This is a genomic window from Microbacterium sp. NPDC058021 (assembly GCF_042885955.1).
GTDB lineage: Bacteria > Actinomycetota > Actinomycetes > Actinomycetales > Microbacteriaceae > Microbacterium.
Window position 1 is genome coordinate 1 of the sequence record NZ_JBHVRF010000005.1, and the last position, 57,356, is coordinate 57,356.

Here is a 57,356-nt window from a genome sequence, read left to right on the forward strand (position 1 = left end):
CGAGGTCGAGAACGCGTACTACGCTGACCTGGAATCAGCCCAACCGGCATCTGCCGGACAAACAATCCGATAGGAACGAAACCCAGGCCGATTCAGTCCGAGCCCGTACGTGCGGCGCAACCAGTTCACCCACCTGTCGAGTTCGACCCATTCGAACGCCGCTTGATCGGACGTGAGCAGGTTCCAGTTGACCGGACGAGGGATGGTGGGCAAGCGTTCTGGCTCCGCATCTGGTCCGTCCCGCTCCGGTATATCGAACTCGTAGCCGGGGAACTGCAGGGCTTCGTCGGCAGACATGGGCTGCCTCAGAGGGAGACCGGCCGCACGGCGGGCTTTGCCGGCACCGGTGTGGGAGCCGCCAGGGGCGGGACTGTGTGGCGATGACGCTGGAGCGTGTAGTTGGTCCGGGCGGAGTCGTGGCCGAGCCGCTTCGCGACGAACTCCTCAGTCTCGATCGTCTCACCGTCCCGTTCCCGTGAGGAGGTATGGGTGTAGCCCTCGGCGATGAAGACGTCGCCCTTGTTGAACATCGCGTAGGCCCGTTCCGCGTTCCGCCGGAACATGACGAGATCGTGGTAGGTGTTCTCCGTTTGGGTGAACGTGCCGTCTTCATTGCGTTCGAAGTGCTCCTGCCCGATCCGCACCCAGAATCGAGCCTCGCCCTTCGTGTTGAACACGAGCTGAGGCTCCGATGCGAGGAAACCGGAGAGGGACTGCTGCGTGTGGATCGTCATCGGATGCTCCTACCGAGGGCCGCGGGTCGGCCCTCACCTAGTAGGTGCGCCGCTTATCCCCGTCGTAGTTGCTCCTCGACTTGAGCACGGTCCTCGCGGAGCAATGCGCCGTTCGGGCGAGAGCCCCACTCCCGCATGCGAGTAACGATCGGTGGTGCGGCCCTCAACATCAGGAGTGCGGTGCCGTACGGCAGCGTCCGGATGACGTCGGGAGGCATGATCGGAACCCGGCGCATTGTTCGCTGACTCGAGCGCAGCCCTCGTTCGCCGACCGTTATCGAATCGGTGACCTCGTCACGGTCGCCGACCAGCGTGGAGATGTCTTGGAGGTCGCGAGACCCCGATGCGCCGCCCAGCACGATCTTGGCGATGCTCGCGTCCCAGATGGCGGTAGCGGCGTTGTCCCCCCAGCGCTGCCGAGCCTGCGCGAGCGACTGAAGCACAGGCATCGTGGTGATCCCGGTGCCTCCGCCTTCCGCCATCAGAACGGGCAAGGACGGCAGTGGCGCGAGGTTGCCAATCTCATCGAGCGCCAGCAGGAGCGGCGGATCAAGGCGCGCCCCCGGAGACCGCGCGGCTACCCGCCTGGCCGTCTCGACAAGGTCCTCGACGAGAGCAGCGACCAGCGATGAGGATGCACCGGCGCCGGCGCCGGTTGCGAGCAGGTAGAGAGTGCCGTTGCGTCGGAGGAAGGTCTCTGGGTCGAACTGCTCATCGTCGCTCGGGCTGACCGCATCGAGAACACGAGGGTCGGCCAACGCAGCCAAGGCTAACGAGACGCCTTGCCAGATCGAATCGCGGGTGCGGGGGTCAGCGTCGATCATCGCCTCGAGCGACTCCGCCCATCCAGTTGCAGCTGCAGGGTTGCTCGTCAGGATGGCGACAGCATCCTTCGCCGCAGCAGGGTCGAGGGTCCACCGAAACAGCTCCCCGGGCGAACGGCCGTCCAGCGCTGCCGCATGGAGGAGCGCCTGCAGCGCGGTGCGGGTCTTCCCCTCCCAGAAGCCGCCGTTCTCAACCCCGACGCTCGATAGGCCTGTGCCGGCCGCGAGACCCGATGCTCGAATCATCGCGGTGAGTGGGACCTCGCAACCTCGGACCGGTGACCACCGCAACCCCGCAGGCACGCCCGGGGCAAGATGCTGCGGGTCGAACACGGCCACGGGCCCCCGCCTCATTCGCGAGCGAAGGGTGGTGGTGAGGTTGTCTGGCCGGGTGGATGTCGTGACGACCGCGCCCGGAGCGTCGAGGATCGCGTTGATGACGATGTGTGCGCCCTTACCTGATCGGGGAGGACCGATGACGAGAATCGAATCCTCGACCGAGGTCCAGACGTTGGTTCCTCGCGCCACGCCTACGAAGTAGCCCACGTCGTCGGGCCGCGGCGTCGTGACGGACGCGCGGAGGTGCGCGGCCCGCGACAGCAGCGCGCGCTCGGAGGCGGCGCGCCGCACATCGGTCGACGTCGCAATCCCGACGATGCGGTGAGGATCGGATCTCGTGTGTCGAGTGTGATCCCGGAGCACTCGCCACACCCACCACACCACGACGGCAACGAGTGCCAGGAGGGCCGTCACGACCGACCAATACACGACGGGGTTGAGCCCAGTCGAGCCCAGTGCGATCCCCGGGGCTGCCGGCGAGCCGAAGACACCGAACCCTGCGCCCAGACCACCGGTCGGCTGCTTCGCTCCTGATACGAAGGCGGCGACATTCCCCGCCGCGCGCAGAACGCCGGCAACCGCGATGACCGCGCCGAGGGCGAGCAAGGCGAGGGTGGTCAGTCCGTCGTGACCGGAAACATCCACGCCGTGGTTGCCGGTCACGTGAGACTTCCGATGACGCACGTGCCGGAGGTCCGTCCGATGAGCACGACCTCACCGTCGGCGCTGCACTGGCAGACTCCTGGCTCCAGCAGGGCGCGGGCAGATCCGTCCGCAGATGCCGTCGTGTGTCGCACGATGATTGCGACGGCGACATCCTCTCCGGGAAGGAAGCCTTCCTCGCCGAGCGCGGCGTGCGGCGGCGGAATCAAGGGGAGGGGATCGATGAGTGCGTCCGCGACATGCGCTCGGTTCGCGGGCTCGTCCTCCCGAGTATGCGGCTGTGCGTTCGGGGCAAAGGAGCCCTGCAAGGGGCGGGTGACGAGGTCGGTGAAAACGGTGCCGTCCGTTTCGTAAACGAGCACCCGCACGGGCGAGCCCCGCTCTTCCAGCACCGTGTCGATGACTGCCGCAAACGACGACCGCACCCAGGCCGGCCCGAACCGAGGTGGCTCGAACGACACGCCGTCTACCGCTACCGTCATCGTGCCGTCTGCCGCGATGCTCATCGAGATCACGGGAAGGACCGGCGGCACGTGAATCGCATCGGTACTTCCTCGTACCGCGTGGGTCGTGCTCATTTCACGCCCTCCGTCATCCGGCTCGTCGTGTCGAAAGCTGCGAGCTCCGCGGGGTGCAGCTGGTGCTGAACCACGAAGCTGCGGTCCTTGATCCGCCACAGCCCTTGACCTGTTCCGAGGCCCGGCAGCAGGCCCTGCTCCGTGCCTGTGAGACCCAGCGCACTCGCAGTCGCTCCGAGCTGGTCCGCCTCCTGCCGGTAGATGATCCGGGTCTCAGCGTTCGCGAGCAGAGACGACGCGATTGCCCGCATTGCCGAGCCCTGGTCGCCGACGTTGTCCAGGTCGGAGAGCTTATGGAACACGAGCAGGTTCGCAATTCCGTAATGGCGGGCGAGTCGCCACTGCGCATCCATTCGTCGCAGCAGCGCCGGGTGGGACATGAGGCGCCACGCTTCGTCGTAGATGACCCAACGCTGCCCGCCGTGTGGATCGAGGAGGGCGGACTCCATCCACGCTGACGAGCACGTCATGAGAACGGAGACGAGCGTCGCGTTCTCGGCCACTCGCGACAGGTCCAGCGAGATCATCGGAAGGCTCGGGTCGAACGTGACCGTGCTGGGACCATCGAACAGCCCGGCGAGGTCGCCGGCGACAAGCCGACGCAGCGCATGCCCGACCACCCTGCCGTCCTCAACGAGCCGATGATCAGCCCGTTGAGACACATCGGGCGAGAGAATACGGTCAACGACCATAGGCAGAATGGGGATCTCGCAGGACCTGACCGCGTCAGCGAGGGCGAGGTCGATCGCGGTGTGCTCCAACGGACTCAGCGGGCGCTCGAGCACCGTTTCGGTGAGGGCGCCAATGAGGTCACGGCGACGGGAGGCGACCTGGCCCGCCCAACTCTCATCGGTCACGCCAGACGGGCGGTGCCCTTCGTCGAGCGGGTTGAGCCGGTTCGCCATACCGTGTCCGAGCACGATTGCCTGGCCCCCGACGGCTTCGGCGACCGCGGTGTGCTCACCTTTCGGATCACCGGGTACGTAGACGCGGCGGCCGAACGGGATCGACCGCGTGTAGAGACTCTTCACGAGCGACGACTTACCCGAGCCCACGATCCCCGCCAGGACGATGTTCGGTGCCGTGATCATTCCGCGGGAGTAGAGCACCCAGGGGTCGTAAACGAACGACGCACCCGAGTAGAGATCTTGCCCGACGAAGACACCTTGCGAGCCGAGTCCGCCCTCGGCGAGGAACGGGTACGCTCCGGCAAGGGTCGCGCTCGTGTCCTGGTGGCGCGGAATGTGGAGCCGACCAGGTGTGCGGAGCGCCGCTGGCCGTGATTCGCCCGGTGCGGGCAGGTACGTGGTCGCGCGACGCTCAGCGATTTGAGCGTCTGATTCGGCGCGGTCGGCTGCAGAGGCGGCGGCTCGCGACTCAGCGGAGAGTCTTTGGGTTGCTTTCCGCCGGGCGCGGCGCTCCTTCCTGCGTTCTCCGGCCGGGTTGACCAGCACCGCAGTGTGCACTCGCTCGTCCTGCGCGCTCACAACGACATCCCCGTGCGTCTGCGAACACTCGTTCCCGACCCTGGGGAGGCGAAGGAGTTCGTGCGTTGGAAGGAATCATGCGGATTGATCCGCGGCGCGATCCACTCTGCAACCGGCACCGCCGCTGCGGCGAAGTCCCATGCGATTCGACCGGAATGCTGAGACGCCCGATCCACCGCCAAGCCTGCTCGGGCAACGAGGGTCGACGCTCTCTGCAGCGCATTCGCGGCTGCGTAGGCCTCCTCCACGCCGGCCCAGTGATCGCCTTCGCCCGTGCGGGCGCTGGCCGCTGCGCTCGTGTGGGCGGACGAGAGCTGGTCGAGCACCTGCTCGAGGGATTTGAGACCGCCCACCAAATTTCCGATCACGTCGTGCGTCTGTGCCGGGTCGTCGAAGGAGCGGGTAGCGGCTGCGAGGGCGCGCAGCGCTTGCCGCGCTTCCTCGCCATCGACGATCGGATTCTGGGATATGGGCATTTCGCTTCCCTTGCAGCGGAGTCTCTAAGGAGGTGCGTCCGACGTCCCCGCGCGTTGAGGTCGGCAGAGACGGTCACGCGGGAGTCAAACGGGTCTACACAGGGGCAGCGCGGCGGCCGCGAACGCCTGTGCTTGCTGCCCGACGAGCCGCCGAGTCTCGCAGGCGGCTTGCACGGCGGCTTGCTCGATAGCAGCGATCGCGGCATCCAGCTCATCGATCTTGGGCGCCGACACTGCGACGAGACCGGTGTATCGCAGCACCCCGTGGCCAGCTGTGAGATCCGACTCCTGCTGGACGACGTCGTTGTACTCGGCCGTGCGCGCGGCATCCTCGATCTGACCGATTTTCGCGCGTTGCGCGGCATCCGAAAGGAGCCCGACCTTCTTTCTCCGGATATCCCGCGCGGCGACGTCGGCGCGAACCGGCGTGCAGATGAGTGTGAAGGTGCGCTGGATGCCGGAGGTGAGGAGCAGTGGCGACAGGAAGCCTGGAAATACCTGCGATCGCGGCCACTCCGCGATCCAGAGGACCGCGTGATGGGCGGAGTCGGTGTGGAGTCGATCCCAGGATTCGGCGACCGCGACGGGTCCGGCCGTTGCGAGCGACTGGCCTATGTCGCCGTGTCGCTCGAGCGCGGGAGCGGCGGCGGGGTCATATGCAGATCGCAGCGCGACGGCGACCTCGCCTGGTGTGAGCCAGCCGGTCGGCATCAGGTCGGCCGCACGCAGGGCCGCGGTGAAGGTCGTCATCTCTTGGCGGAGAACGTCAGCCGCTCCCTTCATGCCACCGCCGGCGGCACGGATCTGCCGAGCTGCCGCACGCACGTCCAGTGCGAGAGAGATCGTCGTCGCGTGTCGCTCGCCCGCCGGTCCGGCGCGCTCGATGAGCTCCTGATAGGTCACAGCGGGCCACGAGTTGTCGTTCACGCCGTGCCGTGCCCACCATTCGGCCAGCCCGCTTCCCGAGCTGGGAACCGTCCGTTCAGAGATCTGCACGCGGGCGATGCGACCCGACCGGCACACCGTCGCCAGCACTCGCCCCCAGCCGGCTACTCGACGCTCCTGCTCGCCGCCATCGAGCAGAACGAAAGCCGGGTGCGTGATGCCGACCACTGCGGTCAAGGTCTGGGCGTGAGGGTCCTGAATCATCGCCGCGCCGGTCTCGGGATCGATCCACTCTCGTAGCGCCGCGGCATCTCCCGGCAGCGCAAGCGTTCCGGCGGGGCGCGGCGTGACGAGGTCAGCGCGGAACCGGAGTTGGCCTCCCACGCTCCGCCACACCCACCGGACAGCGATCGGGACCCATTCGATGAGCTTGCGTCCACCAACGGGGAGGAAGGCGAGCGCGACGCTGGTGAGCCAGATCGGCGAGGTCAGGCCGAACAGGATGCCGCCACCCATATAGACGGCGGTTGTAAATGCGATGAGTCCGATGGCGAGCGTCACGAATTGCCCGAGCGAAAGTCCGAGCATCACCCCTCGTTTCGGAAGTCGCGAGAACTGAACGGGATGGAGTTGATTTGCGCGACGCGTGTTGTCAGCGGTCATGCCGTTGTCCTTTCGCCCGGGGTGGGAAGCGGGCGCGGGGGAGCGGCCGTCGGGCGCGACGGCGGGATTGGGACTACCCCTGGCTGCGAGCCGTTCGATGCCGAAGGCATATCTGCCGGCGCGGCACCCTCGGCGTGTCCTTCCGCGGCTGTGCCTGCCGCGCTGCCGAGCTTCGGACCAGCGCCAGCCGCCTTGGTGGCCGCCTGCCCGCCGATGACGGCTGCGGCAGCTGGGCCAGCAGCCGCCGTGCCGCCCGACGCTGCCGCGCTGCCGCCGGGTCCCGCGGCTCCGCTGGTCGCCTTGGCTGCAGCGGGGGTTGCCGAACCACTGGATGCTGCGCCGCCTCCACCGAGAATCGACTTCGCCGACTTCGCCGTCGCGGGGGTTACCGGCACCGGAATGGGGCGGTTCATCGCGCCCTTCGCTTCCTGCTCGGTCGACATCGCGTGGTACATGTCGACCCCAACGAAGGAGATGAACTTGTAGGTCATGTACGGCGCGAAGGCTGCGACAAGCATGAGCACGACTCCGGCGACCGGGTCGCTGATGGAGGCAAGGTCGAGATCGATCGGTGCGGCCGTCTGGTTGACCGCCACAAGGAACAGCACGACGAGCACGAGCTTCGAGAACACGAGGGCGACGACGAATGCCGCCCACTTGCCGAACCAACCGCGCGCTGCGTCCCACGAGAACCCCGCCAAGGCGATCGGAGCGAACACGATCGCCACCAGGAGCAGCGCCTTCCGGATGAGGAGCGAGAACCACACGATCGCCGACGCCGCGATCGCAAGTCCTGCGAGGAAGATGGTCATGATCGCGCCGACGCCGGGGCTCGTGATGTTGATCGCCACAAGGCCGGTGGCCATGAGACCGATCCGGTCACCCATTCCCTCCATCGTGTTCCCGGTTGCCTGGACGATGCCGATGGCCAGACGATCCGTAATTTCCAGCAGGGTTGCTGTCAGCGTGATTACGACGAAGGAACCGAGCACGGACTTGCCCAAGCCCACCGCGGCACGCGAGAGGGCGGTCGGGTCGCGATGCGCCAAGCCGGTGATCAGTTGCAGGCAGAAGAAAACGAGCATGACGAACAGCGCGACACCGAAGAGCAAGTTGTACACCTGGATGTACTGCTCACCGGTGACATCAACGAGCGTGGTGGTGTCGAAAACGGCCCACACGGCCTGAAAGAACCACGCAGCGGCGGCAGCGAGCGTGTGAGCGAGCCAGTCAAACGGCGCCGCGACGAGCGATGCGACACCCGATCCGACTGTCTGGCAGACCTCGGCGATCACAGGGATGTCGCACACGCCAGCCACTCGCGTCGCTCCTCTCGGTCATCCTCGCCCGGCTCAGACGGACTGACCGACGCCCCAGAAGAAGTTCACCAGCGTGACGGCCGCGCCGCAGATGACCGCTGCGCCACACGCCACGAGCACACCGAGTTTTCCTCGAGAGGCCAGGTGGGGATTGGACGAATTCGCTCCGTATCCCCACGCAACGGCGGCGACGATGAGCGCGAGCACGGCGAGGATGAGGCCGACAACCATCACTGCGCCGACGATGACGCGGAGTTGCTCGATGCCGGGCAGTCCCGACGCGTTGGGTGCGATGTCGATCACGGTCGTGCTCCTTGTCTGGGCAGAAACGAACCTGCGTACAAGGTGCGTGCGTCGTCCCCGCGATCCGGCACCTGGGATCGTGTTCTCGCCAAGCTCACCCTGGCCCGCGCTGGATCGAGCTACAAGAAAACGCGGGACGAGCCGCCTGGCCATGGCATCGGCCGCTCCCGCGGCGGACTGTCGGCGGGCTAAAGGACTGTCAGCGCCCTAGAGATCGAGGCGATGGGGGATGATGACGTCATCGCCCTCCCGGTAGGGAATGAAGCCCATGGCCGAGTAATACGCCAAAGCGGGCTCGTTGCCAGCACCGATGCTCGCATCGATATGGCGCAACCCGGCGGCCTTTGCCGCTGACAGCGAGATGGCGAAGAGGTGGCATCCTATGCCGTTCCGTCCAGCGCTGGGATGGATATGCGTGCCGATGATGCCCCACCCCTCGGCCACGTCGTACGGGTTGCCCGGCCACGCCCGTTTGAGCGATTGGAAACCGACAACCTGGCCATCCTGATCAGCGACGGTGCACGCGACCGTGTACTCGGCATCAAGGTAACGCTCTCGGACCAGTGCGGCATCGACCGGATTCGCCCGAAGTCCTGCGCGATAGATTGCGTTCTGCACCTCGGCCATCGCCTCGGCGTCAGTGGGGGTCGCAGGTCGAAATTCGATCACAGTCCATCTTCTCAGCGCGATTGATTGTCTGTCGGAGCCCGCGCAGGCACTCCTTCAGTCGACCGCTCAGATGCGGAGCGGCCTTTCTCGCCGCTCCCTAGAGCTGCCGGCCGACCCCGATGAGGAAGTTCATCCAGGCGACGCCCGCGCCGGACAAAGCCGCGGCGCCGACCGCAACAAAGACCCCCGCGCGGGCACGCAGCGCCGACTGATAATTGCCGCTTGACGAGGTGATCGCCCACGTAACGGCGCAGATGAGGATCATGAGTACGGCAAGGACCAGGACGTACATGAGGAGAGCGCCAACGATGCCGCGGAGGTCGTCGCCTCCTCCAACTGCACCGAAGTCCGGGAAGATGCCCGTGCCAGTCATCCCGAGATTCCGATCGCGCAGGACGCCCTGGCCGACGTGCTCGCTTCCTGCCCTTCGGCCCCGTGCTGGACGAACCACGGGTCTGCGTCGATGGACGGCTCGAACGAACCGCCCGGCCGGATCTCGAAGTGCAAGTGCGATCCCGTCGACTTACCGGATGATCCGACGTCCGCGATGTGCTGGCCAGCGGTGACCCGTTCGCCCACAGACACGTGTATGCCGGAGGCCCACATATGGGCGTAGGCCGACGCAACTCGCTCTCCGTCGATCGTGTGTTCGATGACGACCAGGTGCCCGTACCCCGGGGACGGGCCTGCCCACCCGACAATTCCGTCCGCCACCGCAAAGATGGGCGTGCCATCTGCCGCGGACAAGTCGGTGCCCGAGTGAAATGCGCGGGCTCCGGTCAGGGGGTCCGTGCGCCAGCCGTACCCGCTGGATCGCACCCACGTGTCGCTCGGCAGCGGAAAGACGAATCGGGTCGTCTCCGGGACGGAGCGAAGAGGTGGGCCGCCGTCGGCTGCACCTGCGGCGGGCTTGGTCAGCGCCGCGAGGATAGCTTCCGCGACGGGCTGATAGTCCTGATAGCGGTCGGGGAAGGCGGAGCGTTCTACGGACTGGGCGGCTGAACCAGGATCAGCGGCCTGCCAGCCCGGAATGTCCAGGAGTCCGGCAGGCGTTGGGAAGTTAGGTCCCGATGATCCACCGAAGAAGGCGCGTACTTGGTAGTCCGGATCCATGAGCTCATCCACGGTGCCCCACCCCGCCGTCGGACGCATCTGGAAGAGGCCGAGTGAGTCGTGGTCACTACCGACGCCGTCGTTCGGCATTTTGAGGGAGGCGGGGTGAGCGGCATTCGCGAGCATCCTCAGCGTCGACTCGGTAAGCGCTGCCATCAGGCCAATAACCACGCCCGGCCGACCGACACCCTCGACGCCGCTGCCGACGGTGATGATCGTGGCGGCGTGCGTCAGCTGCCTGCGTCCAAGGGTCACTGATGTCCCGTCGCGGCGTACCGCCGTGAGTTTGTCCGGCACGTCGGTCACGACGAGCTGGCCTGCTGACTGGCAGGCGGCGAGCGCGGCGGGGGAGAGGAGGAGCGGTACGGCGAGCATCCCGGCGAACGGCAGGGCAAACACCGCGACGATCAGTGTTATGACGAGCTTCTTCATGGCAAGCGCCCGTCATCGAAGCGGGTTGTCCACCTCGGACAGCCTGAGCAGCCGGCACTCTTCGAAGCTGGGCTCGCACGCGATGAACAGAGTGAACGAGACCGGTCGCGACGTCTCCTGTGCCTGGGTCCCCACGATGCCAGCACGATGACGCGTCCCAGTGACGGTGTAGGCGATGGTTCCTGGGAGCAGTTGGCCATCCGCCGCCTGATCGAGCGCTTCGTTCCAGGATGGCGGGATGACCGCGTCGTCGATCGTCAACCATTGGCGGGTGCCGTAGCCGCGCAGCTCCGACCAGGCGTCCGCCGTGGGGAGATAACTGCGGACATCGGACGCCAGCGCGGCGGTCTCGATGCCGGACGGATCACCCGCATCGATGATCACTTGCGCGTAGTCGGATGGCGCGAATTGGGTGGCTGTGTCCCAGTTGATCAGCGCCTGGGCGGCTGCGCGCGCGAATGCCTCGGCATCCGCTGTCGAGAGAATCGGAGGGAGCGACGGGCTCGACGCGGTCGAGTCGGGCTCAGGAGAGGGCTCCATCGGACCTCTCGGATCGGGCGCGGGCGCTGGCGTGGTTGGGTCGGGAGCGAGGAGGAGGCCATAGACCCCGACTCCGACGAGTGCAGCCAGCACGGCAAAGCCGACAGCGAGGAGAAGGACGAAGCGCCGGTGACCGGGGTGCGCGGGGTTTTCCATCACGCGATCTCCCGCCTCGTCTGCGCTCGTGCGTTGCGGAGCGCAGTGAAGAACTCCACGGTCGAGGCGAGCGTCGCCTCGAACTGCTCCATCTGGTCGTCGGTCAGTTCCGCGGCCACCGCTGCGACGTTGAAGTGGGTCCACCACGAGTCGAGGTCCTCCCACACGCGCACGAAAGCGCGGACGGGAAAGACATGCGCGGCAGAAGCTCGCGCCTTTGGTGTTCGTCGATTGCGTTTCGCCTCCTTGACTCTCGCGAGAGCCGCATTCGCCAGCTGCTCGAGTTCGTCAGGCGGATCGAAGTCTTCGGGCGCTTCGAAGTCCTCGAACTCCCGCGGCGCCTCCGTATCCAGGACGTGCCGGATTCGCGCGTGCGACGCGGTCACGCTGCCGCCGTCATCGATGCGTCGCAGCTCATCGCTCGCTCGTTCCTTCACCGTCGGGTCAGCAGCCGGGTCGGCGACAAGGCGCTGCAGTTCCGCGATGCGCTCGAGTGTCGTGTACGACGCCTTCCCCGTGACCATCTGGGCGGCCTGAGTCCGGCTCTTGCCCGGCTTGAACTGCGGTGGTGCCACCGTGGCACCACCGTCTCTTCGGGAGCTAACATCCTGACGACCGAAACGCGACGCGGCCTGGCGTCGTGTGGCATCCTCAGCGAGGTAGTCCTTCAGCTCGGTGTAGAGCGCGGCGGCCTCCGTTGGCGTGAGGGGCTTGTGGAGCACGTTCTCGGCCTGCTCGGCCAAAAGCTCGGCGAGCCGATCGGATATCCCGGACTTGACCCAGACCTTGATCGTTTTCTCGCCGAGCCGCTTCAGAGCCTCAAGCCGTCGTGCTCCGCATACGAGGACGCCTTCGGGCGTGACGGTGACCGGTTGCAGCAGCCCGTCGCGGGTGATCGACGCGGCAAGTTCATCGATATCCCCGAACTCGTTGCGGTGCCGTTGCCCGACGACGATCGATTCGATCGATCGCTCGAGCTCGATGTGGCCGATGTTTGTACCCACGTTCACCGCCTCCCTCTCTCGGCGGGGGAGGAGACGCTCACGGCAAAGACGAGGTCGTCATCAGCCAGGAGCGACTGCAGCGGTTCACCGATCAACAGCCGGAGCAGGATTCCGCGTCCGGCCGTCGTTCGAGCGACCTCCGGCTCGGGATTGCCGAGGACAGCACGCAGGAGTCCATTCCACGACGCCGACGAGAGGTCGAGCAGGGTCCTTCCGTGGATGTCGCGACGGAGCGATTCCCAGGCCGTTGCACGAGAGGGCACCTCACTGAGGCGCGCGCAGATGTACTCCATCGCGGTGCGTGCCGGCGTCCGAGGCCACCCAAGAAGCGTGAGGAAAGCGATCGCATTCTCCACTGCCTCGCCTATCCCAGTCCCATCGGCCGAGGCGCGGTCGTCCTGCGAGCCCCCGAGCGGTTCCACCCGGAGTGCCGGGTGATAGTCACTCAAGGGGTTCTCTCGATCGCTGAACCGCTCCGGGTCATGGAACGACGAGAACTCGGGCCGACGGGCCTGGTAAACCGAGCACAGTAGGCCGTTCGCGCGTTCCTCCGCGATCAGGGTCACCTCCACGGCGCGGGTCACGACAGCCCAAGGATCGTCCGCGTTGCGCACGGCGGACGAGCGCATAGCGTCGAACGCGGCGGCGGCTGCGTCCCATGGGTCGAGCCCATGCTTGCGCGCGAGCTTCGCGTAGCGCCGAACGACGTATCCCATGAGTGCTGCGGCTTCGACATCGTGGCGCCAGGCGCCGTGGTCCTGCGCGGCGAGGCGTTCCAGCAGTTCGCGCAGCCCCTCCGAGCTTTCGAAGGACGCGCGAGCACTTACAGACTCAGGTGCCTCGGGCCCCCGGATTGGGAGCGCCGATGCGCTTGCCGCTGACCGTGAACTCTGCCCGGACATCGCGCCCTCGCTACCGACTGATTCCCGATCGGCGGACTGCCCCATTCACAGCGCGCCCGTTTCCGAACGCGGAGACCGGCGGAAGATGAAGCGCCCGTTCGCGGATGGCGCGGCGGGTAGTCGCGACGCGCTGCGTTGGCAGCGCACGCGCCCGTCGGGCAAGCGACGACTCGAGGTCGATTCCTTGACCTGCGACGCGACCGGTAACGGCCGGAACGAGCTCTGTGGGTCGCATCCAGACAATCTCGCTGCGAACCTGCTCGGCACCTGAGGAAGTCATCGGTTGCCGCACAAGTGAGGGATCGGCGTGCCGGGCGAACTCGGACGCCTCGTCGCTCGCCGACCTGTCAACGAGGGCGCGGTGGCCTTCGGACGTATCCGGGCGGTGCCGCGTCTCCGGCTGATGGTCTCGGCCGTATTCGGTCATGGCACAACTCCCTTCTGAACCTCAGGTGTGCGGAGCTTCCCCGCGATCCATCGACCGACTGTCGACGGATGAACGCCTGTGGCGCTCGCGATCTGCTTGTTCGACATGCCGCGCTGGTGCATTAACGCCGCAAGTTCCTTGAGTGCACCCTTCTCCGGAACGCCGGCTTGCGGTCGAAGCTGCATGAGTTCTGTGGATGGAACTAGCGACGCTGCATCTGTGAAGGAGGAGCCGAAGCGAAACCGTTGAGTGAGGACCACGGTGAGGTGAGTGATCGCGAGCAGGACTAATGGAGGCACAGCCGCAACGGATGCCGCGAGCACCGGTGGAAGGCTGGCATCGGCGGCCACAACCGCGTGGATCGCGTTCGCGGCGACTGATGCGGCGGCACCGGCCAGAAGTAGCATCCACGGGTACCAGGCGTCGCGTTGGCCCGCCAGCGCCACTACCGCGACAGTGCCGACGACGATGATCCCGTCAACGATGAGCGGCCATGCCCACGCTTGCGTCGGCGCGACACCCGAACGGCGCGCGAGATCCGCGAGTGCAGTGAACGACAACCAGAAGGCGCCGCCAGCTATGAAGACGGTCCCAGCGACCGCTGTCCAAACGGCGATCCGCCCCGACCGCGGCCCTGTCGTTTCGGGCATCACGAGATCACCTGCCCGTTGATCGGGTGAGCAACTGCTTGCGCACCGCGGCTCCGGAAAGGCGACGTCGGAGCCGCCACCGTCCGGTACGCAGATCGGATGGTGGTCAGGACCTCGGATTGACCCAGCCCTGCGTGCTGGGCCGCCGGTCCGAGCACGGTCCGCGCGCTCTGGTCCGTGACGCCGTTCTCGGCGAGCCGGCATGCCGCCCAGTACAGTGCACGGTTCCGTTCGCCTTCGGGCCGGGTGGCCAACCAGGCTGCGATCCGCTCCACGTCCACGTCGCGGCGTGCGTTCGTTGTCATCGTCGAGACTGGAGCCGGCTTCGGGTCAAGGAACGCCCGCAGCGCCGCTCCGTCAATGGGCACGGACTCACCGTGCCCTGCGCCGATCAGCTCATACGCTGACCGATTGCCTTCGAACAGCACCAGCGACGGAGGGACGATGACGTAGCCGCCCTTGCCCCGGAAGTCGATGCCGGACCGCGCGGCCTGCCACGATGGCTGCTCGTGGTCAGGGTCAGCGGGGTAATAGGCGTGCATGCCGCCGGATGCCGTCTTCACGAGTGCCTGCCAGCGGTCCGCGAGCCCCTCTCGGCGGGCAAGCTCAAAGGCAGCGAACCCGCGCACCGCACCGTGCACGTCGACATCGACGACCTCGAGACCGGAAGCGTGCCCGGTCGGCATACCGATGTTCGCCTGAGGCCATTGCGTCCACCAGCGGCCGAGCTGCTCGGCGTCGGTGGTCGCGTCGTGGAACCCATGCTCCGTGAGCGGACGCTTCTGTGCAGGCTTGCACGGGAAGACCGGGATTCCGGCTGCAGCGAACCGCGCTGCTCCCTCGCGCGGCGTAAGTCCGACCACTGAGGCGAGCACGGCGACCGTGTCCATCACAGCACCCGAGGCGATGTCTCCGACTGGCCGGAGGATCGCCTCCCTGCCGTCTGACCGGTGGGGCCGTGCAGCTTGAGGTGGGCGAGCTCGTGCGCCAGGGTTTTCGCTCGCGCTGCCGGATCCATGTCGCCACGTACAGCGACGCACCGCGTGACGTAATCAGTCATGCCGTTCGCTCCGCCGAGATCGCGATCGCTTCCAACGATGCGCAACGAGTACCCGTGCCCGCCTACCTGGCCACGGTCGACCGACCGCCCCAGCGCCCGCCACTGCGTGAAGCCTGCGATGTACGTCGGCGTCAGCTCGGGGACCCGGCCCTGTCCGGACGCAGCGGAGTGCTGCGTCCGGATGAGCACGGTGTTGTTGAACGATCGGGAGCGAAACCGAGTCGCGAACTCGAGCGCTCGCGCCCAGTCATCACCAGTCACGAGCCGGGCGACAGCGTCTGCCAGCTTTGCGTGCAGCCGTTCGAGCTTCGCCTCCGCGGAGCCGAGGCTAGATCTTTGGTGGGACATGGCGTGAATACCTCCTCCTGGGCAGCCGACCTGGGTGGCTTCTCGAGGGAGGTACGCGTCATTTCACCGATGACGGCGTCTGCGGGCCGGCGGTGGGCGCGCGAGCGCACGGAGCCTGTGTGCGTACATAGGAGCAAGATACGCCCGATGTGCTGGAATAGGTACAAGCCCCTTGGAAACCCGTAGGGATACCCTGTCCTCGTGGGTAGACGATCCCAGGGCGGGGCTGGCGCGTGGTCGATGGACCTCGTGCGCGCGGTGTCAACCCTCCGCGAGGCGGCCGGGATGACGAATCAGGAACTGATCGACCGGTCGGGCATGTCAGCGAGCTACTTCTATGGGCGGTTGCGCGGCTCCGCGCCTTTCGACGCGAACGACATCGAAAAGCTCGCGCAGGCTTTAGGGACTCATCCGCATGAGATCTCACGGGTGGCGGCATCCATCGGCGAAGCCCGCGAGATCGAGCCTACGGTGGACACAGTGCCGGAGGAACTGGGCCGCCGGCTGACTGCGGTCTCCCGTGCGCCTCGCCTTGACGGTTCGATGTTCGACGTCGATGAACTTGTCAGTGAGCTCGCGGCTCGCGGCGTCGCATTCGACCGGGATGAGTGGTCCAGCCTGATCGCTGGGGCGTCATCGTCGCCTGTGCGGGTGCGAGTTCTCGAAGGCTTAGGAGCGTACGCCGGCGTTTCTACTGCCTACCTGCTGGACCTGGGCGACGCGGCGGCGGTCGAAGCAGCCGAAGCCAACTTCGAGTTCCGAGAAGCGCTCAAGGCGTCGGGCGCAGATTCGGTGTCAGCTCGTGCCGTCGGTGAGATTTCGCCTGCCGCGTTACGCGCGATTGCGCAGACGCTCAGGTCGATCTCTGCGCAATAACGTACTGACCTGACCTCTACTGCGTATCGGCGTACAGTGTAGGCGTTCGAGCGATCGCAGTGCCGAGGTCGTGATCGGAGGTCGGGCATCATGAGCTACCGCGCTTCTCGAGATCATGGAGAGTTGCGCGCCCGCGCGCAACTGCAGCTGGAACGCCTCGAGCTGCCCAGTGACGTAGACCTCGAAGACATCGTTCGACATGTCGCCTTGGCGACCGGCAGGCGGATCGACATCGAGCCGGTCGGTGATCGCGACTGGGAGAACATCACGGGTCTGGTTCTGCTCACTGCCGACGCGGCCACCATCCTGGTGCGGAAGTCCGATCCTCGCTGGTACCAGTTCCATACCGTCCTCCACGAGCTGTCGCACGTTCTGTTTGAGCACGCGGGCTGTGCCACGCTGCCCGTCAAGCACGCAGGATCCCGTCACGTGCGCGCCGGTCAGACCGTGCTCGCCCGCGGAATCGTCACGCCGGACTTCGAGCTGGACCTCGACTTTGCCGACACCGAACTGGTAGTCGAAGCGGAGGCCGAGAAGCTGTCGCAACTCTTGTCGCGCCTGCTGCTGCGTCCCCGTCACGGTCACGACGAGGCGGTGTTCGGCTGATGCTGCTCCGTATCGAGACGATCGCGTTCGTTGCCCTGCTGATCCTGACGCTGATCCGACTGCCCTCGGCGATCCGGGAGCCCTCGAGTCGGCTGACCTGGATCGCCACAATCACGGGGCTGGCAGCGATCTTCATGGTCGGAGTCGCGGTTCCGTTGCAGACCGTCGACGGGTGGCTCGGCGGAACAAACGTCGCGAACCTGGTCCAGAACATCCTCGCGACTGCCGCGTTCTGGTTCGTCATGCAGGCAGCGCTCACGCTGGACGGGAGTCGATTCAATACGCGCAGCCTGTGGGAGCTGCCGATTATGTGTCTCGCCTTCACCATCCCATTCCTGATGATCGACGATCGAGGATCAACGACGGATGACTTCATCGACGAGACTGCGGATCACCTCGGCCTGTGGGCGTATGCGTCGATCTACATGGGATGCGTCGTGCTGATCATGACCCGGATGCTCCGCGGCATTCACGGTCGCAAACCGCGACCGTACATCGCCATCCGCGTCGGCGCATGGGCCATCCTCTGCGCCAGCCTCATCGAGATCGTCTACTTGACCCTCCGCGTCGCAGGCATGGGGCGAACACCGCCCGTCGAAGCAGTCGGGAGCCTGTTCACATTTCCGTTCTACGGCGGTGTCGTGCTGGTGTGCGCCGGGATCATCGCGTTCGCAATCACCCGCGCGGGCCGCAGGTCGATGAACGCCGCGCTCGGACGCCGGCTCGCGAGAGCGAGCAACGACCGTGGGATGATCGTCAGCCCCGTTCCCGACGAAGATCCCGTGCATGAGGCCTATCGCCTCGCAGTCCGCCTCACCGACATCGCGAATAGTCAGGAGCTGACCAAACGTGAGCGAATCCTGCTTCGTGCGGCAACTCAGATGCTCGACCGACAGATGAGGGCACCAGCTGTGGTCCGGATGTCCAGTGCTACGGGGACGGTGGCAGCACCTTGAAAGTGATCGCCACTGTTGCCGCTGTCGCGGCGGCCCTCGTAGCGGCTACCGCGACTGTGCTGCGGTTGCTGGCGAGACGCGTCGTCGGCACCAGACCCCGAAGAAGGACGCTCACTGTACGTGGCGTCGGTGACGAGATCGAGCTGCCGAAGAGCGCACTGACCGTCGCTGACGGAAGCTACGGGCTCTGGTTTGGGGAGCGATTCGAGCACCACGCGCTGATCGGGCCTGTGGTCGCGTCGGATGAGCACCGCGTCATTCGCCGTGTGCTCAAGACCACGGCCCCGATCAGTACGGAGCCATTTGAGGCGCAGTGGACCGGCCATGTCATGAGCGGGCCCTCGGAAATCGATCCCGAATGGGCAGACGTTGCGGTGCCACTGCGCGACGGCACTTTGGCGCCGGCCTGGCTCTTCCGGGGCGAATCGCCCGATGCGCCGTGGGTGATCCACGTGCAGGGGATTCGCACCTCAAGACTCGTGACACTGCGCTCCGTCGAGGTGGCGCAGAGCGCCGGCCTGACCTCGCTAGTGATCACCTACCGCGGCTCGGGGGATGGGCCGACGGCATCCGCCTCGACACTAGGGCAGCGCGAGTGGAGTGACCTGGCCGACGCAATCGCATACGCGCGCTCGCGAGGCGCCGCCGCCGTCTACGTGGTGGCGTGGTCGATGGGAGCGGGTCTCGCACTGGAGCTTCTTCGCCACGAACCGGATGCGTTCGACAGGCTCGCGCTAATCGCCCCGGCGACGAACTGGCGGGGGATTATCCGGCACGGCGTCGCACAGGCCGGTCTGCCCGGGTTCGTGGCCACCGGCGTCCTGTGGGCCCTTGGCTCGCCCATCGCTAGCCAGATGGTGGGGCTTGTGGCGCCGCTGGACGTCGATCGGCTCGACTGGGGCCGGAGCCTCACGATTCGAGTGCCGACGGGCCTCACGATTCGAGTGCCGACGCTCGTGATCCACTCCAGTGGCGATGAAGAGGTTCCCTTCCAACCCACGGAGGATTTCGTCGCCGCGCACCCGAAAGCCACCCTCGTGGAAACGGCCGCTGCTCCGCATGGGTGGGAGGCGAACGTCGACCCCGAAGTATTTCGGTCTGCATTGATGTCATGGCTCGTGAGCCCCGGTGCGGCCGGCGTCCTCCGGTAAGGGCCACCGGCACGGGCGGGCAGCGATGCGTTCGAGGACCGAAGCCGATGATGAACTCGGGCACGGCGCCCTCCCCGTGTCGCCTCACGAACCGTCGGCGGCGTGCGATTCGAAGATCGCAACCCTCGCCACGCACATGCGCCTGCTCGCTAATCGACGCCGCCAGATCCTGCTAAAAGTCCATGCACGAGACCTCGGATAGTCGGAACTGGCTCCCGACGCCTTGAACGTCTTCCAGCATGACGGACACCGCTTCGCCACCGCTGATCGATGGCGTGATCGCGTTGGTCCATGCGACCGCGTGGCCGTCATGCATGATGTCGGCTTTGACATAGACGCCGCTTTCGCACCCGGAGGTCGACTGCACGGTATACCAGAGGCAGGGGTAGCTGCCGCAGGTGAATGTGTCGGGTTCGGCGGCCTTGATGTACAGCTCGCCGCTCTCAACGACTTGCCATCCCTCTGCTGCGGCCGCTTCATCAAGTCGCTGTGCTGGCGTTTTGGGCGGGGGATCGGCAACTACGTCATTTTGAGTGGCTGGTTCGGAGGCTCGGTCTCGAGGAGCTGCTTCATCATCTCGCGTCTGCGACCCGAGGACCACAGCGACCGCTATGGCGCCGATGGCCAATACGAGAAAGCACCATGCAAGGGCTCGGCGCCGCTTGGAATAGGCCGCCGGCGGCGCATGTACCCCGCCGTCGAGTAGGTCGCCGCCCTGCGAGCGTACCCAGTTCGCGTAGTAGGCCTTCGCAAGCGACTCGTCGGCCAACACGCGTGAGGCTTCCAGGTCAGAAAGATCGATCCCGATCGCACGTCTTGCGAGTGGCCTCGACAGGGAGGCACAGAATTGTTCAAAACTAGTCCCCATTTCGCGAGCATAACCCGCTGCCCTGCCCGCTGTGCCTCCGCGGGGGTTGACGCCCACGCAGCGGCTAGCTTCGCCGCAACGCGCCGAAACCGGCCGAAAGGCACGTAACTGCCAGAAAGTTCACTGCGCGCAGCACTGCGCGCTCAGGGTCGTAGGTAAAGAGCGGGATTCGCGCGTCGTCGCCAAAGTCCACTGCGCGCTTTGTGTAACCCGTCAGCGCGAAGAACGCAGCGCTTCGATCCAATACGACGGCGACGCCGTGAAGCGCTCGCAAAGCCTCTACGCCCACGGGAGCGGCATAGTGCTTCACCTGCGCGACGATGGTCGAAGAGGTCACGTCGATGCCGCCGTCAACGCTCTGTTGGGTAACCTCCGCACCGTCCACTCCCAGGTGACGCATCCACTCGCACACGAGGTGTTCCGCACCTCTCGGGGTAACCCCAGAAAGACGAGGACGGGGACGCGGAGGCCGCAGCGCCTCTCGGCGGTCGCACTCCGCCTCTGCATCAGCCAGAAGACGGTTGAAGGCCCGGTTGAATACTTCAAGCGCGCCGCCCGGCTGGCGTGCTACCCGCCTCAATTCGCGTCTGTCGACCGTGACAGGCGCGGCCTGCGGGTAGATCCACGCCAGGTGATGTCCGACAACTGCTGAGGGGTCGCCCGTGTCGGAGGGATGCACGCGGCCCGCGTAAAGCGGATCGTGGAGGTCTACCAGGTGAGTGATCACGCGGGCGAGTCGTAGACCAACTTGCTTAAACTCTGGATCGAAGCGAAGGAAAGCGGCCGAGAGATTTGGAAGCACACCCAAAGACGTGCCGTAGGCAAGGGTCCGCGACGCTTGCCGCTTGAACTCCTCGAACTGGTCTGGGAGCCAATAGTCCAGGTCCACACAGCCGAACATAGCCGCTGCGCGCAACGGCAGCGAACGACTTTGCCTATGGCTCCGAGACGCTCTGCTCGCGTCTGCTCGCGAAGATCGTGCGATGACTGCTGGGAGACAAGCCGTCGCTTATGCGTCAGATCGGACCGTCGCCGACAGCGCGCAACCGTGCTCCTGCGTGACGCGCTCGATCTGTCCGAAGGCGAACTGGTCCCGCCACACGAAACGACTGTACTGAGGTTCCACACGTCTTGCAGATCGAAGGCCGCGCCCGCTGACGCGGGCGCGGCGGGGCACCTCTCTGGCGGGTGGAAGGTCGTTAGGGATGTCGGTGTCGATGCGGGTGATGAGCGCGGGGGATGGGTACAAGTACCTCCTCCGCACTGTCGCCGCGGCCGATGGTGAGCGTCCCCTCTCCACACCGCTGACCCGCTATTACGCCGAGGCCGGCACACCACCCGGACGGTGGCTCGGAAGCGGGCTGTCGGCGCTCGCCGACCGGCGGCTCGCCGCGGGTTCGCGCGTGTCCGAAGCTCAGCTGGAGCTGCTCCTGGGATTGGGGCGAGACCCGGGAACGGCCGCGCCTCTCGGTCGGGCTTATCCCGAATACGCGACCTTCGAGCAAAGTGCGAATAGCCCGTCCAGTGCACCGGCCCAGCCCGCAACTCCAACTCAGAGTGTTCGGCGGCGCGCTGTCGCCGGCTACGACTTCACCTTTTCGCTGCCGAAGTCGGCATCCGTCCTCTGGGCGATCGCCGAACCCGACACCCAAGCCGCGATCGCAAACGCGCATCACCGGGCGATCGACGACGTGCTGGCATTTATGGAGCGGGAACTGGCTGCGACCCGCGCCGGCGAAGCGGGACGTGACGGTGCCGTTGCGCAGGTCGAGGTGACGGGCTTGATCGCCGCAGCCTTCGATCATTTCGACTCGCGCGCCGGCGATCCGCAATTGCACACGCACGTTGTGGTGAGTAACAAGGTGCGCACCGTATTCGACGGCAGATGGCGCTCGCTCGACGGGCGACCGCTGCATGCGGCGACCGTGGCGCTGTCCGAGTTGCACAGCGCCGTATTCGCCGACCACCTGGCTCGTGCGCTCGGCCTCGGGTGGGAGCAGCGCGAACGCGAAGCGGATCGAAATCCTGTTTGGGCGATCTCCTCCGTGCCCGAGCATCTCGTCTCCGAGTTCTCCTCGCGCTCGCGACACATCGACGTCGAGAAGGACCGGCTCATTGGCGAGTACATCGCCACGCACGGTCGTGTCCCTTCGAAGGTGACAATCATCCGGCTGCGGCAGCAGGCGACGCTCGCGACCCGTCCCGAGAAGCAGCTCCGATCGCTCGCCGACCTCACGCTCGAGTGGCGCACCCGCGCCAGTCGAATCCTTCGCCGCGACGCGACCGCTTGGGCGCGTGATGCGATGCATGACGAAAGAGCCTCCACCCCGTTACGCGCGGAGGATGTGTCACTCGGCATCCTGAACCAAGCCGCCGCGCGCGTGGTCGAAGCCGCAAGCGAGCGCCGTTCGACGTGGGGGCGGTGGAACCTCTACGCCGAAGCCGCGCGGCAGACGATGGGATGGCGCTTCGTCGTAACCGAAGACCGCGAGGCAGTCGTCGGCATGATCACGGACGCCGCCGAGGAGCTCTCCGTGCGGCTCACGCCGCCCGAACTTGCAGTCTCACCCGCCGACTTCCGACGCGCAGATGGGACCAGCGTCTTCCGTCCGAGGAGCTCCGAACGATACTCGTCGCTTGCGCTACTGAAAGCGGAGGAGCGACTACTCGCCGCGTCTGGCGCGACAGACGGTCCGGTCGTCAGCGCTGCAACCCTCGAGCACGCCGAGCGGGCGCGCCGCAATCACGGGCTTGTCCTCGGGCAGGATCAGCGCGCGGCACTCCATTCGATTGCATCATCGGCTCGCGCACTCGACGTCCTTATCGGGCCCGCTGGTGCAGGCAAGACGACGGCGATGCACGCGCTGCGGCTCGCGTGGGAGAAGGAGCATGGGCGTGGCTCGGTCATCGGGCTCGCGCCTTCTGCTGCCGCCGCGCGCGAACTTGCCGACGATCTCGGTATCGCCACCGAGAACACCGCTAAGTGGTTGCACGAGCATCGCCAAGGGCGCGCGACGGTGGGCGCCGGTCAGCTCGTGATCATCGACGAGGCATCCCTCGCCGGCACGCTGACGCTCGATCGCATCTGCATGCCGGCCATGCATGCGGGCGCGAAGGTGCTCCTGGTGGGGGACTGGGCGCAGCTGCAGTCGGTCGACGCGGGCGGAGCATTCCGGATGCTGGTTGAGGCACGTTCCGATGCTCCCGAACTCGCAGACGTGCATCGCTTTCGGCAAGCGTGGGAGAAGGACGCGTCCCTCGACCTCCGCAACGGGCGGCTGCAAGCGCTGGATGTTTACGGCTCGCACCACAGGATCGTCGGCGGCGACGCCGACGCGATGGCCGATGAGGCCTACACCGCATGGCTAACTGACGTGAGGCGGGGAATGTCGTCGGTGCTCATCGCCGATACGGGCGATGCCGTCGACGCCCTCAACAGGCAGGCGCGTGCCGAGCTGATCCTCTCCGGAGTCCTGGATGCCAGTGCCGAAGCGCCGTTGCGGGATGGTGCGGCGGCATCCGTCGGAGACATCGTCATCACCCGGAAGAACGACCGTCGGCTGCGTTCCGGGCGCGACTGGGTGCGCAACGGAGCGAGGTGGAAGGTTGTGGCCGTTCGTAGCGATGGGTCTCTTCGCGTGCGGAACACCGACCGCGCCGGAGCTCGACCGATCCACCTGCCGGCGGAGTATGTGGCCGAGAACGTCGAGCTCGGCTACGCGGTGACTGCCTACCGAGCGCAGGGGATCACGACGGACACCGCTCACGCAGTCGTCGAACCCGGAACGACGCGCGAGAACTTGTACGTCGCGATGACGCGGGGGAGGGCTTCAAACATGGCGTACGTGGTCGTGGCTCGTCCTGACGACAATCACTCCGCGCGGTATCCGGGCGAGAAGGCGGATGCGACCGCCCGCGACATCCTCGTAGGCGTTCTTGGCCATATCGGCGCCGAGCTGTCGGCACACGAGATGATCGTCGCCGAGCAGGAGAGCTGGGGATCGATCGCGCAGCTCGCCGCGGAGTACGAGACCCTCGCGTCATCCGCGCAACGGCCGCGCTGGACGAACCTCATCCACGCGTGCGGGCTGCCGCTCGCTCTGGCCGCGGTGGCTATCGCATCGGACGCGTTCGGTGCTCTGACCGCCGGCCTTCGACGCGCCGAAGCGCTCGGACACAACATCGACACGCTGCTCCCACGAATCGCTGCCGCGCGCGGATTTGAGGATGCTCAGGATGCCGCGGCCGTGCTCCACGAACGACTCGAGCGAGTTCTCGCTCAGCCGTCGAGTGGCAGTTCGCGGGGGAGCGGGCGTCGGCTGATCGCGGGTCTCATCCCCGCGGCGTTGGGGGAGATGGATGCCGAAATGCAGCGCGCCCTCGACGAACGGGCGCAACTTATCGAGGAACGAGCTGCGGTGCTGGTCGAAGCCGCACTGACGTCGCGAGAGAAGTGGGTCGCTTCGCTCGGGCGATCTCCCGTCGACGCGGCGCGGGCGAACGCATGGCGTCAGCAGGCGCGTATTGTCGCCGCCTACCGTGACCGGTACGGAGTCTTCGAAGATGACGCGCTCGGTGCTCCTGCTACGTCGCTGAACCAGCGAGTGGATGCTGCGGCCGCAGGCATGGCGCGTGATCACGCGATCTGGCTATCCCAGGATGCCGCTCCTGCACAGCCGCGGCGGGCGCCAAGTCGCAAGCGGCCCGTCCACAGCCTGTAGTCGCGGGTTCTATCCGAGGGCTGCGAGGCGGGCGTAGCCTGAGCGCAGCACCAGCCTCACGCCTGAGGGAGTGGTTTCGACGATGTTCCAGCTGCTGATCGCATTCGTGAGTCGCATCTACGCCTTCTTCCAGCGGAGTATGCCGACGAACATCCTGATCCGCGCCACGCACACCCGCCGCGGACTCAAGTGGGGAATGCCCGCGATGCTCCTCGCTGTCGTCTACGGCGTGATCGCCGCAGTGCTCGCGCAATGGGTCGCGGGCGGCGGGCCAGGGTGGATCAACCTGCTCGTGCTGCTGTGCCTGTGGAACGCGGTCAAGTTTGTGGTCAACGGGCCGATCACGCTCCTGCGGTTGCTGAGAAGACGCGCCGGTGAGGTGCGCTATCGGAACGCCACCACGCCGACAGGGGCGAGGGCATGAGGCCAACGGTGAGGTGACGGCGGCAAGTTCAGCTGCCGACCTGCGGCCTCTGCAAGTTCGTCAGGCGGTGTCGCCGCCATCTGGATGCCCGCGCTGATTCGAGCCCAGGATCGCGCACCACCTGAAACCCGCGGCCTAGCCGGGGTTTTCTTGCTTTCGGCTCGGGTCTCGATCGGTCCTGTGGGACACACGTGGGACACCGCCGCCAAGGACGCCCCCGTTGCGCACGCGTGTGGCCGCGAGCTCCCCCTTCGACGGGCAGACGCCCGGATGGACCGCTAGAGGGCAGTTTGAGGGAAAACCGGCGCGGCTGCCGTATGCCCGAATGTCCTCACGGCACAGTGATCTTGACACTGGGGGGAGCCAGCATTGCCGAGACGCACCATCGGTATGGAGACAATTCGGGTACGCCCGGGGCGGAACCGAAAGAAGATCTTCGGAAAGCTGTCGGACATCGACGGCCAGGACCTATTGCACATCTTCCACGGGTGGGTGGCGTCGATTCCGCCTGATGATCTGGTAGACCATCAGCGCGGCCGATACACGAAAATCACGCGTGTGACCCCGCGAGGCCGGAGCGTCCTGGTGGAGATCGAGGCGGGCTACTTCGGGACGGTGGGCCAGACGTTCGAGGTGGCGACTCACGCCGTCTCGCACAGCCGCTCGGCCGGGGAGTCGGCGACGGTCATGACGCGGCTCGTGTTCGCCGTTGCGCCGGACGCTGAGATCGGCGTGTTTGTTTCCGAGCGCGAGGGGTTGAGTGGCGGTGGTCCGGACCTGGTGAAGAGGTTCCGACGTGATCTGGTTTCGCACTATCCAACGTTCTCTTTCGATGTTGAGACGGTCATCGAGTCGGACGCCTGGGCGAAGGGTGCCGATCTGCTGGCCGTGACCGCCGTGGCATACTCCGTGCCCGTGGACCTTGCCCAGGGGGTCGTGGCGCTGCCGGTACTGAAAGGGCAGCTTCAGCAGCGCCTAGAGCCAGAGAAGGGCCAGAAGTTCCTGCCTGCTGGGCTTCTCGCCGCGTTGCAGGACCACAAGATCGAGGCGTCTGACTTCATGGGGTTCCGGGACGGCCGGGAGATCGATGACACATTCGTGACCGTGAGCCGCGACGGCCGCGAGAAGACTTACGCCATCGACAAGGAGAAGGTGCCCTCCGTCCGCGTGCTCATCAACAACGACGGTGAGCCCCCGCTCACCAATCAGCCGTTCCTCACCGAATGTCTGAACGAGGTGCGAGACTTCTACCAAGGGATGGGGTTCTCATGGCAAGAGTCGTGGCGGAGCGGCCCGTGGACGAAGAGTCAGCTACAGGTGACGATGCCCGCACAGGCATGATTTGGGATCACCTTGCGACGCTTCGCGGTGTGCGGGGTGGCTTCCTCTGGTGGCAGATCATCGCACAGCTCGTTCTGCCGATCGTCGTTGGAGTCGCAATCTGGCTGTCGGGGTTTCGCGTCGCAATAGTGGGCGACCTCATCGCGGGATTCTCGGTGCTCGCCGGTTTCCTGTTCGGCCTCGTCATATTCGTGTTTCAGCTCCGACTGGGTATTACCAGTGATCCACGCATCCAGACCAAGGCGCTGCTCCCGACCCTCATCGACCAGACGTTCTCCAACGTTCTCTACGCCGTGCTCGTTTCATTCGCCCTGATCGCGACAACTGTGGCCGCCGCAGCGACAGAGCCGCACACAGATCCGGTTGTGACGCCGTCCGCGGTCGAGGGCGGGCAAGCAACCATTGAGGCTGGGGTCGCGCTCGGCCTTGAGCCCTGGGTTTCCGCGGTGGTGATCGGCCTAGCCGTTCATCTGCTGGCGGTCGTTGGCATGTGCCTTAGTCGGACGCGCAGAGCGTACATCGAGTTGACGCGATAGTCTGCGCATCGACTCCGCATTGAGATTCGGCAAGTACGCGCCCGACGCGGTTCGGACCGGTGTTGTGGGTGCATTCAGACCGGTACGCCGGGTTTCCTCGCGTAAATCGTCTCGCCGGTGCCCAGACGGACGTATGGTCGCAGGCTCGCGGCCTTCACGTCCGGAGCGTGGGTGGAGATCGCCAGCCGCACCTCTTCCTGGGGCCAGAACAGGCTGATGCTGGTACCGGGCTGGAGCACATGCGGAAGAGTGTCGCTGAAGGGTGAGTACTTGGTCTGAACGAGGGACCCGCGCTTATCGGGCATCTCCAGACCCCAGCCAGTGATAGCCACGGGCGCGGCCCCGATGTTCGCAGGAGAGATGCATACCTGCCAGTCCGGAATCGCGCCGGTCGACGGTACGGGAAGCGCCGACGACACCGAGACACGGACATTGTGCGCGCCCTTGCGGCGAGTGACGATCTGCCACCAGAGGCTCGCGATGCCAGTCAGCGCGCCGATCACCGCGATGATGAGCCCGACGAGAGCAACGATGAAGGCGGGTAGGGCGAAGGGGTCCGACATGCTCGGATCGTATCGAGCGATCAGTCCCCTCGCGCGCACGCGCGAGGGCGTGTGCGTGCGCGCGCCCCTGTCCATCGATCTGGCGCCGAAGCATGTACTCAGCGTTCTGGGCGCAAGCGCCCAAGTGAATTAGTCTGGCTGAAGCGTCACCTGATCGAAGTCCAGCCGCAGAAGGCCAGCTCCGAGGCGGGTGGCACGCACAGGCCACGAGCGAAAAGACGTGCCGCGGAATCCGCGCGATTCCGGGCCTTGTAGCTCAGCGGGCGAGTACTGGGACTTCTCAACTGCGCCGCCAACTCACTTGCCAGACACGGTACGGGCGCCGAACCTGTCGGTTGGTATCGGTGAGTCACCAGGCCCGCCGCCGGTGCCTCATGCCATCGCTGCGCGTGAGCGGAAGCGGTCAACCACACTGTCCGAGAACCTGTCCGTTTACTCCTCGTAGCCGTCCGTAAACGTCCAGAGATAGACTGAGCCCCAGACGGCATCTGCTGTCTGGGGCTCAGTAAATTGCTGGCCTCGGAACCGGGAGTGCGGTCCCTAAGACCCCTCGGAATCAGACTCCGAAGTACAGCTCGTACTCGAAGGGGTGAGGACGGGCCGCGAGCGGCTTGATCTCGTTCTCGATCTTGTACTCGATCCACGTCTCGATGAGCTCCGGCGTGAACACGTTGCCGCGCGTCAGGAAGTCGTGGTCGGCGCGCAGCGCCTCCAGCGAATCCAGCAGCGAGTTCGGCACCTGCGGGATGTTCTTGGCCTCCTCGGGCGGCAGCTCGTAGAGGTCCTTGTCGACGGGCTCGTGCGGCTCGATGCGGTTCTGGATGCCGTCCAGGCCCGCCATCAGCTGCGCGGCGAAGGCGAGGTAGGGGTTGCCCGAGGCATCGGGAGCCCGGAACTCCACACGCTTGGCCTTGGGGTTGGAGCCGGTGATCGGGATGCGGATGGCCGCCGAGCGGTTTCCGGCCGAGTACACCAGGTTGACCGGAGCCTCGTAGCCCTTCACCAGACGCTTGTAGGAGTTGAGCGTCGGGTTGGTGAACGCCAGCAGCGCCGGCGCGTGGGCCAGGATGCCGCCGATGTACCAGCGGGCGATGTCCGAGAGCTGGGCGTAGCCCTTCTCGTCGTAGAAGAGCGGCTTGCCGTCGAGCCACAGCGACTGGTGCGTGTGCATGCCCGAGCCGTTGTCGCCGAACAGGGGCTTGGGCATGAAGGTCGCGACCTTGCCCCACTCCAGCGCCGTGTTCTTGACGATGTACTTGAACTTCAGGATGTCGTCGGCCGCGTGCACCATGGTGTCGAAGCGGTAGTTGATCTCGGCCTGGCCGCCGGTGCCCACCTCGTGGTGCGAGCGCTCCAGGTGCAGACCGGCGTCGATGAGGCGCAGGCAGATGTCGTCGCGCAGGTCGGCCTGCTTGTCGACGGGGCTCACCGGGAAGTAGCCGCCCTTGAACGGGGTCTTGTTGGCGAGGTTGCCGCCCTCCTCGACGCGACCGGAGTTCCAGGCGCCTTCCTCGGAGTCGACGTGGTAGAAGCTCGAGTTCTGCTTCACTTCGTAACGCACGTCATCGAAGACGTAGAACTCGGCCTCGGGCGCGAAGAACGCGGTGTCGGCGATGCCCGTGGAGGCGAGGTACTTCTCCGCCTTCTTGGCGACCTGACGCGGGTCCTTGGCGTAGATCTCGCCGTTGCGCGGGTTGTAGATGTCGAAGAGCATGATCAGCGTCTTCGCCTCGCGGAACGGGTCGAGGTAGGCCGTCGACACGTCCGGGATCAGCTGCATGTCCGACTCGTGGATGTTCGCGAAACCGCGGATCGACGATCCGTCGAATAGCTGACCGACGGTGAAGAACTCTTCGTCGACCGTGGAGGCGGGGATGTTGAAGTGCTGCTGCACACCCGGGAGGTCCGTGAAACGGATGTCGAGGAACTTGACGTCCTCGTCCTGGATGAACTTCAGCACCTCGGATGAATCACGGAACATGCGTTCTCCAAAGGTGGGGCTTGGTGTCGGGACCCGCCGGAGCGGGCACTTACGAACTTAGTCGGAGGGAGTTGCCCGGCAGTATCTGCCGTGTTTCGGGCGTGTTACGCGCCTCCGGTTAGGCTGGAGACGTGCCCGAAACCCCTGTAGAGAACACCTATCCCGGGGAGCGCCTCGGCTTTCCCTCCGAAGGACCGGGCAGCATCGCCCGCGTCGGTCGCCGGATCGGCGCCTTGTTCATCGACTACGCCGCCGCGACCATCATCGCGTCCGCATTCCTGGGGTTCGACCAGTTCGCACTGCCCGGCGAGGCGGGCCTCACGCAGTTCATGCCGATGGTCGTGTTCGCCGCGCTCCAGGTGCTGTTCATCCCGACGATCGGCGGCAGCCCTGGGCACCGCATCCTCGGCATGCGGGTGAACCTCGTGACCGGCGGTTGGCCGGGCCTGTGGCGGCCGATCGTGCGCACGCTGCTGCTCGTGCTGGTGATCCCGGCCGTCATCTGGGATGCCGACCAGCGGGGCCTCCACGACAAGGCCGCAGGCACGGTTCTCGTCCGCGCCTGACGGCCCGGCGGCGCTCGGTCAGCGGGGACGCGGCGCGCGGACCTTGGTGGGGTCGATGCCCTTGGGGATCGGCAGCGACGTGACCGACTTCGAGACCGAGTCTACGCGCTTGATGACGGCGGCCATCGTGGCGCGGTCGATCTTGTTGGGCAGGCGCTTGATGGTCGAGGCGAGCTTCGAGATCGGCACCTCGTCCTCACCGTGGCCGATGTAGAGCACCGTGACGGGGACTCCGGATGCCACCCGCTGCACCTTGCCGCGCTCGTCGGCGATGAGGCGGGTCAGACGACCGCGCGAGCCTTCGCCGACGATGACGACGCCGCCACGGCCGATGACGCGGTAGACGGCATCCTGCGTCTTCGGGTTGACGCCGACGGGCATCTCGGTGGCCTGCCACTTGCGGCCGAGCCCGGTCGACAGGATGTGACCGGCCGCGCCGGGCATGCCGTCGAGCTTGCGGTACATCGCCCGCGTGGACAGGCGCGTCATGGTGATCATCGCGCCGAGGAAGCCGGCCATGAGGCCGCTGATGCCCCAGAGGATGACGCTCCACACCGCGACCGGCGGCACGAGGAAGCCGATGCCGACACCGGCGGCTATGCCGAGGATGACGATTGCGATGAGCACCCAGGCCAGCCACGGGTACGCCTGCTTCGTGAAGACGAAGAGCGAGCGGAGCTGGGAGAAGAAGCCCGGGCGTTTTTCGGGTGCGGGCGTGCGTGCGGCCATAGGTCCAGCCTACCTTTCAGCGCGCCCCGCCTCCTGCACAGTCCGCACCTCGTCGCATCCGTCCCCGGATGCCGCCTCCGGCCACGCCCCGCCGTCCTGTTGCCGCGCACACTCGTCAGATGTCGTTCGCACCAGGCGCTGCCGGCGTCCCCTCGCCGCGGGGAGAGGGGAGCGTCATCCGCGTGGTGACCGATGGCGCACCCTGGCCCGGCAGGATCGTGCGTGAAGACGACGGCAGCACGACGCTGCACGTCGACACCGCGTCGCTGGTCGAGACCACGGTGTGGTGCGCTGCCGCAGACGGGCACGTGCTGACGCCGATCGACATCGTGCGCACCGCGGACGGGCACGAGGCGGTGTTCGCGCTCTGCCAGCGACGGCTCGACGAGGTGCTGCGTGAGCGGAGCGAGGCAGGGGCGCCGCCGGCGGCGGGGGAGTGCGTCACCGTGGCGGTCAGCGTGCTGCGGGGTACGGCGCAGGCCCAGGACGCCCCCACCGGAAGGTGGTGGCTCACCGACGACGGGCGCCCTGTGCTGGCCATCGGCGATGGTGAGGGTGTGCGGGATGCCGCGCTCGGCATCCTCGGGCTGCTCGAAGCCGGGTCTGCCGGCACCGTGCGCGCCGCGCTCAGCGCTGCGGCGGCGGCCATCGCCGATCCGCGCGGCGATCTCGCCGCCGCCGAGGACGCCCTGTTCACCGTGGCCGAGCCCACCGCGCTCGTGACCACCGTGCTCGCTCCGGCCCGTGCCCGGTCGGTGGCCTCGACCCTGCGCGCGGAGCCGATCCCGCCGCGGTCGGCCCTGCGTGCCGCCGTCGCGCGCCACGTCGACGCCGACGTCGCCGAGCGGGTGCAGGGCGTCCGCGACGATGTGCGTGAGCGGTGGGCCGCGCGACACGATCGGCGAGCCGCGCGCCGTGTGCGCCGGGCGGAGCGTCGGACGCCCGGCCGGGAACGCACCGTGAGACTACGGCGCCCACCGCGCGCGCCAGGTGCCGCGGAATCGCCGCGGCCGCGCCGCGTGAGACGTGCGCCGGTGATCGTCGGGGCCGCAGCGGCGGCGGTCGTGCTGGGCGCAGGGTTGCTGTGGCCGTCGGATCCGGCGCCGACCGAGATCGCGGCGACAGCGCCCGTACCGACTCCGACATCGGCAACGGCAATGGCACCGGCACCGGCACCGGCACCGGCACCGGAGGATTCCGCGGCGTCGGCGCCACCCCCGGCGGACCCCTCCGCCGTCACCGCGCCGGGGCCGACGGATCCGCAGACGTTGGCAGATCTCCTGTTGACATCGGCGTCGTCGTGCATCGATGAGGTGTGCCGTGACGCGGTGCGTGAGACGCCGGGCCGGCCGGCGCTGGACGGCGTGCTTGGGCTGGCGGGGGCCGAGCGGGAGATCACCCTCGTGGAGGACTACGGCGGTGTCGCGGTGCTCCGCGTGGCGGCGATCTCGCCCGGGGCGGCGCCCGACCGACTGCTGGTCATCGTGGAGACGGCGCAGAAATGGCTGATCCGCGACGCCTACGACGTCGCGGATCAGCCATGAGTGCGATCAGATGCCGAGCGAACCCTCGAAGTCCGCCGCCTCGAGGCGCGACTTCACCGCACCGAGGAAGCGGGCAGCGTCCGCACCGTCGACGACACGGTGGTCGTACGACAGGGCGAGGTAGACGTAGGAGCGCATCGAGATGGCATCCTTCCCGTCGACGGAGACGATGCCGGGACGCTTGACCACGACGCCGGTACCGAGGATCGCCGTCTGCGGCAGGAACACCACGGGGGTGTCGAACAGCGCGCCGCGCGACCCGGTGTTGGTCAGCGTGAACGTGCCGCCGGCCAGCTCGTCGGGCTTGAGCTTGTTGTTCCGCGTGCGCCCCGCGAGATCGGCGATCTCGTGGGCGATCTGGGCGAGGTTCTTGTCGCCGGCGTCGCGCAGCACGGGCGTGAGCAGGCCACGCTCCGTGTCGACCGCGATCGAGAGGTTCTCCGTCGGCGGGTAGACGATCTTGTCGCCGTCCACCGTCGAGTTGATCACCGGGAACGCCTTGAGGGCCTCGGCGGCAGCCAGCGCGAAGAACGGGAGGAACGACAGCTTGTCGCCGGTCTTCTCGAGGAACGTGCCCTTGACCTTGTCGCGGAACGCGGCGAGCTTGGTGACGTCCACCTCGATGACCGTGGTCAGCTGGGCGGTCTGCTGCATCGACGCGACGGCACGCTCGGCGAGCACCTTGCGCAGACGCGACATCGGCTGGGTCGTCCCGCGCAGCGGCGACGTCTCGAGCGCCGGTGCCGCAGGAGCGGCGGCCGGAGCCTCGGCCGCGGGGGCCGGAGCGGCAGCGGCAGCGAGCACGTCTTCCTTGCGGATGCGACCACCGACACCGGAACCCTTGACCTTCGCGAGGTCGACACCCTGCTGCTGCGCCAGGCGACGCACGAGCGGGGTGACGTAGGTGAGCGAGTCGTCGTCGGCGGAAAGCGACAGCGAGCCGGCGGCGGGGGCAGCAGGGGCCGCAGTCGCAGGAGCCGCGGCGGGAGCCTCGGGGGCAGGAGCCTCAGCGGAGGGAGCCGGAGCCGCGGGGGCCGGAGCCTCGGCGGCGGGTGCGGGAGCAGCAGCAGGCGCTTCGGCGGCCGGGGCAGGAGCCTCGGCGGCGGGAGCGGGAGCCGGAGCGCCCGAGCCGATGCGTGCCAGGGGGGCGCCGACCTCGACGGTCTCGTCCTCCTTCACCAGGATCTCCACGAGCTTGCCCGCGAACGGAGCGGGGATCTCGGTGTCGACCTTGTCGGTGGAGATCTCGAGCAGCGGCTCATCGACCTCCACGTCGTCGCCGACCTCCTTGAGCCAGCGGGTCACGGTGCCCTCGGTGACGCTCTCACCCAGTTCGGGCAGGCGCACCTCCTTGGCATCGCCGGAACCGGCCTCGGCAGCAGGCGCTGCGGCGGGCTCGGCCGCGGGGGCCGGAGCCTCGGCGGGAGCCGCCTCGGCCGCGGGGGCCTCGGTCTGGGCAGGGGTCTCGGCCGCGGGGGCCTCAGCAGCGGGGGTAGCGGCACCGGAGCCGTCACCGATCTTCGCGAGCACCGCGCCGACCTCGACCACCTCGTCCTCCTGGACGAGGATCTCCTCGATCACACCGCTCACGGGGGAGGGGATCTCGGTGTCGACCTTGTCGGTGGAGATTTCCAGCAGACCCTCGTCCGCCTCTACCGTGTCCCCGACTTGCTTGAGCCAGCGGGTGACCGTTCCCTCGGTGACGCTCTCGCCGAGCGCGGGGAGGACCACGGAAGTGCTCATGAGCTTTGTCTCCTTCTGATGGCGAATTCCCATCCAGCTTAGTTGCCCCGGAGGGCGGGGATGTCAGAGCGAGTGAAGCGGCTTGCCTGCGAGGGCGAGGAACGCCTCGCCGAGCGCTTCGCTCTGGGTGGGGTGGGCGTGCACGAATGGGGCGATGTCTTCGGGGTGGGCTTCCCAGCCGACGGCCAGCTGGCCCTCGGTGATGAGCTCTCCGACACGCTCGCCCGCCAGGTGCACGCCGATGATGGGACCGTCCGCGAGGCGGACGACCTTGACGATGCCTGCGGTGCCCAGGATCTCGCTGCGGGCGTTGCCGGCCAGGTTGTATTCGTAGGTCACGACGGCATCGCCGTGGGCGGCGCGCGCGGCAGCCTCACTGAGACCGACGGATGCCACCTCGGGACTGCTGTAGGTCACGCGCGGCACCTGCGTGTCGGGTACGACGGGAGGTGTCAGCCCGGCGATGCGCTCCGCCACGGCGATGCCCTGCTGGAAGCCGCGGTGAGCAAGCTGCAGACCGGGCACGATGTCGCCGACGGCCCACACGCCGGGGGCGGTGGTGCGCAGCTCGGCGTCGACGACGACGAAGCCGCGGTCGAGGGTCACCCCGGCGTCCTCGAGCCCGAGGGACTCGGTGACAGGACCGCGTCCGACTGCCACGAGCAGATAGTCCGCCTCCAGCTGGGTGCCGTCCTCCAGACTGACCGTGACGGCATCCTCGCTCTGTACTGCGCCGGAGAAGCGCACACCGAGTCGCGAGGCGATGCCGCGCTTGCGGAACGCACGCTCCAGCGCCTTGCTGAGGGCGATGTCCTCGGTGGGCACGAGATGATCCAGCGCTTCGACGATCGTCACCTCGGCGCCGAACGAGCGCCAGACGCTGGCGAACTCGACACCGATCACGCCGCCGCCGAGGATCACGACGCTCGCCGGGATCTCGCCGAGCTCCAGCGCCTGCTCGCTCGTGAGGATGCGGCCGCCGATTTCCAGTCCCGGCAGGGTGCGACTGTACGACCCGGTCGCGAGGATCACGTCGCCCCCGCGGTACAGGTCGTCGCCGACCTGCACGGCGCGGTCGGCGGTGAGGCGTCCGGAGCCGGCGACGACCGTGATGCCGCGCGTCGCGATGAGACCTTCCAGGCCCTTGAACTTCTTGGCGACGATCGCCTCGCGGTACGCACGCACCGCGTCGATGTCGACACCGTCGAGCGTCGCACGCACGCCGACCGTGCCGGCGTGGCGAGCGGAATCCGCGACCTCACCGGCGTGCAGCAGCGCCTTGGTCGGCACGCACCCGCGGTGCAGGCACGTCCCGCCGAGCTTGTCCTTCTCGACGAGCACGACGCTCTTGCCGAGCTCAGCCGCCCGCAGCGCGGCGGCATAGCCCCCGCTGCCGCCGCCGAGGATCACGACATCCGCGACGTGCTCGGCCATCAGCGACCCCCCGCGGCGAGGAACTCGATGAGGCTGCGCACCGTCGCCGCCGTCGGGCCCTTGTCGGTCGGCCCGAATCCCGAGCCCTTGTTCCAGCCGGAGCCGGCGATGTCCAGGTGCACCCAGGGGATGCGCGGGGCGTCCGGCTCGTCCGAGACGCGCCCGATGAAGCGCTGCAGGAAGAGCCCGGCGTACATCGTGCCGCCGGCGGGATCGCCGATCTTCGAGTTCTGCATGTCGGCGATGGGGGAGTCCAGCTCCTCTTCCATGTGCGCCGGCAACGGCAGCGGCCAAGCCTGCTCGCCCGCACGATCGGCGGCATCGAGGAAAGCCTGCACGGCGGCATCCTCACCCATGACGCCGGTGTGCCGGGTGCCGAGGGCGACGATGACGGCGCCCGTGAGCGTCGCGACGTCGACGATCACGTCGGGCCGCTCACGGCTCGCCGCGACCAGGCCGTCGGCCATGACCAGACGACCTTCGGCGTCGGTGTTGAGCACCTCGACGGTGGTCCCGTCGAGCATGCGCAGCACGTCGCCCGGGCGGGTCGCCTGACCCGACGGCATGTTGTCGGCGATGCAGAGCCATGCCGAGACGCGCACCGGCAGCGCCAGCGCCGCCGCGGCACGCACGACCGCCAGCACGACGGCAGCGCCGCACATGTCGTATTTCATCCCGACCATGCTGGTCGCGGGCTTGAGCGAGAGCCCTCCGCTGTCGAAGGTGATGCCCTTGCCGACGAGCGCGACGTGGCGCTCGGCGCCGGCCGGCACGTAATCCAGTCGCACCACGCGCGGCGGGCGGGCCGATCCCTGCCCGACACCCAGGATGCCGCCGTACCCCTGCTCCGCCAGCTGCTGCTCGTCGAGCACCGTAACGGTGACGGGGAGTTCGGCGACGGATGCCACCGCGCTCTGGGCCAGGTCTGCGGGCGACTGCCACTCGGCCGGGGTGTTGACGAGGTCCTTCACGAGCGCGGCGGCCTCGCCGATGGCGGTGACCGCGGCGAGGTCGGCGTCGGTCACCTCCGCGTCGGTGTGCACGACGACGCGCGCCGCGCGAGCCTTGCCCTGCTCGCTCTTGTACCCGTCGAAGCGGTAGCCGCCCAGTACCGCGCCCTCCGCGGCAGCACGCCACGATCCGGGTGCGGCCAGGGGAGCTGCGACGGCGAGCGTGGCGAAGCCGGTGGCGGTGCGCACCACGGCGCCGATGGCGTCGCGTACCGCCGCGGCATCCGCGTCGGCGCCGGTGCCGACGACGATCAGCGGCACGGGGGAGAGGTCGGGGAGGAAGAGCCTCTGCTGGGTACCCGCAGCGCCGGTGAAGGCGAGGGCGGTCAGCGCGGATTCGAGGCCCGGCCACGCGTCCAGCGCGCCGGCTGCGGCATCCAGCGGCGGCAGAGCGAGGACGAGGGCATCTGCCTCGGCGTCGGTGAGCGGAAGGGGACTGTGCGCGAGCTCGGGGAACGGCATTCCCCCATCCTAGGTTCGCTGTGTTCGCTGTCAGCGGGAGGCGCGACGGCCGAGGGGTGTGACAGCACTCGTAAAGTTGGTGCATGCCCTTCGCCGGACCCCTCTACGAGCGCATCGCGTCGGCACCTCCCGTGCCCGCCGGGTTGCCCCTGGTCATCGCCCTGACCGGCTTCACCGATGCCGGCGGCGCGGTCGCGCAGGTGATCGACCACCTCCGCGCCGACCTCGAGCCTGCGCCGGTCATCTCCTTCTCCAACGACGCGCTGCTGGACTACCGTGCGCGCCGTCCGATCGTCACTTTCCAGGGGGACCACCTCACCGACTACCGGCCCCAGCGGCTGGAACTCTCCCTCGCCCATGACGCCGTCGGACAGCCGTTCGTGCTGCTGTCGGGGTACGAGCCCGATTTCGCCTGGGACGCGTTCTCCGAGACGGTGCTGGGGCTCGCGGAGGGACTCAACGTCTCGACCGTGACGTGGGTGCACGCCATCCCGATGCCCGTCCCGCACACGCGACCCCTCGGCACCACCGTCAGCGGCACCCGCAGCGACCTCACCGAAGCGCACTCCGTGTGGCAGCCGCACACGCAAGTGCCGGCGACGATCGGACATCTGCTGGAGTACCGCTTCGCCCAGTCCGGTGCACGCGTGTCGGGATTCGTGCTGCTCGTGCCCCACTATCTCGCCGACACCGAGTACCCCGCCGCCGCGCTGGCGGCCCTGGACAGCCTCACCGTCGCCACGGGTCTCGTCTTCGACGGCGACGAGTTGCGCGAGGAGAACCGCGAGTTCGTCGAGAAGGTCACCGAGCAGGTCGCCGCGAGCGACGAGCTCAGCCGCATGCTGCAGGGCCTCGAGGAGCGGTACGACTCGTACATGGCCGGCTCCAACCTCGGCCAGCCCATCATCCACACCGGGGATCTGCCGAGCGCCGACGAACTGGCGGCCGAACTCGAGCGGTTCCTGGCCAGCCGCCCGCGCGGCGAAGACGACAAACGCGGCGGCGGACTCGGCTGATCTGCGGGAATTTCGTGGTTGCGCTCGGCGTTGATCATGCGGTAGGCACCCGGTGCAGGTGCACGCAGAACGTATGAGAGAATGAAGAACCTGACCCGTTGTCGACCGGTCGTGGCTCCACCCGCGGAGATACGACGGACTTGACAAGGGTCTTACTAGTGTCCGAGAACCAACCGGCGATTGTCCGCCGGTGAAAGGCGAACCGTGACGTCAGGCACGAAGACCACCACGCGATCCCGCGCGACCGCTGCAACCGCAGCCGCCGAGACCGAGGCTGAATCCGACGAGACGACGACGTCTCCGGCGAAGAAGGCCCCCGCCAAGCGAGCCGCCGCCAAGAAGCCGGCAGCGAAGGCGCCCGCCAAGAAGTCGACCAAGGCCAAGGCCGCGGATGACGAGGTCGAAGAAGAAGAACTCGAAGAGGTCGACCTCGAAGCCGATGTGGCCGACGATGACGACGACAAGAAGCCCTCGCGCACCAAGGCGAAGGCCGGCGACGACGCGGCATCCGACGACGACGACGACGAAGACGAGAAGAAGCCGGCCTTCAGCGAGCCGCTTCCGACCGGCGCGATCGTCATCTCCTCCAGCGACGAGGACGACGTCCCCGTCTACTCGACGCAGATCACCGGCGCGACCGCCGACCCCGTCAAGGACTACCTGAAGCAGATCGGCAAGGTGCCGCTGCTGAACGCGGCCGAAGAGGTCGAGCTGGCGATGCGCATCGAGGCGGGTCTGTTCGCCGAGGAGAAGCTCTCGCACATGTCGGCGGCCGAGAAGTCGTCGCAGCTGGGCCTGGACCTGCAGTGGGTCGCCCGCGACGGCCAGCGCGCCAAGAGCCACCTCCTCGGCGCGAACCTGCGTCTGGTCGTCTCGCTCGCCAAGCGCTACACCGGCCGCGGCATGCAGTTCCTGGATCTCATCCAGGAGGGCAACCTCGGTCTCATTCGCGCCGTCGAGAAGTTCGACTACACCAAGGGCTTCAAGTTCTCCACGTACGCCACGTGGTGGATCCGCCAGGCCATCACCCGGGCCATGGCCGACCAGGCCCGCACCATCCGCATCCCGGTGCACATGGTCGAGGTCATCAACAAGCTCGCCCGCGTGCAGCGCCAGATGCTGCAGGACCTGGGCCGCGAGCCCACGCCCGAGGAGCTCAGCCGCGAACTCGACATGACCCCCGAGAAGGTCATCGAGGTGCAGAAGTACGGCCGCGAGCCGATCTCGCTGCACACCCCGCTCGGCGAGGACGGCGACAGCGAGTTCGGTGACCTGATCGAGGACACCGAGGCTGTCGTCCCGGCCGACGCCGTGGGCTTCACCATGCTGCAGCGTCAGCTCGAGTCGCTGCTGGACTCGCTCTCCGAGCGCGAGGCGGGCGTGATCCGCATGCGCTTCGGTCTCGGCGACGGCCAGCCCAAGACCCTCGACCAGATCGGCGACACGTTCGGGGTCACCCGCGAGCGCATCCGTCAGATCGAGTCGAAGACGATGGCGAAGCTGCGGCATCCGTCGCGTTCGCAGTCGCTGCGGGACTACCTCGAGTGATGGGCGACACACCCATGTCGGCCGTGCCCAACGACGGCAAGGCCCTCACCGTCACGGTGGACGGCACCACGTTCGAGCGCATTCCGATCCGCACGCGCGTCGTGCTCCCCGGCGACGACCTCGACGCGTTCATCCGTGAGTACGCGACCGACGTCGTGCGCCCCGGCGACCTGCTGTTCGTGACCGAGAAGATCGTCGCGATCACGCAGGGCCGGTCCTACCCGATCGACTCGGTGAAGCCGCGCAAGCTCGCGACGTTCCTGTCGAAGTACGTCACCAAGACGTCCTACGGCATCGGCCTCGGCATGCCCGAGACGATGGAGATGGCCCTACGCGAGTGCGGCACGCCCCGCATCCTCTTCGCCGCCGGCGTCGCCGCCGTCACCAAGGCGTTCGGGCGCAAGGGCGACTTCTACCGCATCGCCGGCGACAAGGCACGCGCGATCGACGGGCCGACCAGCGGCACCATCCCGCCGTTCAACAAGGCCGTCGTGCTGGGACCGGAGCGCCCCCGTGAGGTCGCCGCGCACCTGAAGGACATGCTCGGCGGCACCGCCGACGTCGCAGTCGTCGACATCAACGACATCGGCGGCAACATCCTGGGCTCGACCATGGACAAGGCCGGCGAGGCGCGCCTCGTGCGCATCCTCCGCGACAACCCGTTGGGTCAGGGACACCAGTCCACCCCGCTCGGCATCGTCCGCGCGGTCTGACACCCGCTGTACGAAACGCCCCGGAACCGCGTGTTCCGGGGCGTTTCGCGTCGCTGCCGTCGGTCCACCCCCTGAGAAACCACATCCCGGATGACACACCACGCAATGCGCTGTGTGTCAGCCCGGAAGTGGTTTCTCGGCGGAGTGGGTGGATGCCGCGGGCGGCGGTTGCCGGCGGGTGGGCGTCGGGGCGGGCTAGAAGCCCATCGCGGCGCGATAGCGCGGCAGGTGCCCGTGGCGGATGCCGGTGGCGGTGGGCTTGTTCTCGAACACGCCGGCGCCCCAGTTGCCCTCGACCAGCACGGGGCCCTCGGGCCCCACGACGATGTCCCAGCCGACGTAGCGCACCTGCGGCACGACCAGGGCGACCTCGGTGATGAGCTCGCGCACCTGATCCATCAGCGGCAGCTGGAAATCGGCGATGCGGTATCCCGTCTCCGGGTGGGTCTCGAACAGGTGCCCGTGGATGTCGTAGCCCTTGCCGAGCGCGTGGCCGTCCTCGTCGAGCACGGTGTAGAAGCCGCCGAACGTTCCCTGGTCGCTCACCTCACCGCGTCCGAACTTCTGGGCCATGTTGATGATCGCCACGGTTCCGTCGTCCTTGACGAACGTGGTCACGCGCGTCGTGTTCACGGTGCCGGGGCAGGTGGCCGCGACGTCGGGGTGCTGCTCGATCTTCTCCTCGATGAGCACCTCGCCCCGCGACATGAGGTCGGCGTGGAACGCCTCCCAGTCCGTCACGTCCGACGCGAAGTAGCGCCGCACGCCCAGACCCGACTTGCTGACGGGGACCTTCGCGATGAGCACGGGATGCCGCGTGGCGAAGTCCTCGAGGGCCGCCGCGTTGCCGGGGACCAGCTCCAGCCACTCGCGCCCCAGGAAGCGGTCGAAGTCGCGGTTGAATTCGATCTTGTGGTGGAAGCGGTGGACGTATGCCGGATCGTCGTAGCGGTTGGACAGCTCCAGCGCGAGGGGGCTCGTGACCCACGTCGCGCGCTCGGCGCGCGTGAGGATCGCGAAGTCGAACTCCAGGTAGTCGTTGAATCCCACGCGATGCCGGGCAGCGGACCACAGCATGTCGGCGAGCACCACGGGGTAGCTCTTGCCGTGTACCCGGGCGGTGAACCGGGCCCGGTCGGTCACCGACGACACGTCGATGCGGCGGGCGCGCTGCATCAGCACGCGGAGACGATGTTGGAGCGCGAGGCCACGCGAGGCCATGGATGTCCTCCCCGGACGAAAAAAGGTGCCCCGCCAGTTTAGGCGGGGCACCGAGTGCGGCCTCTCGGCCGAAGGTCAGAGGGACTCGATCAGACGTGCCGTCTCGTCGTGCCAGCTGGTGGCGACCGCACGCAGCTTCTCTTCGTACTTACGTCCATGGTGGGCGCAGAACAGCAGCTCGCTGCCGTTGACCTCGGCGGCGATGTACGCCTGCGCACCGCAGGAATCGCACCGGTCGGCCGCGGTCAGGCGGTAGTCGAGGACGGCGGTCTGGTCGGTCGGGGTCGATGTCATGGTCATCTCGGTGCCTCCTCGGATGTCTCGCGCTCGTTCCAGGTTCATGACATACAACCACGGGGATGTTGCGGGAATGCCGCGATCCGGTCACATTTCGCTCACCGCGTACGGCCGGCCTCTGCTCGGGCGTGTCGTTCTGGTCACCGGACGTGTGTCGGCGACCGGGGAGTCGGCGGCCCCGGATACGCTTGAGGATTGTGACGTCCGAGTATTCTGCCCACCATCTCCAGGTTCTGGAGGGCCTCGAGGCCGTCCGCAAGCGTCCCGGGATGTACATCGGCTCGACCGATTCGCGTGGGCTCATGCACTGCCTGTGGGAGATCATCGACAACTCCGTCGACGAGGCGCTCGGCGGGCACGGCGACCGCATCGACATCCTCCTCCACAGCGACGGCAGCGTCGAGGTGCGCGACCGCGCCCGCGGCATCCCCGTCGACATCGAGCCGCGCACGGGGCTCTCCGGCGTCGAGGTCGTCTTCACCAAGCTCCACGCCGGCGGCAAGTTCGGCGGCGGCTCGTACGCCGCCTCCGGTGGGCTCCACGGCGTCGGCGCCTCCGTCGTCAACGCCCTGTCCGAGCGCCTCGACGTCGAGGTCGACCGCGGCGGCAAGACGTGGGCGATGTCCTTCCACCGCGGCGAGCCGGGCGTGTTCGCAGGTCCCAGGCCCGACGCGCCCTTCACCCCGTTCGAGCGCGCAAGCGAACTGCGCGTGGTCGGCAAGGCGGCCAAGGGCGTCACCGGCACGCGCATCCGCTACTGGGCGGACCGGCAGGTGTTCACGAAGGATGCTGCCTTCGTCCTCGACGAGCTCGTCCAGCGCGCCCGCCAGACGGCGTTCCTCGTGCCCGGGCTCGAGATCGTCATCCGCGATGAGCGCGGTGCCGCCCGCGGGGAGGAGCCGATCGAGACGAGCTATCGCTTCGACGGCGGCATCTCGGAGTTCGCCGACTTCCTCGCCCCCGACGCCGCCATCACCGATACGTGGCGCCTCACCGGCACCGGCACCTTCACCGAGACCGTCCCCGTGCTCCAGGCCAACGGGGCGATGGTGCCCACTGAGATCGAGCGCGAATGCGCCGTGGACATCGCGCTGCGCTGGGGCACCGGCTACGAGACGGTGACCCGCTCGTACGCGAACATCATCGCCACCCCCAAGGGCGGCACGCACCAGCAGGGCTTCGAGCAAGGGCTCATGAAGGTGCTGCGCGCCCAGGTCGATCAGAACGCCCGCCGCCTCAAGGTCGGCAACGACAAGATCGAGAAGGACGACATCCTCGCCGGGCTCACGACGGTGCTCACGGTGCGCCTGCCCGAGCCGCAGTTCGAGGGGCAGACGAAGGAAGTGCTCGGCACGCCCGCGGTGCGCCAGATCGTCGCGAACGTCGTGCAGCGGGAGCTGAACGCCCGGTTCACCTCCACCAAGCGCGACGACAAGTCGCAGACGGCGCTGCTGCTGGACAAGGTCGTCTCCGAGATGAAGGCGCGCATCTCGGCGCGCACGCACAAGGAGACCCAGCGCCGCAAGAACGCACTGGAATCCTCATCGCTGCCCGCCAAGCTCGCCGACTGCCGCACCAACGACGTGTCGCAGTCGGAGCTGTTCATCGTCGAGGGCGACTCGGCGCTCGGCACCGCCAAGCACGCCCGCAACAGCGAGTACCAGGCGCTGCTGCCCATCCGCGGCAAGATCCTCAACGTGCAGAAGGCGTCGATGAGCGACATGCTCTCCAACGCCGAGTGCGCCGCGATCATCCAGGTGATCGGCGCCGGCTCCGGCCGCTCGTTCGATCTGTCCGCCGCCCGCTACGGCAAGATCATCCTGATGAGCGACGCCGACGTCGACGGCGCCCACATCCGCACCCTGCTGCTGACGCTGTTCTTCCGCTACATGCGCCCGCTCATCGAAGAGGGCCACGTGTACGCCGCTGTCCCGCCGCTGCACCGCGTGATCGTCATGAATCCGGGATCCAAGCCCAACGAGACGATCTACACGTACAGCGAGGCGGAGCTCCACGCGCTGCTGTCCAAGCTCACGAAGGCCGGCAAGCGCTGGCAGGAGCCGGTGCAGCGGTACAAGGGTCTCGGCGAGATGGATGCCGATCAGCTGGCGACGACGACGATGGACCGGGCAGGGCGCACCCTGCGTCGCGTGCGCCTGCAGGACGCCGATGCCGCCAACGCGATGTTCGAGCTGCTGATGGGCAGCGACGTCGCACCGCGACGCGAGTTCATCGTGGAATCCAGCGACCGGCTCGGTCGCGACCGCATCGACGCCTGACCCGCTCCCGCACCGCGTTTCGTCTCGGTCGCTGCGCTCTCTCGCTCAACGACCGACGCCCACCCCCGGTCGTTGAGCGAGCGAAGCGAGACGAAACGCCGCGCCCCCGGTCGTTGAGCGAGCGAAGCGAGACGAAACGCGGCGCCCCCGGTCGTTGAGCGAGCGAAGCGAGACGAAACGCCGCGCCCCCGGTCGTTGAGCGAGCGCAGCGAGACGAAACGCCGCGCGACGATCGCGCGGCGGCCGGGCCCGCCGTTGCGCGCGCTGTGGAGAGCCGACGCGGGCAGACGCCGTATCCGCATACGGTCGCGTCATGGCGCACGTCTACATGCTCGAGTGCGCAGACGGCACGTTGTACGTCGGCAGCACGATCGATCTCGAGCGGCGCCTGGCGCAACACCGCGCCGGTGAAGGCGCAACCTACACTCGGCGGCGGCTACCGGTCACTCTTCGCTGGTGCGAAGAATTCGACAGGATAGAGGACGCCTTCCGCTGGGAGAAGCGACTCCAGGGCTGGAGCCATGCCAAGAAGCTTGCATTCGTCGCGGGTGGCATCGACGCCGTGCGCGGCTGGAGCGCGCGCGAACAGGCCCAGCGTCGAGCCGAGAGCTAGACAGACCGACGCGTCGCGCGTTTCGTCTCGCTTCGCTCGCTCAACGACCGGGGGTACCGGGGCGCGTTTCGTCTCGCTTCGCTCGCTCAACGACCGGGGGCGGGGGGGAGGGGCGGTCAGGCGACGACGGTGCCGACGGCGCCGATGACCGCGTCCAGCGGCTGACCCGACGCGTCGCGCTTGGCGCCGGCATCCGGGAGCGTGCGCACAGCGCCGTCGGGCCCGACCGCACGGGGTTCGACACCGACCCAGGCGAGGGACAGCGTGTCCTCGCCCTTCAGGAAGCGCTGGGCCCGCACACCGCCGGTCGCCCGTCCCTTGGCCGGGTACTCCGCCAGCGCCGACACCTTGCCGCTGCCGGCGTCGGCACCCGCGAGGGTCTGCGAGGTGTCCGCGATCGTGACGACGACCGCCTGATCCTCGGTGCCCGCCGACACGACGCCGAAGAAGATGGCGTGCTGACCGTCGGCGAGGCGGATGCCGGCCATGCCGCCGGCCGACCGACCCTGCGGGCGCACCGCGGTCGCGTCGAAGCGCAGCAGCTGGGCGTCGGAGGTCACGAACACCAGCTCGGCGTCATCGGGTGCCACTGCGGCGCCGACGACGCGGTCACCGGCTTTGAGCGAGATGATCTCGACGTCGTGCTTGTTGGCGATCTCGCTGGCCGCGACGCGCTTGACCACGCCCTGTGCCGTGCCGATCGCGATCGGCGGGTTCTCCGCCAGCGGAACCAGCGCCACGACGTGTTCGCCGCTGCCGAGACCCAGGTACTGGTCGGCGCGGGTGCCTGCGGCCGGCTGCACCGAGTTTCCGGGCACCGAGGGCAGGTCGACGGGGGAGAAGCGCACGAGGCGGCCGGTGCTCGTGACGGCGCCGATGTCGCCGCGCGTCGTGGTGTCGACGGCGGAGCGGATGGCGTCGTGCTTGCTGCGGCGCGCGGGCGGCACGATGCCGGTGCCGGCATCCTCGCCCGCCTCGCCCGCCGGGCGCAGCTCGGCGCGCACCATGCGGCCCGTGGCCGAGAGGAACACGCGGCACGGGGCATCGGCGATCTGCAGGTCGGCGGGGGCCGCCGCGCGGGAGCGCGTCGCCACGGGTCCGCCGTTGAGGAGCAGGGTACGCCGGGGCGTGCCGAAGGTCTCGGCCGCGGCATCCAGTTCGCGCGCCACCTGCGCGCGCAGCAGCACCTCGCTGCCCAGCAGCTCCTGCAGCTCGGCGATCTCGGCCTTCAGCTGGTCGCGCTCGGACTCGAGCTCGACACGGGAGAACTTCGTCAGTCGCCGCAGACGCAGCTCGAGGATGTACTCGGCCTGCGCCTGGGAGAGATCGAAGACGTCCATGAGGCGGGCGCGGGCTTGCTCGCCGTCGTCGGAGGTGCGGATGACCTGGATGACCTCGTCGATGTCGAGGATCGCGATGAGGAGACCCTCGACGAGGTGCAGGCGGTCCTGGCGACGCGCGAGGCGGAACCGGCTGCGGCGGGTGACGACCTGGATGCGGTGCTGCAGGTAGACCTGCAGCAGCTGCTTGAGCCCCAGGGTCTGCGGCTGTCCCTCGACGAGGGCGACGTTGTTGATGCCGAAGGAGTCCTCCAACGGCGTGAGCCGGTAGAGCTGCTCGAGCACCGCCTGGGGGTCGAAGCCGGTCTTGATGCCGATGACCAGGCGCAGTCCGTTGTTGCGGTCGGTGAAATCGGCGACGTCGGCGATGCCGGCGAGCTTCTTCGCCGTCACGGCGTCCTTGATCTTCTCGATCACCCGTTCCGGACCGACCATGTAGGGCAGCTCGGTGACGACGAGACCCATGCGGCGCGGACCGAGCGACTCGATCGACACCTTCGCCCGGGTGCGGAACGTGCCGCGGCCGCTGGCGTAGGCATCCTTCACACCGTCGAGCCCGACGATCACGCCGCCGCCGGGGAGGTCGGGACCCGGGACGAACTCCATGAGTTCCTCGAGCGTGGCCTCGGGGTTGTCGAGCAGATGGACGGCGGCGGCGACGACCTCGATGAGGTTGTGCGGGGCCATGTTGGTGGCCATGCCGACCGCGATGCCGGTGGTGCCGTTGACGAGGAGGTTGGGGAAGGCGGCCGCCAGCACCTCGGGCTGCTGGAACTGCCCGTCGTAGTTGGGGATGAAGTCGACGACGTCCTCGTCGAGGTTCTCCGTCAGAGCCAGCGCCGACGGCGCGAGCCGGGCTTCGGTGTAGCGGGCGGCGGCGGGCCCGTCGTCGAGGGAGCCGAAGTTTCCGTGCCCGTCGACCAGCGGCACCCGCAGCGCGAACGGCTGTGCGAGACGCACGAGCGCGTCGTAGATCGCCGAATCGCCGTGCGGGTGCAGCTTTCCCATCACCTCGCCGACGACGCGGGCGCTCTTGACGTGACCACGATCGGGCCGCAGGCCCATCTCCGCCATCTGGTACAGGATGCGCCGCTGCACGGGCTTGAGGCCGTCACGTGCGTCGGGCAGGGCCCGCGAGTAGATGACCGAGTACGCGTATTCGAGGAACGATCCCTGCATCTCGGTCGAAACGTCGACGTCTTCGATGCGCTCGGTGAGCGCGGCGGGAGAAGGGTCCTTGCGCGATGCTGCCATGGAAGTGGTTGCGTCCTCGGGTGACGGGAAAGGAGGCCGTCCGCCCCGTGTGGGAGACTGGCCGCGATGTATCTCAGCGTACCCGCGGACCCGACCTCTGCCCGGAGCCTCACCGGTGTCGTGCCGCACCTGCTGGCCTCACTGGCCGGCGCAGACGACTGGCTCCCGCCTGCCCAGAGCGCGATCGCGTTCGTGATCGACGGTCTCGGCCGCTCGAACCTCACCACCCGCGCCGGCCACGGCCGCTTCCTCGCGGCGGCGATGGGCAAGCGCGACATCGCGCACACGGTCTTCCCGAGCACCACCGCGGCCGCCCTCACGAGCCTGCTGACCGGAGTGGACCCGGGCAGCCACGGCATCGTCGGCTACCGCGTGCGCATCCCCGGCACCGACGAGGCCCCCAACCAGCTCAAGGGCTGGGAGACGCACGGCCTGGACCCGTACACGTGGCAGCGCGCACAGCCGCTGCTCGAGCGCGAGCACGACGCCGGGCGCCCCTGCTTCGTGGTGACCAAGTCCGACTACGCCGACACCGGGCTCACCACCGCCATCCTGCGCGGGGGAGAGTTCATCGCCGCCGACGACCTCGATGAGCGCGTGGAGCGCGCGGCCGAGGTGGCGGCGCGCCATCCCGGCTCCCTCACCTACCTGTACACACCCGAGCTCGACTCGCTCGGCCACCGCTACGGGTGGGAGTCCGACGAGTGGGCCGCAGGACTCGAACGGGTGGATGCCGCGGCGCGGCGGCTCGCACAGCGCGTGTCGCCGCGCACCGGCGTCGTCGTCACCGCCGACCACGGCATGGTCGACGTGCCGCGCCACCGACACATGCTGCTCGGCCACGGTGACGGACTGACCGAGGGCGTCCGCGTCATCGGCGGCGAGCCGCGCATGCTGCACCTGTACGCGGAGGACGGCGAGGCACCGGCCGTGCTGTCCGCCTGGCGCGCCGCCGAGGGCGAGCGCTCATGGGTGCTCTCGCGCGACGAGGCGGTCGCGGCGGGCCTGTTCGGCCGGACCGCCGCCGAGGTGCTGCCGCGCATCGGCGACGTGATCGTGGCGGCGCGAGCCGGCATCGCGTACTACGACGACCGACTGACCGACAAGGGACCGCAGAAGATGGTCGGACAGCACGGTTCGCTCACGTCGGAGGAGCGCATCGTGCCGCTCATCCGACTGGGGGCGTACGCGGCTTAGGATTCCTCGCTGCGGGCACCGAAGACGATCTCATCCCACGAGGGCATCGACGGCCGCGAACCCTTGCGGCGGCCGGCGGCGTCGGAGTTCTGCGCCTCGTGCGACGACGGCGTGGTCTCCTCGGCGGGACGCTGCTCGGTGCGCGCCGCGTCGTAGGTCGGCTCGGCGGCGTCGAACAGGGCGATCGGCGAGGGCGACGACGACGACGCGGTCGCCGGGGTGCCGGGGAGCGGTTCACGCTGGCCGCGCCGGCGACGCAGGGCCTCGAGCAGATCGGCCGTCTCCGAAGAGGTGACCGGCGCGTCGGGCGCGCGCTTGATGGCGGCCGACTGCACGGCGGAGGAGCGCGGTGCGCGCACCTCGGGCACCTCGATGTCGGCTTCGGGCTCCTGCGGACGTCGCGGGCCGAAGGCTCCACTGTCGAAGCGGGACTCGTCTTTGCCGACCGGGTGGTCCAGTGCCCGCAGCCGCGGGATGAGGCCGTCGGGGAGCGACCCCTGACGCGAGAGCTGCGTGGCGTCGCTGTTCTGAGGCGCCAACGTGCTGCGGCGCGGGTCGAAGGTCCAGCGGGCGTCGTGGTCGACCTCGTTCGCGGTGAACTCGAGCTTGACGATCCAGCCGTTCTGCTCTCGCCAGCTGGTCCAGCGCTCGGCGACGGCGCCGGCCTCGGCGAGCTTGGCCCGCACGGCCGCACCGAACGTCGGCTGCGCGTCGGGCTCGAGTTCGCTGCCGACGAGCACCGGCACCGACAGCGCCTGACCGACGATGTGCTCGCGCTCGGCGAGCACGGGGCCCTCGTAGCGCTGCACGTCCTCCAGACGCGCACCGAGGAGTTCGGCCACCTCCGCTGCGGACATGCCGGAGCGGATCTGAGCCTGGATCTCCCGAGGGCTCGCCTTGGGTGCGCGGCGTTCGCCGTCGCGGTCGCGGCGTGCCTTGCGCAGTTCTGCGCGCAGCACGTCGTCGACGGGAAGGGCGAACCGCTCGCCCGTCTCGGTTGCGAGGACGATCGTGCCGTCTTCGGTGCCGATCACCTTGAGCTGTTCCATACGAAACACCCCTCCGAATCTGCCGTGTGGGCCCATGGTGTCACAGCGCACGCGTTCCGCCCGGAATAACCAGGGCGCGCCGCGAGTTTCACGCGATGGCGATCGGGACAGAGCCTGGAGAGCACCTGAGAGCATTTGCGAAAAGGCATCTCGTCATGCAAACTATGGCCGCCCGATCGGGCGAACAAGCACGCTGAACTGGAAGAAGAGACGTTCGAGAATGGCCACCGATTACGACGCACCGCGCAAGACCGAGGATGACAGCGAGTCGATTGAAGCGCTCAAGGAGCGTGTGCCCGACAAGCTCTCGGGCGCAGTCGACGTTGAGGATGCCGACAACCCGTCCGGCTTCGAACTTCCCGGCGCCGACCTCTCCGACCTCGAGCTCGATGTCGTTGTGCTTCCCCCGCAGGAGGACGAGTTCACCTGCGCGAACTGCTTCCTCGTGAAGCACCGCTCCCAGATCGACCACGAGACGCCCGCGGGCGCCGTGTGCCTGGAGTGCTCCGCGTAAGCAGCCTCAGTCGCCCGGCCGTGCAGCGCGGATCGCCGCGCTGAGACGGTCGGGCGTGCGGGTGGAGATCAGCCACGACGGCGCCGGATCGCGAGGGTCCTCGACCGGCACCCGGACGATCGGGTCCACCCCGGCGCGCAGCAGCAGCCACGACCGCGGGTCCAGCTGCGGGCCCCGCGCCTGACGGGCTTCCTCACCCGTGAACGACTCCGGCTCACCGAGGTAGCGCACCTCGATCTTCGCGCGGCCCGCGCGCAGCCAGCCGTCGCGCACCTCGATGACGGGGGAGAGCGCGATGAGCAGGGCGACCACCCCGATACCGACGACCGCACCCACCACCAGGGCGAGGGTGGGGGCGATGGGGGTCAGCACGAGCGCGGCCATCGGGCCGACGACCGCGGCGCTGACCAGCACCCAGAGCGAGGGACTGAGCCGCTCGCGGTACGCGTATGCCGGGCGCATGCCGGCCGCTGTCTTCTGCATTAGCCTCTTGGGGTGACCGAAACCGTGGACGTTCCCATTGTTGCATCCGAGGTTCCGGCCTACGCCCACCCGGGCGACGCGGGGGCGGACCTCGTCTCCGCCGAAGCGCTGCGCCTGGCCCCCGGCCAGCGTGCGCTCGTGGGCACCGGCGTGCGCATCGCGCTCCCTGACGGTTACGCCGCGTTCGTCGTGCCCCGCAGCGGCCTCGCCGCCAAGCACGGCATCACCATCGTCAATGCGCCCGGCACCGTCGATGCCGGGTACCGCGGGGAGATCAAGGTCGCCCTGCTCAACACCGACGCCACCGAGCCGTACGACATCGCCGTCGGAGATCGCATCGCGCAGCTGATCGTCATGCCCGTGCCACGCGTGCGATTCCTGCCGGTGCAGGAACTGCCCGACAGCGTGCGCGGCGAAGGCGGATTCGGCTCGACCGGCTACCAGAAGACAGGAACGGACGCATGACCGACCAGACGCCGCAGGAACTGCCGCCGCGCAAGGCCGCACCCGAAGACCGTGCCGCGAGCGGCCCGTTCGACGAGTCCGAGGCCAACCCGGTGCGCCCCTACATCGACCTCGGGGGCATCAAGGTGCTGCCCCGCGAAGGATTGAACCTGCGACTCGAGGTCGAGGAGCAGACCAAGCGCATCGTCGCGGTGGGACTGGACTACGCCGAATCGACGCTGCAGGTGCAGCCCTTCGCCGCTCCCCGCTCGACGGGACTGTGGGACGAGACCCGCGAGCAGATCCGCCAGCAGATCCGCCAGCAGGGCGGACGCGTCGAGGAGCGCGAAGGACCACTGGGTCCGGAGCTTCTCGCCGAGGTCCCCGTGGCCGGCGCCGACGGCGCGACCGGCAAGCGGCTCGCCCGGTTCGTCGGCGTCGACGGCCCGCGTTGGTTCCTCCGCGGCGTGATCGGCGGTGCGGCGACCTCCGACACCGATGCCGCCGCCCGCGTCGAAGACCTCTTCCGCTCGCTCGTGGTCGTGCGTGGCGGAACGCCCATGCCGCCGCGGGATCTCATCCCGCTGAAGATGCCGGCCACGCCGGGCAGCGCGTGAGCACGCCGACAGACGACCCCCGCAACACCCCGCCCGAGCCGCAGCCGCGCGCGAGCGACATCCTCGGACAGGCGCTCAGCGGTGCTGCCCGGCGCGCGGGGCTCGACCCGAACGAAGAGCGCTCCACCGGCCACGTCGTGTGGCATGCGATGGGCGGGTGGCGCGGCGTGGCCGAGTCGGTGCTGCCCGGGCTCGTCTTCGTCGTCACCTACACCCTCACGATCGACCCGGACACGGGGGAGGCGAACCTGCCGCTGAGTCTCGGGCTGTCGGTCGGGCTCGCGCTGGCGTTCACGCTGCTCCGACTGCTGCAGCGCACGCCGCCCTCCGCCGCGATCGGCGGGCTCATCGCGACCGCCGCCGCCGCAGCGCTGGCGCTGTGGACCGGCCGCGGCGAAGACAACTTCATCCCCGGCTTCATCACGAACGCCGCGTACGGCACGGCGCTGCTGGTGTCGGCCCTCATCGGCTGGTCGCTCATCGGCCTCGCCGCCGGCTACCTCATGGGCGAGGGCACCGCATGGCGCCGTGACCGACGCAAGCGCCGCGTGTTCTTCTGGCTCGCCCTGGCGTGGGCCGCGCTGTTCTATGCGCGTCTCGCCGTGCAGCTTCCGCTGTACTTCGCCGGCGATGTGGCCACGCTGGGCACGCTGAAGCTGGTGATGGGCCTGCCCCTGTTCGCGCCCCTCATCGCGGTCACATGGCTCGCCGCGCGCGCTCTCTACATCCGCAAGCCGCAGTGATACATTTATCTTGACATCAAGATAAATTTCCTCCCCGGACGGGTTAGGTGCGCCTCACTAGCCGCCCTCCGTCAAGCCGGGGATGATGGAGAGCGGGCGGCTGCATTCCCACCCGCCGCCGACGAAGGAGCCACACGTGTCCAGTGTTGACAGCTTCGGTGCCAAGAGCACCCTGACGGTCGGCAGCACCGACTACGAGATCTTCCGCATCGAGACGGTCCCCGGGTACGAGAAGCTGCCGTTCAGCCTCAAGGTGCTGCTGGAGAACCTGCTGCGCACCGAAGACGGTGCGAACGTCACGAAGGCGCAGATCCAGGCCCTCGGCTCGTGGGATCCCGACGCGCAGCCCGACACCGAGATCCAGTTCACGCCCGCGCGCGTGGTGATGCAGGACTTCACCGGCGTCCCCTGCATCGTGGACCTCGCCACCATGCGCGAGGCCGTGACCGCACTGGGCGGCGACCCGAGCAAGATCAACCCGCTGTCGCCTGCCGAGATGGTCATCGACCACTCCGTCATCGCCGACCTGTTCGGCACGCCCAACGCCCTCGAGCGCAACGTCGAGATCGAGTACGAGCGCAACGGCGAGCGTTACCAGTTCCTGCGCTGGGGCCAGACGGCATTCAACGACTTCAAGGTCGTCCCGCCCGGCACCGGCATCGTGCACCAGGTCAACATCGAGCACCTGGCGAAGGTCATCTACGACCGCAACGTCGACGGCGTGCTGCGGGCCTACCCCGACACCTGCGTCGGCACCGACTCGCACACCACGATGGTCAACGGCCTGGGCGTGCTCGGCTGGGGCGTCGGCGGCATCGAAGCCGAGGCGGCCATGCTCGGCCAGCCCGTGTCGATGCTCATCCCGCGCGTGGTGGGCTTCAAGCTCACCGGCGAGATCCCCGCCGGCGTCACCGCCACCGACGTCGTCCTCACGATCACCGACATGCTGCGCAAGCACGGTGTCGTCGGCAAGTTCGTGGAGTTCTACGGCGCGGGCGTGGCCTCCGTGCCGCTGGCGAACCGCGCGACGATCGGCAACATGAGCCCCGAGTTCGGCTCCACTGCGGCGATGTTCCCCATCGACGACGTGACGCTGGACTACCTGCGCCTGACCGGTCGCGACGAGCAGAACGTGGCACTGGTCGAGGCGTACGCCAAGGCGCAGTCGCTGTGGCACGATGCCGACACGGAGCCCGCGTTCAGCGAGTACATGGAGCTGGACCTGTCCACTGTCGTCCCCTCCATCGCCGGCCCGAAGCGTCCGCAGGACCGCATCCTGCTGTCGGAGGCGAAGTCGCAGTTCGAGAAGGACATCGTCAGCTACGCGACCCCCAGCACCAGCGACGACATCGTCGACCTCGAGTCGAAGCACTCCTTCCCGGCATCCGACCCCGGTCAGACGCCCGGCCAGGAGGAGCCGACCACCCGCGAGGTGCACATCAACAGCGGCAACCGCGAGTGGTCCAAGCCGGTCGAGGTGACGACGCCCGAAGGTGAGAGCTACGCGCTGGACAACGGTGCCGTCACCCTGGCCGCGATCACCTCCTGCACCAACACGTCCAACCCCTCGGTCATGATCGCCGCCGGTCTGCTGGCGCAGAAGGCCGTCGAGAAGGGCCTGAAGCGCAAGCCGTGGGTCAAGACCACGCTCGGCCCGGGCTCCAAGGTCGTCACCGACTATTACGAGAAGTCTGGTCTGGACAAGGCGCTCGAAGCGGTCGGGTTCTACACCGTCGGCTACGGCTGCACCATCTGCATCGGCAACTCGGGACCCCTGATCGACGAGGTCTCCGCCGCGGTCAACGACCACGACCTGGCCGTCACCGCGGTGCTCTCGGGCAACCGCAACTTCGAGGGCCGCATCAGCCCCGACGTCAAGATGAACTACCTCGCCTCGCCGCCGCTGGTCGTGGCCTACGCGCTGGCCGGCTCGATGAACTTCGACTTCGAGACCGACCCGCTCGGCACCGACACCGAGGGCAACGACGTGTTCCTCAAGGACATCTGGCCCGACCCGGTCGAGGTGCAGCAGGTCATCGACACCTCGATCTCGCGTGAGCAGTTCATCAAGCAGTACGCCACCGTGTTCGACGGCGACGAGCGCTGGAAGAACCTGCCCACCCCCACCGGCCCGATCTTCGAATGGGACGAGCAGTCCACCTACGTGCGCAAGGCGCCGTACTTCGAGGGCATGTCGATGGAACTGACGCCCGTCACCGACATCACCGGCGCGCGCGTCATGGCGACGCTCGGCGACTCGGTCACGACCGACCACATCAGCCCCGCCGGAAACATCAAGCCGGGCACGCCCGCTGCGCAGTACCTCACCGAGCACGGCATCGAGCGCAAGGACTTCAACTCCTACGGCTCGCGTCGCGGAAACCACGAGGTGATGATCCGCGGCACCTTCGCGAACATCCGCCTGAAGAACCAGCTCGTCAGCGCGGTCAACGACGGCAAGGTGGTCGAGGGTGGCTATACCCGTGACTTCACCCAGCCCGGCGGCCCGCAGTCGTACATCTACGACGCGTGCATGAACTACCAGGAGCAGGGCACCCCGCTGGTGGTGTTCGGCGGCAAGGAGTACGGCTCCGGCTCGTCGCGCGACTGGGCGGCCAAGGGCACGAGCCTGCTGGGCGTGAAGGCGGTCATCACCGAGAGCTTCGAGCGCATCCACCGCTCGAACCTCATCGGCATGGGCGTCGTCCCGCTGCAGTTCCCGGCCGGTCAGAGCTGGTCCTCGCTCGGCCTCGACGGCACCGAGATCGTCTCGATCACGGGCCTCGAGCAGCTGAACGAGGGCATCACGCCCAAGACCGTGCGCGTGACCGCCGAGCCCAGCGAGTTCTCGCCCGAGGGCAAGCAGACCGTGGAGTTCGACGCGATCGTGCGCATCGACACCCCCGGCGAGGCGGACTACTACCGCAACGGCGGCATCCTGCAGTACGTGCTGCGCAGCCTCGTCTGACGCACCTGTGAACAGGCCCGGAGTCGATGACTCCGGGCCTGTTCGCGTCCGGCGCAGAAGTGGCGCGGGTAGACTTCAGAACCCGTGTGGCCCCCCGAAAGGAGACGCATGTCCCTTCTCTCCTCGGTCTCTGGACCGCGTGACCTCGACCGACTGACGGTCGACGAGCTCGACACGCTTGCGGGGGAGATCCGCGAGTTCCTCGTGGAGAACGTCGCCCGTACCGGCGGACACCTCGGCCCGAACCTCGGCGTGGTCGAGCTCACGATCGCCATCCACCGGGTGTTCCACTCGCCGGAAGACCCGATCGTCTTCGACACCGGCCACCAGTCGTACGTGCACAAACTGCTCACCGGTCGCCAGGACTTCTCGCAGCTGCGCTCGCGCGGCGGTCTGGCCGGCTACCCGCAGCGCAGCGAAAGCCCGCACGACGTCGTCGAGTCCTCGCACGCCTCCAGCTCGCTCAGCTGGGCCGACGGCATCTCCCGCGCCCTCACCCGCACCGGTCGCACCGACCGTCACGTCGTGGCCGTCGTCGGGGACGGCGCGCTCACCGGCGGCATGACGTGGGAGGCGCTCAACAACATCAGCGACGACAACGACCGCAACCTCGTGATCGTCGTCAACGACAACGGCCGCTCCTACGCCCCCACGATCGGCGGCATGGCGCGCTATCTCAACCGCGTGCGCACCGCCGACACCTACCGCACCCTGCACCAGGGCTCGGCGACCCTCTCGCGACGCCTGGGTCCGGCCGCGCGCGCCGTGTACCGGGGCGTCCGCGGCGGCACCCACGGGTTCCTCTCGCGTTTCGTCAACAACGTGGCGCTGTACTCGAACCTGGACATCAAGTACCTCGGCCCCGTCGACGGCCACGACATGACGGCACTGCTGGAGACCCTCGAGCAGGCGAAGTCCTACGGCGCTCCGGTGATCGTGCACGCCATCACCGAGAAGGGCCGCGGCTACGCCCCCGCCCTCAGCGACGAGGCCGACCAGTTCCATGCCGTGGGCAAGATCGACCCGATCACCGGCGAAGCCGTCGGCGGCGCCGGCGCCACCGCCTGGACCGACGTCTTCTCCGAAGAGCTGGTCGCTGCGGGGGAGCAGCGCGAGGACATCATCGCGATGACCGCCGCGATGCTGCGCCCCACGGGGCTCCTGCCCTTCGCACAGCGTTTCCCCGACCGCGTCTACGACGTCGGCATCGCCGAGCAGCACGCCGTGGCATCCGCCGCCGGCCTCGCGTACGGGGGACTGCACCCGGTCGTGGCGCTGTACGCCACCTTCATGAACCGGGCGTTCGACCAGGTGCTGATGGACGTCGCCCTCCACAAGGCCGGCGTCACGTTCGTGCTCGACCGCGCCGGCGTCACCGGGCCCGACGGGCCGAGCCACCACGGGGTGTGGGACCTCGCGATGCTGCAGCTCGTGCCGCACATCCGCATCGCCGTGCCGCGTGACGCGGAGCGGCTGCGGGAGGAGTTCCGCGAGGCGCTCACCGTCGATGACGCTCCCACCGTCGTGCGCTTCCCCAAGGGTGCCGTCGGCGCCGACCTGCCCGCGATCGAGCGACTCCGCGACGGCGTCGACGTGCTCGCCCGCAGCGATGCCGAAGACGTGCTGCTGGTGGGCATCGGTCCCATGGCGCACCTCGCGATGGAGGTCGCTGAGCGCCTGCGCGCGCAGGGCATCGGGGCGACCGTCGTCGACCCGCGCTGGGTGATTCCGGTGCAGCCGTCGATCGTCGAACTCGCCGCCGCGCACCGTCTCGTGATCACGCTGGAAGACGGCATCCGTGTCGGCGGCATCGGCACACGCGTGCGTCAAGTGCTGCGTGAAGCCGGGGTCGACACGGCCGTGGACGAACTGGGCCTGCCCGACGAGTTCATCGACCACGCCTCGCGCGAGCAGATCCTCGCCGACGCGGGGCTCACCGCCTCCAAGATCGCCCACGATGTCGTTGCGCAGGTGCTC

52 protein-coding genes (1 of these 52 running past the window's edge) are annotated in these 57,356 nt (G+C 67.9%); 22 read left to right on the top strand and 30 right to left on the bottom strand.

Translation table 11 applies throughout. The features are described 5' to 3' along the window. Positions 1-305 precede the first annotated feature (305 nt). The 17 genes from ACFVR6_RS11340 to ACFVR6_RS11420 all read right to left on the bottom strand — a co-directional run bounded on the left by ACFVR6_RS11340 (position 306) and on the right by ACFVR6_RS11420 (position 15,572). Positions 306-734 (bottom strand): single-stranded DNA-binding protein, encoded by a 429-nt coding sequence (locus tag ACFVR6_RS11340; protein WP_386962878.1) that lies wholly within the window; start codon positions 732-734, stop codon positions 306-308. A gap of 53 nt (positions 735-787) precedes the next feature. Next, positions 788-2,560: a type IV secretory system conjugative DNA transfer family protein gene (locus ACFVR6_RS11345; RefSeq protein WP_386962881.1), complete on the bottom strand. Its 1,773-nt coding sequence runs from the start codon at positions 2,558-2,560 to the stop codon at positions 788-790. Continuing rightward, complete coding sequence (locus ACFVR6_RS11350; protein WP_386962884.1) at positions 2,557-3,138, bottom strand: hypothetical protein; 582 nt, start codon at positions 3,136-3,138, stop codon at positions 2,557-2,559. The genes ACFVR6_RS11345 and ACFVR6_RS11350 overlap by 4 nt, the downstream gene beginning before the upstream one ends. Continuing rightward, positions 3,135-4,625 carry an ATP-binding protein gene (locus ACFVR6_RS11355; protein WP_386962887.1) on the bottom strand — a complete coding sequence of 497 codons (1,491 nt, stop codon included), beginning with the start codon at positions 4,623-4,625 and terminating at the stop codon, positions 3,135-3,137. The genes ACFVR6_RS11350 and ACFVR6_RS11355 overlap by 4 nt, the downstream gene beginning before the upstream one ends. Next, on the bottom strand, positions 4,622-5,101 hold the full coding sequence (locus ACFVR6_RS11360; RefSeq protein ID WP_386962889.1) for a hypothetical protein: 480 nt from the start codon (positions 5,099-5,101) through the stop codon (positions 4,622-4,624). The genes ACFVR6_RS11355 and ACFVR6_RS11360 overlap by 4 nt, the downstream gene beginning before the upstream one ends. Before the next feature lie 84 nt (positions 5,102-5,185). Further along, a complete protein-coding gene (locus ACFVR6_RS11365; RefSeq protein ID WP_386962892.1) occupies positions 5,186-6,649 on the bottom strand; it encodes an SCO6880 family protein in 1,464 nt (487 codons plus the stop codon). After that, positions 6,646-7,968 (bottom strand): conjugal transfer protein TrbL, encoded by a 1,323-nt coding sequence (locus tag ACFVR6_RS11370; RefSeq protein WP_386962895.1) that lies wholly within the window; start codon positions 7,966-7,968, stop codon positions 6,646-6,648. The genes ACFVR6_RS11365 and ACFVR6_RS11370 overlap by 4 nt, the downstream gene beginning before the upstream one ends. A gap of 33 nt (positions 7,969-8,001) precedes the next feature. Further along, the gene (locus ACFVR6_RS11375; RefSeq protein WP_386962898.1) at positions 8,002-8,271 is read right to left on the bottom strand and encodes a DUF6112 family protein; all 270 of its coding nucleotides are present in this window, start codon (positions 8,269-8,271) and stop codon (positions 8,002-8,004) included. A gap of 207 nt (positions 8,272-8,478) precedes the next feature. Beyond that, complete coding sequence (locus ACFVR6_RS11380; RefSeq protein WP_386962901.1) at positions 8,479-8,940, bottom strand: GNAT family N-acetyltransferase; 462 nt, start codon at positions 8,938-8,940, stop codon at positions 8,479-8,481. 97 nt (positions 8,941-9,037) lie between these two features. Next, the gene (locus ACFVR6_RS11385; protein WP_386962904.1) at positions 9,038-9,313 is read right to left on the bottom strand and encodes a DUF6112 family protein; all 276 of its coding nucleotides are present in this window, start codon (positions 9,311-9,313) and stop codon (positions 9,038-9,040) included. Beyond that, entirely contained in the window at positions 9,310-10,485 is a 1,176-nt protein-coding gene (locus ACFVR6_RS11390) for a M23 family metallopeptidase (protein ID WP_386962906.1), read from the bottom strand. The genes ACFVR6_RS11385 and ACFVR6_RS11390 overlap by 4 nt, the downstream gene beginning before the upstream one ends. Positions 10,486-10,497: 12 nt before the next feature. After that, positions 10,498-11,181, bottom strand: a complete 684-nt coding sequence (locus tag ACFVR6_RS11395) for a hypothetical protein (RefSeq protein ID WP_386962909.1) — start codon at positions 11,179-11,181, stop codon at positions 10,498-10,500. Beyond that, entirely contained in the window at positions 11,181-12,185 is a 1,005-nt protein-coding gene (locus ACFVR6_RS11400) for a ParB N-terminal domain-containing protein (protein ID WP_386962912.1), read from the bottom strand. The genes ACFVR6_RS11395 and ACFVR6_RS11400 overlap by 1 nt, the downstream gene beginning before the upstream one ends. A 2-nt stretch (positions 12,186-12,187) precedes the next feature. Continuing rightward, a complete protein-coding gene (locus tag ACFVR6_RS11405) occupies positions 12,188-12,901 on the bottom strand; it encodes a hypothetical protein (RefSeq protein ID WP_386962915.1) in 714 nt (237 codons plus the stop codon). A 609-nt stretch (positions 12,902-13,510) separates the two neighbouring features. Continuing rightward, positions 13,511-14,164, bottom strand: coding sequence for a DUF2637 domain-containing protein (locus ACFVR6_RS11410; protein ID WP_386962918.1), 654 nt, complete (start codon positions 14,162-14,164; stop codon positions 13,511-13,513). Further along, the gene (locus ACFVR6_RS11415) at positions 14,164-15,054 is read right to left on the bottom strand and encodes a bifunctional DNA primase/polymerase (protein WP_386962921.1); all 891 of its coding nucleotides are present in this window, start codon (positions 15,052-15,054) and stop codon (positions 14,164-14,166) included. The genes ACFVR6_RS11410 and ACFVR6_RS11415 overlap by 1 nt, the downstream gene beginning before the upstream one ends. Further along, a complete protein-coding gene (locus tag ACFVR6_RS11420) occupies positions 15,054-15,572 on the bottom strand; it encodes an ImmA/IrrE family metallo-endopeptidase (RefSeq protein ID WP_386962924.1) in 519 nt (172 codons plus the stop codon). Before ACFVR6_RS11420 ends, ACFVR6_RS11415 begins: the two co-directional genes overlap by 1 nt. 240 nt (positions 15,573-15,812) lie before the next feature. On the opposite strand from ACFVR6_RS11420, the gene ACFVR6_RS11425 reads away from it, so the two are divergent. The 4 genes from ACFVR6_RS11425 to ACFVR6_RS11440 all read left to right on the top strand — a co-directional run bounded on the left by ACFVR6_RS11425 (position 15,813) and on the right by ACFVR6_RS11440 (position 19,161). Next, positions 15,813-16,448: a helix-turn-helix domain-containing protein gene (locus tag ACFVR6_RS11425; RefSeq protein WP_386962927.1), complete on the top strand. Its 636-nt coding sequence runs from the start codon at positions 15,813-15,815 to the stop codon at positions 16,446-16,448. Positions 16,449-16,538: 90 nt separating this feature from the next. Continuing rightward, positions 16,539-17,054: a hypothetical protein gene (locus ACFVR6_RS11430; RefSeq protein ID WP_386962930.1), complete on the top strand. Its 516-nt coding sequence runs from the start codon at positions 16,539-16,541 to the stop codon at positions 17,052-17,054. Beyond that, positions 17,054-18,010 (top strand): hypothetical protein, encoded by a 957-nt coding sequence (locus tag ACFVR6_RS11435; protein ID WP_386962933.1) that lies wholly within the window; start codon positions 17,054-17,056, stop codon positions 18,008-18,010. Before ACFVR6_RS11430 ends, ACFVR6_RS11435 begins: the two co-directional genes overlap by 1 nt. 2 nt (positions 18,011-18,012) lie before the next feature. Then, positions 18,013-19,161, top strand: coding sequence for an alpha/beta hydrolase family protein (locus tag ACFVR6_RS11440; RefSeq protein ID WP_386962936.1), 1,149 nt, complete (start codon positions 18,013-18,015; stop codon positions 19,159-19,161). 172 nt (positions 19,162-19,333) lie between these two features. Here ACFVR6_RS11440 and ACFVR6_RS11445 read toward each other — a convergent pair whose 3' ends face one another. Both ACFVR6_RS11445 and ACFVR6_RS11450 read right to left on the bottom strand, forming a co-directional pair. After that, positions 19,334-19,933, bottom strand: coding sequence for a hypothetical protein (locus ACFVR6_RS11445; protein ID WP_386962939.1), 600 nt, complete (start codon positions 19,931-19,933; stop codon positions 19,334-19,336). A gap of 160 nt (positions 19,934-20,093) precedes the next feature. Next, a complete protein-coding gene (locus tag ACFVR6_RS11450; RefSeq protein ID WP_386962942.1) occupies positions 20,094-20,918 on the bottom strand; it encodes a restriction endonuclease in 825 nt (274 codons plus the stop codon). Between the two features lie 316 nt (positions 20,919-21,234). On the opposite strand from ACFVR6_RS11450, the gene mobF reads away from it, so the two are divergent. The 4 genes from mobF to ACFVR6_RS11470 all read left to right on the top strand — a co-directional run bounded on the left by mobF (position 21,235) and on the right by ACFVR6_RS11470 (position 27,051). Beyond that, positions 21,235-24,750 carry a MobF family relaxase gene (gene mobF / locus ACFVR6_RS11455; protein ID WP_386962944.1) on the top strand — a complete coding sequence of 1,172 codons (3,516 nt, stop codon included), beginning with the start codon at positions 21,235-21,237 and terminating at the stop codon, positions 24,748-24,750. 82 nt (positions 24,751-24,832) lie between these two features. Continuing rightward, complete coding sequence (locus ACFVR6_RS11460) at positions 24,833-25,174, top strand: sulfate permease (protein ID WP_386962947.1); 342 nt, start codon at positions 24,833-24,835, stop codon at positions 25,172-25,174. Between the two features lie 369 nt (positions 25,175-25,543). Then, positions 25,544-26,515 carry a hypothetical protein gene (locus tag ACFVR6_RS11465; protein WP_386962950.1) on the top strand — a complete coding sequence of 324 codons (972 nt, stop codon included), beginning with the start codon at positions 25,544-25,546 and terminating at the stop codon, positions 26,513-26,515. Next, positions 26,470-27,051, top strand: coding sequence for a hypothetical protein (locus ACFVR6_RS11470; protein WP_386962953.1), 582 nt, complete (start codon positions 26,470-26,472; stop codon positions 27,049-27,051). Before ACFVR6_RS11465 ends, ACFVR6_RS11470 begins: the two co-directional genes overlap by 46 nt. 74 nt (positions 27,052-27,125) lie before the next feature. Here ACFVR6_RS11470 and ACFVR6_RS11475 read toward each other — a convergent pair whose 3' ends face one another. Then, on the bottom strand, positions 27,126-27,614 hold the full coding sequence (locus tag ACFVR6_RS11475) for a hypothetical protein (RefSeq protein WP_386962956.1): 489 nt from the start codon (positions 27,612-27,614) through the stop codon (positions 27,126-27,128). Between the two features lie 556 nt (positions 27,615-28,170). After that, positions 28,171-29,595, bottom strand: coding sequence for a type I glutamate--ammonia ligase (gene glnA / locus ACFVR6_RS11480; protein ID WP_386962959.1), 1,425 nt, complete (start codon positions 29,593-29,595; stop codon positions 28,171-28,173). A gap of 131 nt (positions 29,596-29,726) precedes the next feature. Between glnA and ACFVR6_RS11485 the strand changes: the two genes are divergently transcribed. Continuing rightward, positions 29,727-30,161, top strand: coding sequence for an RDD family protein (locus ACFVR6_RS11485; protein ID WP_386962961.1), 435 nt, complete (start codon positions 29,727-29,729; stop codon positions 30,159-30,161). An 18-nt stretch (positions 30,162-30,179) separates the two neighbouring features. Here ACFVR6_RS11485 and ACFVR6_RS11490 read toward each other — a convergent pair whose 3' ends face one another. Then, positions 30,180-30,890, bottom strand: a complete 711-nt coding sequence (locus ACFVR6_RS11490; RefSeq protein WP_386962964.1) for a DUF4191 domain-containing protein — start codon at positions 30,888-30,890, stop codon at positions 30,180-30,182. Between the two features lie 119 nt (positions 30,891-31,009). On the opposite strand from ACFVR6_RS11490, the gene ACFVR6_RS11495 reads away from it, so the two are divergent. Then, positions 31,010-32,434 carry a hypothetical protein gene (locus tag ACFVR6_RS11495; protein WP_386962967.1) on the top strand — a complete coding sequence of 475 codons (1,425 nt, stop codon included), beginning with the start codon at positions 31,010-31,012 and terminating at the stop codon, positions 32,432-32,434. A 6-nt stretch (positions 32,435-32,440) separates the two neighbouring features. On the opposite strand, the gene sucB is transcribed toward ACFVR6_RS11495, so the two are convergent. The 3 genes from sucB to ACFVR6_RS11510 all read right to left on the bottom strand — a co-directional run bounded on the left by sucB (position 32,441) and on the right by ACFVR6_RS11510 (position 37,083). Continuing rightward, a complete protein-coding gene (sucB, locus tag ACFVR6_RS11500) occupies positions 32,441-34,177 on the bottom strand; it encodes a 2-oxoglutarate dehydrogenase, E2 component, dihydrolipoamide succinyltransferase (protein WP_386962970.1) in 1,737 nt (578 codons plus the stop codon). Positions 34,178-34,240: 63 nt separating this feature from the next. Then, positions 34,241-35,611, bottom strand: coding sequence for a dihydrolipoyl dehydrogenase (lpdA, locus tag ACFVR6_RS11505; protein ID WP_386962973.1), 1,371 nt, complete (start codon positions 35,609-35,611; stop codon positions 34,241-34,243). Beyond that, positions 35,611-37,083: a leucyl aminopeptidase gene (locus ACFVR6_RS11510; protein ID WP_386962975.1), complete on the bottom strand. Its 1,473-nt coding sequence runs from the start codon at positions 37,081-37,083 to the stop codon at positions 35,611-35,613. Before ACFVR6_RS11510 ends, lpdA begins: the two co-directional genes overlap by 1 nt. Before the next feature lie 83 nt (positions 37,084-37,166). Between ACFVR6_RS11510 and ACFVR6_RS11515 the strand changes: the two genes are divergently transcribed. The 3 genes from ACFVR6_RS11515 to ACFVR6_RS11525 all read left to right on the top strand — a co-directional run bounded on the left by ACFVR6_RS11515 (position 37,167) and on the right by ACFVR6_RS11525 (position 40,360). Beyond that, complete coding sequence (locus ACFVR6_RS11515) at positions 37,167-38,099, top strand: proteasome assembly chaperone family protein (RefSeq protein WP_386962978.1); 933 nt, start codon at positions 37,167-37,169, stop codon at positions 38,097-38,099. Between the two features lie 204 nt (positions 38,100-38,303). Then, complete coding sequence (locus tag ACFVR6_RS11520) at positions 38,304-39,647, top strand: RNA polymerase sigma factor (protein WP_386962981.1); 1,344 nt, start codon at positions 38,304-38,306, stop codon at positions 39,645-39,647. 14 nt (positions 39,648-39,661) lie between these two features. Further along, positions 39,662-40,360: a coenzyme F420-0:L-glutamate ligase gene (locus ACFVR6_RS11525; protein WP_386963782.1), complete on the top strand. Its 699-nt coding sequence runs from the start codon at positions 39,662-39,664 to the stop codon at positions 40,358-40,360. Between the two features lie 195 nt (positions 40,361-40,555). On the opposite strand, the gene ACFVR6_RS11530 is transcribed toward ACFVR6_RS11525, so the two are convergent. Together ACFVR6_RS11530 and ACFVR6_RS11535 are read right to left on the bottom strand one after the other, a co-directional pair. Continuing rightward, positions 40,556-41,536: a sugar-transfer associated ATP-grasp domain-containing protein gene (locus ACFVR6_RS11530; RefSeq protein WP_386963784.1), complete on the bottom strand. Its 981-nt coding sequence runs from the start codon at positions 41,534-41,536 to the stop codon at positions 40,556-40,558. Positions 41,537-41,656: 120 nt separating this feature from the next. Beyond that, complete coding sequence (locus tag ACFVR6_RS11535; protein WP_386962984.1) at positions 41,657-41,881, bottom strand: DUF7455 domain-containing protein; 225 nt, start codon at positions 41,879-41,881, stop codon at positions 41,657-41,659. A 191-nt stretch (positions 41,882-42,072) separates the two neighbouring features. Between ACFVR6_RS11535 and ACFVR6_RS11540 the strand changes: the two genes are divergently transcribed. Beyond that, on the top strand, positions 42,073-44,157 hold the full coding sequence (locus ACFVR6_RS11540; RefSeq protein ID WP_386963786.1) for a DNA gyrase/topoisomerase IV subunit B: 2,085 nt from the start codon (positions 42,073-42,075) through the stop codon (positions 44,155-44,157). A 313-nt stretch (positions 44,158-44,470) separates the two neighbouring features. Further along, positions 44,471-44,770 (top strand): GIY-YIG nuclease family protein, encoded by a 300-nt coding sequence (locus ACFVR6_RS11545; protein ID WP_386962987.1) that lies wholly within the window; start codon positions 44,471-44,473, stop codon positions 44,768-44,770. Positions 44,771-44,886: 116 nt separating this feature from the next. Here ACFVR6_RS11545 and ACFVR6_RS11550 read toward each other — a convergent pair whose 3' ends face one another. Then, a complete protein-coding gene (locus ACFVR6_RS11550; RefSeq protein WP_386962989.1) occupies positions 44,887-47,364 on the bottom strand; it encodes a DNA gyrase/topoisomerase IV subunit A in 2,478 nt (825 codons plus the stop codon). A gap of 66 nt (positions 47,365-47,430) precedes the next feature. On the opposite strand from ACFVR6_RS11550, the gene ACFVR6_RS11555 reads away from it, so the two are divergent. Then, positions 47,431-48,561 (top strand): alkaline phosphatase family protein, encoded by a 1,131-nt coding sequence (locus ACFVR6_RS11555; RefSeq protein WP_386962992.1) that lies wholly within the window; start codon positions 47,431-47,433, stop codon positions 48,559-48,561. Here the strand turns inward: ACFVR6_RS11555 and sepH are convergent. Further along, a complete protein-coding gene (gene sepH / locus ACFVR6_RS11560; RefSeq protein WP_386962995.1) occupies positions 48,558-49,610 on the bottom strand; it encodes a septation protein SepH in 1,053 nt (350 codons plus the stop codon). The genes ACFVR6_RS11555 and sepH overlap by 4 nt on opposite strands. A 220-nt stretch (positions 49,611-49,830) precedes the next feature. On the opposite strand from sepH, the gene ACFVR6_RS11565 reads away from it, so the two are divergent. Then, the gene (locus tag ACFVR6_RS11565) at positions 49,831-50,124 is read left to right on the top strand and encodes a DUF4193 domain-containing protein (protein WP_386962998.1); all 294 of its coding nucleotides are present in this window, start codon (positions 49,831-49,833) and stop codon (positions 50,122-50,124) included. Positions 50,125-50,130: 6 nt separating this feature from the next. Here the strand turns inward: ACFVR6_RS11565 and ACFVR6_RS11570 are convergent, their stop codons facing one another. Further along, on the bottom strand, positions 50,131-50,607 hold the full coding sequence (locus ACFVR6_RS11570) for a DUF3093 domain-containing protein (protein ID WP_386963001.1): 477 nt from the start codon (positions 50,605-50,607) through the stop codon (positions 50,131-50,133). 12 nt (positions 50,608-50,619) lie between these two features. Here ACFVR6_RS11570 and dut point away from each other — a divergent pair, with 12 nt between their 5' ends. The 5 genes from dut to dxs all read left to right on the top strand — a co-directional run. Next, positions 50,620-51,072 (top strand): dUTP diphosphatase, encoded by a 453-nt coding sequence (gene dut, locus ACFVR6_RS11575; RefSeq protein WP_386963004.1) that lies wholly within the window; start codon positions 50,620-50,622, stop codon positions 51,070-51,072. Beyond that, a complete protein-coding gene (locus ACFVR6_RS11580; RefSeq protein WP_386963007.1) occupies positions 51,069-51,668 on the top strand; it encodes a DUF3710 domain-containing protein in 600 nt (199 codons plus the stop codon). Before dut ends, ACFVR6_RS11580 begins: the two co-directional genes overlap by 4 nt. Beyond that, the gene (locus tag ACFVR6_RS11585; RefSeq protein ID WP_386963009.1) at positions 51,665-52,411 is read left to right on the top strand and encodes a DUF3159 domain-containing protein; all 747 of its coding nucleotides are present in this window, start codon (positions 51,665-51,667) and stop codon (positions 52,409-52,411) included. The genes ACFVR6_RS11580 and ACFVR6_RS11585 overlap by 4 nt, the downstream gene beginning before the upstream one ends. 85 nt (positions 52,412-52,496) lie before the next feature. Further along, positions 52,497-55,379, top strand: coding sequence for an aconitate hydratase AcnA (gene acnA / locus ACFVR6_RS11590; protein WP_386963012.1), 2,883 nt, complete (start codon positions 52,497-52,499; stop codon positions 55,377-55,379). A 108-nt stretch (positions 55,380-55,487) separates the two neighbouring features. Continuing rightward, positions 55,488-57,356, top strand: partial view of a 1-deoxy-D-xylulose-5-phosphate synthase gene (gene dxs, locus ACFVR6_RS11595; protein ID WP_386963016.1) — the 5' portion only. It continues 108 nt past the right edge of the window; only the first 1,869 of its 1,977 coding nucleotides appear in the window; its start codon is at positions 55,488-55,490; its stop codon lies off the right edge, out of view.

Excerpts from the sequence above, each read along its gene's own strand:
- ACFVR6_RS11340 (WP_386962878.1), bottom strand. The coding sequence starts at position 734 with ATGACGATCCACACGCAGCAGTCCCTCTCCGGTTTCCTCGCATCGGAG.
- ACFVR6_RS11350 (WP_386962884.1), bottom strand. The coding sequence starts at position 3,138 with ATGAGCACGACCCACGCGGTACGAGGAAGTACCGATGCGATTCACGTG.
- ACFVR6_RS11360 (WP_386962889.1), bottom strand. The coding sequence starts at position 5,101 with ATGCCCATATCCCAGAATCCGATCGTCGATGGCGAGGAAGCGCGGCAA.
- ACFVR6_RS11365 (WP_386962892.1), bottom strand. The coding sequence starts at position 6,649 with ATGACCGCTGACAACACGCGTCGCGCAAATCAACTCCATCCCGTTCAG.
- ACFVR6_RS11385 (WP_386962904.1), bottom strand. The coding sequence starts at position 9,313 with ATGACTGGCACGGGCATCTTCCCGGACTTCGGTGCAGTTGGAGGAGGC.
- ACFVR6_RS11390 (WP_386962906.1), bottom strand. The coding sequence starts at position 10,485 with ATGAAGAAGCTCGTCATAACACTGATCGTCGCGGTGTTTGCCCTGCCG.
- ACFVR6_RS11395 (WP_386962909.1), bottom strand. The coding sequence starts at position 11,181 with ATGGAAAACCCCGCGCACCCCGGTCACCGGCGCTTCGTCCTTCTCCTC.
- ACFVR6_RS11405 (WP_386962915.1), bottom strand. The coding sequence starts at position 12,901 with ATGGGATACGTCGTTCGGCGCTACGCGAAGCTCGCGCGCAAGCATGGG.
- ACFVR6_RS11410 (WP_386962918.1), bottom strand. The coding sequence starts at position 14,164 with ATGCCCGAAACGACAGGGCCGCGGTCGGGGCGGATCGCCGTTTGGACA.
- ACFVR6_RS11415 (WP_386962921.1), bottom strand. The coding sequence starts at position 15,054 with ATGGACACGGTCGCCGTGCTCGCCTCAGTGGTCGGACTTACGCCGCGC.
- ACFVR6_RS11420 (WP_386962924.1), bottom strand. The coding sequence starts at position 15,572 with ATGTCCCACCAAAGATCTAGCCTCGGCTCCGCGGAGGCGAAGCTCGAA.
- ACFVR6_RS11425 (WP_386962927.1), top strand. The coding sequence starts at position 15,813 with ATGGACCTCGTGCGCGCGGTGTCAACCCTCCGCGAGGCGGCCGGGATG.
- ACFVR6_RS11430 (WP_386962930.1), top strand. The coding sequence starts at position 16,539 with ATGAGCTACCGCGCTTCTCGAGATCATGGAGAGTTGCGCGCCCGCGCG.
- ACFVR6_RS11435 (WP_386962933.1), top strand. The coding sequence starts at position 17,054 with ATGCTGCTCCGTATCGAGACGATCGCGTTCGTTGCCCTGCTGATCCTG.
- mobF (WP_386962944.1), top strand. The coding sequence starts at position 21,235 with ATGTCGGTGTCGATGCGGGTGATGAGCGCGGGGGATGGGTACAAGTAC.
- ACFVR6_RS11460 (WP_386962947.1), top strand. The coding sequence starts at position 24,833 with ATGTTCCAGCTGCTGATCGCATTCGTGAGTCGCATCTACGCCTTCTTC.
- ACFVR6_RS11475 (WP_386962956.1), bottom strand. The coding sequence starts at position 27,614 with ATGTCGGACCCCTTCGCCCTACCCGCCTTCATCGTTGCTCTCGTCGGG.
- glnA (WP_386962959.1), bottom strand. The coding sequence starts at position 29,595 with ATGTTCCGTGATTCATCCGAGGTGCTGAAGTTCATCCAGGACGAGGAC.
- ACFVR6_RS11490 (WP_386962964.1), bottom strand. The coding sequence starts at position 30,890 with ATGGCCGCACGCACGCCCGCACCCGAAAAACGCCCGGGCTTCTTCTCC.
- ACFVR6_RS11495 (WP_386962967.1), top strand. The coding sequence starts at position 31,010 with ATGTCGTTCGCACCAGGCGCTGCCGGCGTCCCCTCGCCGCGGGGAGAG.
- sucB (WP_386962970.1), bottom strand. The coding sequence starts at position 34,177 with ATGAGCACTTCCGTGGTCCTCCCCGCGCTCGGCGAGAGCGTCACCGAG.
- lpdA (WP_386962973.1), bottom strand. The coding sequence starts at position 35,611 with ATGGCCGAGCACGTCGCGGATGTCGTGATCCTCGGCGGCGGCAGCGGG.
- ACFVR6_RS11510 (WP_386962975.1), bottom strand. The coding sequence starts at position 37,083 with ATGCCGTTCCCCGAGCTCGCGCACAGTCCCCTTCCGCTCACCGACGCC.
- ACFVR6_RS11515 (WP_386962978.1), top strand. The coding sequence starts at position 37,167 with ATGCCCTTCGCCGGACCCCTCTACGAGCGCATCGCGTCGGCACCTCCC.
- ACFVR6_RS11525 (WP_386963782.1), top strand. The coding sequence starts at position 39,662 with ATGTCGGCCGTGCCCAACGACGGCAAGGCCCTCACCGTCACGGTGGAC.
- ACFVR6_RS11530 (WP_386963784.1), bottom strand. The coding sequence starts at position 41,536 with ATGCAGCGCGCCCGCCGCATCGACGTGTCGTCGGTGACCGACCGGGCC.
- ACFVR6_RS11535 (WP_386962984.1), bottom strand. The coding sequence starts at position 41,881 with ATGACCATGACATCGACCCCGACCGACCAGACCGCCGTCCTCGACTAC.
- ACFVR6_RS11545 (WP_386962987.1), top strand. The coding sequence starts at position 44,471 with ATGGCGCACGTCTACATGCTCGAGTGCGCAGACGGCACGTTGTACGTC.
- ACFVR6_RS11550 (WP_386962989.1), bottom strand. The coding sequence starts at position 47,364 with ATGGCAGCATCGCGCAAGGACCCTTCTCCCGCCGCGCTCACCGAGCGC.
- ACFVR6_RS11555 (WP_386962992.1), top strand. The coding sequence starts at position 47,431 with ATGTATCTCAGCGTACCCGCGGACCCGACCTCTGCCCGGAGCCTCACC.
- sepH (WP_386962995.1), bottom strand. The coding sequence starts at position 49,610 with ATGGAACAGCTCAAGGTGATCGGCACCGAAGACGGCACGATCGTCCTC.
- ACFVR6_RS11565 (WP_386962998.1), top strand. The coding sequence starts at position 49,831 with ATGGCCACCGATTACGACGCACCGCGCAAGACCGAGGATGACAGCGAG.
- ACFVR6_RS11570 (WP_386963001.1), bottom strand. The coding sequence starts at position 50,607 with ATGCAGAAGACAGCGGCCGGCATGCGCCCGGCATACGCGTACCGCGAG.
- ACFVR6_RS11580 (WP_386963007.1), top strand. The coding sequence starts at position 51,069 with ATGACCGACCAGACGCCGCAGGAACTGCCGCCGCGCAAGGCCGCACCC.
- acnA (WP_386963012.1), top strand. The coding sequence starts at position 52,497 with ATGGAGAGCGGGCGGCTGCATTCCCACCCGCCGCCGACGAAGGAGCCA.